Below are 40,577 nucleotides of genomic sequence, written 5' to 3'. Positions count from 1 at the left end.
ATGTAAATTTAATTAAGAAGGCTTTTGAGTATAAAGTTTTAGTTTCTTGTCGTTAGTACTGGTCGTTGTGTTCATCATTTTTACATTCTTATTTCCTCGTTTATAAATATTTTCTTTCCTTCCTTATCCATTTTCTTCCCTTAGGTACGGAAGGGGGTTTTAGGCAATTTTAGGGTAACCCTAAAGCTATCCCCGCACGGGTCCGGAAGGGAGTCCATAATACCAAAGAGAACGATAGCTGACGGTAATGTTTATATCTTTGAGACAGAATTTTCTATTATGTCTATATTAGTTATAAAAAACGCAACAGTTACAAGGAAGGGTTCGGATATTCAAGTAGTATGGTCTGAAGGAAAGAACTTGACTATCTCTACTCTTGACTTAGAGTTAGTAGTCATTGTTGGTAGTAATGTTAGGCTCACGTCTGATGTAATTCTGTTTCTTTCAAGCCTTAACATACCTGTCCTCATACACAATAAGAGGAAAGACGTAGTCCTCGTTTCCCCATTTCTAAACTCACTTGTCAACGTAAGGAGGAAGTTTTACACGATGAGTGATGACATGAAGCTCTATCTTGCTAAGAAGTTTATAAAGGGAAAGGTAATGGGAATGACCAATTTGGCGAAGTACTTCATGTACCTTACCAAGGTCCCTATCGAGATAGACCTTGATCTAAAGCAGATTGATAATGCGAACACTGTAGACGAATTGAGGTCTGTGGAGGCTGAGATGAGTAAGACTTGTTGGGAGCAGCTAAAGAAATTTTTGCCTGAGTCGTTTCCAGGGAGAAAACCGAGAAACCAAGACGAAGTAAACAGGGCTGTGGATTACGCATATTCGATAATATATGCTCTCAGTACACACTCACTGATCGCCTCTGGTCTTGATCCATATGCAGGTGTAATGCATACTGAATACCCAGGTAGGACGGCTTTGACTTATGATTTCTCGGAAATGTTCAAACCTGTGGCTGTTCACTCTGTGATATCAGTTAGTAGGAGGGTTAGGCTAAAGTTAGATAACTCAGGTTACTTGACTAAGGAATCTTTAAGATACTTGACTAAGCACCTATATGAGACTCTACATAAGGGGAAAAGGAGTATAAGGGGACATATTTACGCGATGGGGGTTAAGACTAAGAACTTCATTGCTGAAGGGGTGGACTTTGAGCCATTTGTATATAAACCTAAGTAATTTCTCGTACTTAATTAGATTAGGTGCATGTTATCTGTATAATAATTTATTTTTCTCGTAATCAGTGTACTGGCTAAAATGTGAGCGTTATGAGGGGGTCCATGTTACCTAATTTGGTTTTTCTCAAGTGACACTACTCTTTGTAAAGTATTTATAGATTTAGTGACATGACAACGAAAGTCTGCCTGTTACCTTCCCTATCAATGAAAACCTGGATTTAGTGGCATGACAACGAAAGTATGGTGGATACGATGGTCACGGTGCTGTTAGTACCGTGTTTTAGTAGCATGACAACGAAAGATGGAGCAAACATACGTGAATTGGTTTTAGTGGTATCACAACTGGGGTAGATATTTGTGGAGTAGTTGGTAAGGTAGTGTTTTTGTGTCATCACGGCTAGAATAATCTCTCTCGTTATAATGACCACTAATTCTGGTACTACATTTTTATTTTCTCGCCAAAAGCATGAAAATTAAGAAAAGTACTAATTCTGGTACTACATTTTTATTGTTTCTGCTGGAATTTTTGGCTTGTCATAACCATGAATTTTGGTGACTTTATAGAGGAAGGGCTAAACTCCTTGCCTTTCATCTGTTTGAAGAAAACGTGTTGAATACCAGGGTTATTGCTATAACTCTGAGCGTTTCATTTTATAACAACTTATGGGACTAACGAGTTAGATTTCTGAGTGAGCCTTCTCTCATGTCATAACAACTAAAAGCCAAAGTGTCAAAACGGCTCTTTCATCAACCGAGTCCTCCTCTCATCTCGTAACGACTCCTATGGCAAAAAGAGAAGAAGTGAAAATATTACAGATTTTGCTATGGCAAAAAATTATTTGTGTATTACCTCACGTCGTAAGGATTCGAGCAATTAGCTTGTCACTATTCACTGTTATCCAGATATCAACTACCATTTGTTCTCACTCTTTCTTTCTTGTCACTATTCCTTTTTTATCCAATGGACATATTAGATCCAATCTTCAGTATCAGTCTGGATCAGATTACCTCTTTTTATCCAATAGGTCTAGGTACTGGACTTAAATCTCACCATTCCCCATTATATTATACCACCTCTATTTGAGATTGTCATACCTTTTGTCACTATCCCCCATTGTCCAGAATCATTTCATGCCATAAAGACATGGAAGAGGTGAGCGAGAAATTGACATTAAGAATAATTTCATGCCATAAAGACTCCACTCAGTACCAGCCCTTCTAATCTTATTACCCACAAATTATCTCATACCATAAAGACTCTACGCGAGGTATACCAGATACTAGGGCCTCTGTTGTCTTTCATGCCATTTAAGTATGTAATGCGTTCATATCGTTAACTACATCCTTTCATACAACCTTTAGTGCTGAGTAGAACTTTTTCAGCCCTTTAATTTCAATGCCTTAAACCACCTCAGAGAATTCACCCACTGTTTCTGTATTATCAATGCCTTAAAGTTAAAGATCCGCTTTTGGTTGATTTTCCCTCCATTCTCTTAAAGGCTTTTCTGCGGTAGGGACATGTTAAGTAACTACATCTTTGAACACCATCCTAGTAAAGGCTTTTTTCCGTATACGCGTTAAATCTTTTGTTGATTTTCCCCATTCGTTTACAGCATTTGGGAAATTCATTTTGTCATTTCATAACTCTTCCATGAGTTAAAATATGTTAAGCCTCTACCATAATCCAAGACTGTTGCAATCTAGCCTACCCGTTTATGTTAAGCCTCTACCAATATTAAAGTTAAAAGTCCGTTATGTCAACTCCGCGATTACTAGGAAAAAGCAGGAGAGGGGGAAATTAGTTGAAAATCAGTTATGTCCATTCATTAAATATCTGTGGCTCTGAACTACTAAAATCGTTAAAAGTTCGTTATGTCCATTCTAGTAAATGCAAAAAGAGGCAAATATAGGCAAGAGTTAAAAATCAGTTATGTCCATTCTGGGCATATCCTCTTGTAAAGACAAGATTGACAGAACCTATTCCTCCTTCCCTTAACTTTTCCGTTCACTACGGTATTTAGCTTTTCTGCAATGTACTCTAATACCCTACTGTTGGGTACAACCATGTAACCGAAGAGGGGGAGGTCCTCAAATATTGGGGGTGTAGTTGGAACAACGAGTGTTGAGCACACTAAGTGGTCTTGCATGCACATGTAGGAGTATATAACACTCCTCATAAGTAAATACTTAGGGAACTCTTCACCCCTTGTAATGGTGAACTCAATTGCTAAATTTTCTATTAGACCGTCAGGAATCCCTACTATCTTAGCCCACTCACCAAAGTTGAAATAGATCTCAAACGTCTTCTTTTCACCAAAACTGATTTCAGTTTCACGCTCATAGTTTAGCCTTAGATCCCTCTCTTGTGAGTACTTCTCAAGTGTATACTTACCTCTGAGTTCACACACTGATATATCGTCAAGTATCCTCGCCGGCAACGTATACCTGTAGTTCGTTCTTCGATATCTTATCCTTGATGATGATAAGAGCTCTTGAGATGTCAACGTTTTGGACTGGAACGATAACCACTGAGTCTCTCTCTTCAAGATATTTAGCAACTCTTTCCGATATGAGGAGGGCTCTATTCCAGGAGAGTCTCCCTGCATAGACTGATCTAGATATAAATGATAGACCGTAACGGCGTAGTAGCCTCCTAACCTTACCTCTGATCTTTTCATCTGAAATGTCATATGCAACGACCACGTACATATATATACTTCATCTCTAGCAGTATATAAAAGTCTATTGTAACATCTCTAGTGTGTGGACAACAATTTGGTTGATATAAATTGAATTTTCTTTATTGTGGAAAAGTATTTTTAGGGTTATGGCGAGAAGATGAATGGGTCTGATTTCCTAACACTCACCTTACTCAACCAATGACGAGATGACTAAAAATATTCTTCAGCACAATTTACTCTAAATCTATTTGCATAAGTTAGAATAAAATTGAATTTTATGGAGATGGATGAAATTGTTGTCCACACACCATCTCTATGCTGTTTTATCCACGAGAGGAATTCCTGGGACTATGGGAGGTCTTCTATGCCCTTACCGTATTAAACGTGAGGTATGGGGCATAATCCCCAGTACTTTCCATGACCTAACAGACTAGGTTCAACCTAGCTGGTAGACCTATTATTTCCAGTACCATCTATGACCTAACAGTGCTAATCCCTCCTGAAGTGTAATCGCCAGTACCTTCTATGGTCGAGACGTTTATTTTCACCCCAAGTATTTATTCCAGTGCTCTCTATCATTTAACAATCGTCGATGCCTTATGTGTCCCCTCGAGCATAATTGCTAGTGCTCTCTATCCCCTTATGTTTTATCTCCTCTCTATTACTCTCCACCTTGCTGAACGTGAAGGACTTTTTCGGTGTGTTTGGGGCTTTATTACTCTATAACCTAGATGGACTTTCTATCCCCTGCTGCTTTATCTTTGTTGTCGTTATGACTACTACCATTCTGTGTTATAGTCTTTCTATCCCCTACTTTTTTATCATAAAGTTGGGGGCTTGGGTGGTCCATTTTCCGTCATCTCGCAGTTATTTGGGCAAACCCGAATCCAGCAGCTCTCCCCGTACCCACGCCCATGAGATTAGCGTGAATAAATACCTCCCTAAACGCACTGATAACCTCTTTTTTCAGCCCTTTTCTTACAAAGAACTTCAAATAGCCAATAACGCCTGGTAACCACTTTCCGTCATAGTAGTACCATACCTTCGTCGCCGTGTTTAAGTTATTGTGGGACTCTAATAGTCCGTATGAGAGCCTTATTATGTTCCTCTTATACGTCTCTCTGAAAATTTCAAACACATTTGTTGAGAAGATGAACGGTGGAAATGGGAGGTACCTCCTCGTCTTTATTCGGTCTACTGATGCCAATTTCTCGAAAGGGTCTTTGAACAACGAAGGTGTGATAAGTTTTACCCTTACCTGTGAGAACTCCGTGGGGAAGTCGTCAAAGCTCTCTTGACTGAGCTCCACTGCTTTGATTTTCAAGTCAAACTCTCCATACCTCATGTTAAAACCACTGAAGATAGACGCTATTGCTTTGCTTATCTCTGGTTCAAGTGACGTCTCATAGCCTACGTAGAACCAGTAAGCTCCCCTTATCGTTATGGGCTTAGGGGGTTCTTTTGGTTTAGAGTCGACGCTAAAGTTCGTGACTATACGCTTAGGGTAGACTGCCTCATTATTGTCCTTTAATAGGGAGGTGATCCTGAGGGGTTTAGGGTAGACTTTCTTCTCCCCTTGGAATATCTCATTAAGGTTAGGGTTAGCGTTTATAAGAACAGTCTTTACAAATTTCCCCGTATAGTCAGTAGTAATGAATGGTGTGGGGATATCCACCTTTATCTTAACTAGCCTATACATGGTCTCTGCCCTTCTTCTCAGCCGCTGTCATCTCGTCTAGCAGTATTCTGCCTAATTCGTTAAGCTTACACCTCTTAGGTCTACTATCAACGCAATCAACTAGGTCACTTATCTTACTTAACTGTTTAGATACCGTCGAGACGGTCTTGTTTAAGTTAGACGCAATTTCCTTTATCTCTCTTGGCTCTTTAAGTTCAGACATGAGCTCAATAATCTCTTTCCCCTCCGGTGCCCTAGGTACATACGTCAAGAGCTCATAGGAGTTCTCCATGTTCTCAGTAAAGCATACAGCCTTGATCTTTTTGAAGGGCGAAATCAAAATTGAGTAGTAGTATGAAGCTATGCCTAGTATCCTCATCCCCCCAATTATGTATATCTCAACTTCGTCGAACCCCCTTAACACCTCATGGATCTGTGACAATATTGTCTCAAATGGAGTATTTACGTTAATATATTTAATAAAGTATTTTAACCCGACTTTCGATATATAATCAATGGCAAACCTCAACGCTTCCTCAGACCTCTTTTTACCGAACTCGTCTGTAGTCAAAGCTGAGAGTAGTACGACTTGCTCATCCCCCCTTACTCCCTTACTAGTGATCGCCTTAACTAAGTTCTCGATTGTGAAGCCCATCGTAAATACTAATGCTTTGTTTTTCCCGTCCATGTATTAGATATAGCCTTCCAAGTTTATAAACTATTTGCATGTGAATGTGCAATAAATTAAGGGAATTTTTTTGGCGAAAAGCTTATATACTTTTTTTACGGATAGAATCATATGGATTTCAAAGATTTAGTGAGAGTTGCTTTGAGTTCCATTACATTTAGAGAGGGAGTTAGGGAAGCTAAGATCCGTTCTCCACAGAGCTTCGCATTTCATACAATATCAGTCGGTACAATCGCATATGAGATATGCAGAACAATCTATGAGAAGAGCGATATAGGTAAGAAGACTCTCGATGAGCTGGCTAAAACATATGGGATACCTTGGGAACAGTTATGTTTCTTCGGTGGGTTTATCCATGACTGGAATAAGTTACCTGGTGGGGATGAGACTAAGCAAAGTCTGACTGAAAAAGAGAAGGAAGCGAGGGAGATCATAGCGAGGATAGCTAAGTTAACTGAGAACCCAAACATCAACCCGGACCTCTTCATAAGAAAGATAGCCTTAATGGCAGAGGGTCCCCTCCCCGATACCCTACACTTACCCTTGTGGATAGCCATAAAGTTAGGGGATATGCTAATGATAAGCGATATAGTGAGCGTGAACGACGTTTATTACTTCAAGAGCTCCCCTAGTTACTCACAAGCCGTTAATGCTTTGAAATCTGTTTACGGGATTGAGTTGAGGGTACTCTCATCTTCCCCCAGGTTATTCACGCTCATCGCCTCCAGACGTCTTGTAGAGCGGTTGAAGACAGAGACTATCCCGTTAATTTCCTATACTGACGGATTGGTATACCTCTCCAACACAAACTCTAAACCAATACTTTTATCCGAACTATACAGTGTGATGGAGGAGTTACTGTACGGCTCCGGTAGTGAGGAAAGTTTAAACAACGTAAAGGAGAAGTTGAAGAGTTGCCTCGAGAAGAACATTGACGTTTTCAGGGAGCTAGAGCTTAACCCAGCTATTATAGATGATAAAGAGAAAATAAAGCAGATACCCAACTCTATCTTCCCCTCAAAAATATGTAAGCCATTTGAGGACCTCATTGGGTTGCTTAAGCCTGAGAGTGTCTCAAAGCTCATCGATGATTTGGTCTCAGAGTATAAGGAAGACGCGCCTTGGGCGTTAATACTGTACTTTACCGAGAAGTCCAATAGGAAAGACCAGATTAAAAAAGAACTAGGCATAGGGAAGGTAAACGACTACGTGAAGGCATTTAAGTCCAGCGACTTACTAGATAAATTAGTGGTAGTATTAAAGAAAGTTTACGCACAGGGGCAAAGGGCTATAGACCACAACTTGCTTTCCTTCGTGAAGAAGTCCTTTGGCGGGGACATTGTAGACGACTTATCGTGGGTCAATAAATCCCCTTTGTCCTACTGTGTAGTCTGTGGTATGCCAATATATGAGGAAAGTGCTAGGTTTACCCAATACGGGTTCTCCATAGGGGCCAGAGGTGGGACAGTGGAGATCTTTATTCCCAGAGCCAAGGCAATGGCCAACATAGACAGTCTAAGGGATGACTGGAAAATATGCCCGTTCTGTAACTTTGAGGCAGGCCTTCTTTCTGGGGTCTCCAAACCACCCTTTGTGATAGTGTCCTTTTACCCCGGGATACCGGTAAGGCTCTTAGAGTCAATATACATAGGTACTAATTACTCAAGTGACGTCTTTAAAAAGGTTAAGGAAGACTCATACTATTACGATGTGTTTGTGAGTTGTGGTGGAGAGCTTAGGGATAAAGTAGACCAGAACTTACTGATTAGTTATCTGAGCTCAAAGGTACTAGTGCCCTTTAGGTTCTTCACCGGGAAGGATATGAAGATCTCAACGAGGTTGAGCAAAAAAGATATAAATGATCTCATGAGATATACCCCACTACTCTCCATAGTTTATCTCACCTCCCCCGTGTTTATATCATCTAACATCATGGACATCCCAATGGAGGAGGGTAGGATTAAGGTGGACTCAGTCTTCAACTACAGCTGGATGTCATTAAGTAAGGAAACTAAGGAGGCTAACTACAAAACCTTGCTTACACTTTTAGCCTATAAGGCTAAGTATGATACTATTGCGAGCATCTGTAAGGGTAGTGATCTCGAGAACTGTGTTAGCTCCATGGTGGAAGAGTCTGATTTATATTACGCAGTCGACCCGTCACTTTTCGTGATATCGTTTGGGTTGGGGATAGGTTCTGTAATGGATGAGAGTAAACTCCAAGAGAAGGGGCCCCATAACCCAATTATAAGTCATTTAAATTTTTTAAATTTCGTAATGGAAGAGGTGAGTGAAATGGGTGAGACCCTATCTTCTTCAATAAATTCCCTAGCCTTAGAGCTAGTCAATATAGTAAAGAAAAAGTCCCCTAATCCCTCAAAATACGACGTAATAGGTTTCTTCAGAGACGGAGTGGAAACGTTCTTTAGGACCTCTTCGTTAGCACTAAAAAAGGAGGATAGGATCAATTTAGCCGTAAGTGATGCGATCAGCTCGCTAGATAATAAGTATTCCTTAAGTGATGACTCCAAGTCAAATCTATTTTTTGCCCTTAGAGATATTTTTGAGAAGTTGTACGATATAGAAAACAATAGTGATAGGAGTCTTGCTATACGAATAGCAAACTCCTTGAGCACGTGGATTTATTTACAGTTTTTATATTTCGGGAGGAGTGGTGAGAGGAAATGAAAGGTATAGATCTAGTAAAGAGTTTATTTGGGGATAAAGCTATTAGCTTTTTTTCTAACCTAAGTAAAGAGGACCCGAACGCGGTCGTCCCAAGGGGAAGGGTGGTAAACGTCTACATTACACTACAGGCTGAAAACGAGTTACTGATAAGACATGAAGGAGGAGAAGACATCTCATTGGCCACGATAGGGAATGAGAAATACCCAATAATACTCTACGATAAAATACAATCGGCATGGAGAAGGAACATACTAGCCATATTGAGGAAAGACTACGACAAACATGTGGAAGAAATCAACAAATTGAGGGGAAATAACAACACTTGGAACTGCATGCTTAGACCAACATCTGCTGCAAAGAAAGAGGAGGAGAAAATGGGAGGGTTATGTAGGGAATGTCCAAACTGTATGACATTCGGCTTTGCTGTAGCTGAAGAGGCTAAGTACAACTTAAAGAGCAGAGTTGAGGGCGATCTATTCATAGCCACTACCCCTGAGCAAAAGAGCGTAGTAGTTAGGACCTTTAACGCAGTCGACGATGTGACAAAGACTACATTTATAGAAACTGAAGGTTCTAGGACCGGAAGTCTATTTAGGTTATCACTAGTGCGAAGTGGTACCATATTTGTAGGTAAGGTATCCATGAAGGATGTGACGCCAGCAGAGTTTGGTGTATTAATGTTATCATTAGCTACAATTCCGAGGATAGGTGGCAATACGACAGACTTCGGTAACGTAAAGATAAGGATACCTGCTGTAATACTGTCCCCCTACGAAGTGTCGTCTGGACTAGACCTATTCAACATTGCCAAAGGATTAGAGTCGGTAGACTTAGTGAACGCTAAGGTGAAGGAAAAGGTGAAGAACTACAGTAAGGAGGGGCTGGTGTACACGTTCGACGACCTAGGTGATACCGTAGTAAAGAGCCTAACAAACAATGGTGAGGTAGACCATGAGATAGTGTCAGAGGCTTGGAGAGATGGTATAAATCTGAAGAAATCAATAGAGCTATTCATCCAGAGCAAAAAATGAGCTATTAACTCAGAGCAAAAGGGTCTAAAGATGAGAGTTTTTGAAGCACTGTTCACATTAGAAGGAGTCCTAATATTTTCAACTGAAGTGAGACCTGCTATATCTCAGGGGCAAGCAAAGGGATCTTATATAAACCCTTTGCCCTATATACACAACTACCCTGTCATGTATGGGTTGATGGGAAAGTCGAGTGAGGCCTACTTCGTGATTCCATCCCTGCACGAAGAAGCCTATACGGGCAAAAAAGGTCTTAGATATACTTCAGTCAGTGACATGATCAGAAAGTTTAAGAAGGGACAAGAGGGATCTATGTATGTCTTTCCCCTCATACCTAAGCGTATAAAGACTATGTCGTTTTTAATGTCTTCTGAATCCTGGACCTACGTCTTGCCCGTAAGGGGGAGGATAAAGAACGTGTATCCCAGATTGACCAACTACACAGCCTTCGCCCCAGAGAGTACATTTTTCACCTATGTGATTACAGTTGGAGAGACCACACTCCCCAGGTGGATAAGAATAGGTAAAAAGAGGTGGGGTATCATGAGGGTCGATATGAAGGAAATAAGGGATTTCAAGGTCCAGAAAGTCCAAAACGAAGTCACCAGTATACCCATAAATATCAAGGACGCTGAGGAGTTCGGATATGAGATTAAGTCATATTCTAAGCTGATTGAGACCCCAAACATAGAGGAGGGCGTAATAGGATGGGCTACCCTAGGCCAATGCGTCCAGATAGAGGCAAAAGGCTCTAAGATATGCTTACCCATACCAGAGGAGGTGTATAAGAATGAAACTTAATGCAGTAAACGATAGCTACACATACTACATTCGCCAAGGAATTACAGATCTCCTTCAATACAAACTGGGGTGATAATAAACGTATACTAGAGAAGTAGTTGTTAAGGAAGTTTACATAGAAGAGGGGAACATTAGTATTAATGGCATTAGACTGCGTAAATTTCAGGAGGAACTCTTCTACAGTCTCGGTAAACACGAGAGGATCCTTCTAAGGGCTCCTACGGGATCGGGGAAAACGTTCACCCTCATTGTAAGCCTACTGAAGACCTTAGATAGTGGTATCCCCGTAACTGGCATATACCCGTCAAAGGCCTTAGTATATGACCAATATGAGTCACTGAAGAACACGCTACTGAGAATGGGTTTTTCAAACAACGGCGACCACTTCATAGGAAAAATTAAGGTAGATGGGATAAATGGTCTCCCCCAGATCGAGAAGGACGTAAAACTGAGGATAGTCAGGTTGACAGCTGACACTAAAAAGGAGGTATTCCAGAGCTTAGAAAACTTCTTCCCCAACCCCAGCGAACTATTACTGGTCCTAACAGTCCCAGAATATCCCTACATGTACCTCTCAGCTTTAGGAAAAAGTCAGTACTTCTCCCAGCTTATAGAGATGGTCATGAAAGGGGAGAGGGCAATCAACGTGAGCAAGGCACCGTTCCTAAACCTATTAAACGACTTTTCAAGGTTTTTTAATGGTTATTTCTTCATCGATGAGTTCCACCTTTATAACGGTATAGAGAGGAGCTCGCTCAACGTACTAATAGACATGGTCGAGTTCTACTGGAGATACACTCCTACCCGGCACAGTATAGTCTTCTCATCAGCAACTCCGACATCCATAACCGTAGATAAGACTATCACGGCTGACACTGGGAAAGGCAACTCCATGATAAGAAAGAGAACAAAGGTAGTATTTCATCTAGTCCTAGGTGGTAAGCGCTCAAGCACGAGTGATCAGAATACGTCAAACTACTCCTTGGGGAACCCTCAGGAGGCTCTAGTAAACTACATAACTTCAATGGGGCAACAGCCAGAGAAGAAGACAGGGATCATACTTGACAGGGTATACTACATTGCAGAACTGTGCAGTAAAATAAACTGGAGTGATGTAGCACTAATATGGGGTTTGGACCAGAGTTATGGGAAATGCGTTAAAAAAGACGTGGGTAGGGATTCAAGGGTAATAGTTGGGAACAGCGCAGTGTCCTTTGGAATCGACATACCTGACCTCGACTTAGGGTTCATAACTTCAAACGACCCAGAGACACTCATACAGCGTTTTGGTAGGTTTGGCAGAGTGAACAAAGGTTCTGTAGGTGGGCAGACTGCTGAGGTGCACATTTTCGTGGAGGCTAGTAAGAGAGTAATAGATGCCTTACAAGGGGCTAATGGAAAAGAGTTGACCTATGAGGAATTCATTCAACTGATAAATAAAATGTACCAAGAGAGGATCTATGATGAGTTAGACTCGCTAGAGTTTTCAAGACTAAGGGAGAAAGTGATATTTGATACCTTCCTATTAGTGTATAACATAGCAAATGGCGAGTTGGCCTATACAACAGTAAACGAGAATTGGAGGGATATAGATACCAGAATAAACATAAGACCGTCATCTGAGGACTACTTCAATGTGTTTGCCTTCAGACCCGGGGGGATAGAAGGGAACATATGTGAGAACCCGGGCAAGGAGGACTTCTTCACCCTACTCAGAAACTTTAGATACAGTAGTGAGGGGGACTGTTTCCAGCTCTCACAGCCCTTAAAGGAATATCCATACTTGTTATTGGACAATTTAAATGGGATAGAAGAGTGTAAAATAACGACCTTTCAAGACTTCATAAACAAGGCTAGCCATCCAAACATAGTCTTAGTCAAGAATGGGATAATAAAGACTAGACCTAGAGATATAGAGGCATTAAAATACACATATGTCATCCCGATAACTAAAAAGTGCATAAAGTGGGGTAATTTCTCTAGTATGGCGCGGTACGTGGCAAGCTATGCACCAGCCCTTACCATATGCGTAGGAGATTTGAGAGAATACTGCAGTGACCCAAAGGCACTACTGCTATTTGTGTAATGATACTTAATAATTTTTTCCATTTCTTAGAGCCCTTTGTCATATTAATATCTTGAATTAATCCGATTCTAACTACTTTAAAACACTACCTAATCTAGCCATACTAATCTTGAATTAATCCGATTCTAACGCGATCTAGACAACAGTGTGACTTCTGACTCAAGGGTTCGTTAATATATTCCAACTCTTTGAAGTGTGGCCTTAGCAAAGCTTCTGTCAGTATATTAAAGCTCGTCAGATTTAGCTCTTAGTGAAACTTCAACTTGTTACATTAAGGTTGACCAAACTCCATTGAGGGGACTTGCTCCATCAATAAAGGACCCTAGTGATGTCTATGGAGAGAACGTCTAATCTATAAGGTAAAAAACAAAAGCCTATTGGGCTAGAACCTTTAACGTCCCTTGGGATCTTCTGATTCACATCTGTGCCACTACTCACACCACCACTAGAATTTAACAATCTAAATATGCTGTCAGATTGATGGTTCTAATGAGCTCGCACCACCACAAGACTTTAACGTTCCTAGAGATCCTCTGAGAAGCCTTCTCTCCACCGTAACATTCATTGTGTGTGGACAACAATTTCATCCATAAAGTTTATTCTCACCTAAACTAGTAGATTTCGAGTTTTGTCATAAATTAAGATTTTCAATCACCCTGAAAAGCAAAGTAGTTCGTCATTAGTAACAGAGTAAATAAAGTAATCAAATTCCACCCAAATACGGTCTAAGCAAATGTACCAGAGTAAATAAAGTTAGTTTGTACAGAGACGGAGTTTTAGTTCCTTGTCGTTGGTACAATTTTGCTCACTTCATTCAAGAGTGAAGAGGAAAGTCTTGTCTACAGTTTCAGCTAGATGCTAATCTTCATAAAACATCACCTTATATCCTAAAGTCCCTGTCTACAGTTTCAGTTAGACTATTCATGAAAAGCAAAGTTAGTGTGAAGTAACGAAATCCACTGGCAAGGAAGAGACTACCTTCAAGGAGTCAAACCCAGGATTAGAAAATGTAATTTCGGTAAGGGTGACAAATTTATTGTCGTATAAATAAATAACCCAAAAATACTTTTCGACTATAAAGAAAATTCAATATTTATCAGGTTGTCTATACACGTTTTTCCTCTCTACGATGTATGTATTAAAAATCTTCTAATTATTAACGGCTGTTATATAATTAAGAGTAGAAATAATGTGAAAATGTGTTATGAAATATTTAAAGGTTATCCTATTCCTATTGTACATTTATTAGCCCCATCCGGGTTTAGGCAAAACGGTGAACAAAGAACGAGTAAAGAGTATTATGGACTCCCTTCCGGACCCGTGCGGGGATATCTTTAGGGTTCCCCTAAAACTGCCTAAAACCCCCTTCCGTACCTAAGGGAAGAAAATGGACAAGGAAGGAAAGAAAATATTTATAAACGAGGAAATAAGAATGTAAAAATGATGAACACAACGACCAGTACTAACGACAAGAAACTAAAACTCTTGAGAACCCAGCGTACGAATCGCTGGACACTGTGTACTAACGACAAGAAACTAAAACGCCACACATCCACTTTATCACTGTCTGGTAGGTTGTACTAACGACAAGAAACTAAAACTACATGAACGCTATGGGTACACAAATTGTTTCTACAGTACTAACGACAAGAAACTAAAACAAGTGGAATTTGAGTAATGTAACTAATTGGCTAAGGTGTACTAACGACAAGAAACTAAAACATATTATAGTTTTTGACGTGTTAAAGTGGGGAATTGGTACTAACGACAAGAAACTAAAACCTGTTTTGTCTTAAAGAAGCCTTTAGATACCTCAAGTACTAACGACAAGAAACTAAAACGCAAATTCAAATTGGACACTGATTTTCCGATTATATGGTACTAACGACAAGAAACTAAAACAAGATTATTTTTGCTAGCATAAATCTCTAGAAGATAGTACTAACGACAAGAAACTAAAACCCCTATTTGTCGTGAACTCGACCTCAATCACGTTTTGGTACTAACGACAAGAAACTAAAACGATTTCCGATGATTAGACAGATTAATCCTAAATATGTACTAACGACAAGAAACTAAAACGATTATTCGCAAGCTGGAATATCTCAGTCGCATATGTACTAACGACAAGAAACTAAAACTAAAAGATATGGAAGAAATACTAAAGGAGATGAGAAGTACTAACGACAAGAAACTAAAACACTGACCTAGTAATTCGTAATCCTCATACTTGAGATGTACTAACGACAAGAAACTAAAACTAAAAATCTTAGCCCCTGGAACACCACCAATACCTCGTACTAACGACAAGAAACTAAAACAAATATCCTTATTATATATACTTGCTCTACGCAAGGTACTAACGACAAGAAACTAAAACATAAGGGTCTTGTTCGTGAGTGGTGATTCATAATGTACTAACGACAAGAAACTAAAACTAATAGGGTTGTCCCGAGGGACAACGCTATCATAAAAGTACTAACGACAAGAAACTAAAACAATATCACGCCATTTTTTTCAGACGGATACTTAAGTACTAACGACAAGAAACTAAAACGGGGGGCTTTGATGGGCACGGGAGTATAAGTTCTATGTACTAACGACAAGAAACTAAAACAAAACAAATGATGAGAGAAGAAGGATTTGAAGAATTGTACTAACGACAAGAAACTAAAACAGAAAGGTCTTAACAGAGAAATACAAAGGAGAAAGAGTACTAACGACAAGAAACTAAAACATTTCACACTTCTTTCCGTTTCGCTCTTTCTCATAATGTACTAACGACAAGAAACTAAAACTCAGTTAGAGAACACGTTAGAAGCGAGAGGAATGTACTAACGACAAGAAACTAAAACAACCAAAGATGGGAAATATCTATATGAATGTGGAAAAGTACTAACGACAAGAAACTAAAACATATTAGGGCTATCACTGCAGCGCCACCACCACCTGTACTAACGACAAGAAACTAAAACATTGCCAAAAAGCTAAGGCAGGCAGGAGTGCAAGCATGTACTAACGACAAGAAACTAAAACAACCTTCAGAATTGGACTATTGCGAGAAAATAACGGCGTACTAACGACAAGAAACTAAAACAAATCGCTTATTTTAGGACGCATCACAAAGTTAAGGTACTAACGACAAGAAACTAAAACCAAAGATTTTACCCCTATTATATCTAACCTTAAACGTACTAACGACAAGAAACTAAAACACAAGAAATGATGGGGACATCCCGCCCAAGAGGAAGGGTACTAACGACAAGAAACTAAAACTAACCACAGCTCCATCTGGTTCTCATTTCAATTCTCCAGTACTAACGACAAGAAACTAAAACATTTACCAAATAATCTCATTTGAAAATCCACAAGAGTACTAACGACAAGAAACTAAAACAGAAGGATTCCACTACCTCCTGTAACTGCTGAGAGATGTACTAACGACAAGAAACTAAAACATCTCTTACTCGAGACCGTGTCAGAGAAATTAAATAGTACTAACGACAAGAAACTAAAACTATTGTGGGGTCTAGTGAAATCATCAGTACATCACGTACTAACGACAAGAAACTAAAACCTGGTACAGCGCCGGGAGCTGGCACAGCAAATACCGGTAGTACTAACGACAAGAAACTAAAACTGGGCTAGCGCCAGTCAAGATGAGTGTGGATTCCCGTACTAACGACAAGAAACTAAAACATTTCTTATGATATAAGAATCCGCTCTTACTCCTAGTACTAACGACAAGAAACTAAAACATTTATAATTCCAACCGCGACGGGTACGGGCATTCGTACTAACGACAAGAAACTAAAACATCCAGACTGGAGGAGGTAACGCTTTTGGTAACCTAGTACTAACGACAAGAAACTAAAACAGATAGAAATACATGTTTCCAAACCTAGTAATGTTGTACTAACGACAAGAAACTAAAACCCAACATCGGAAACACTATTCTCAACGGGCTAAATTGTACTAACGACAAGAAACTAAAACATACTTACGTTTTGTGTCGCGGGGAAATTACTTAGTACTAACGACAAGAAACTAAAACATTAACGGATTACTATAGCTTACTGTCCATGTCGGTACTAACGACAAGAAACTAAAACAACGATAAGGATAGATCTTCTGAAGAATGATTTAGGTACTAACGACAAGAAACTAAAACCTCTGGGTTTCTGTGTGTGTATATATGAGAGAGAGTACTAACGACAAGAAACTAAAACTCTTCTGTCTTAGGTCTATACGTTTCTATGTCGAAATAGTACTAACGACAAGAAACTAAAACCTGCACAACCTAAGATGCAAGCCGTGATGAGCAAATGTACTAACGACAAGAAACTAAAACGCTGGTAAGCACAGCACAACAACTACAGACTGCAGTCCGTACTAACGACAAGAAACTAAAACTTGAAGAGTGTCAATCTCGCTTTGCACTTCTGAGATGTACTAACGACAAGAAACTAAAACATCAACTCGGAGGAGGGGGGAGGAGGAGGTACGTACTAACGACAAGAAACTAAAACAGAAAAAGGGGTATCTGATATACCTATATAATATATGTACTAACGACAAGAAACTAAAACCCATAATCCCTCTGAATTAAGCCCATCTACCCTATGTACTAACGACAAGAAACTAAAACCCACAACGGCTTAATCGGAAGCCTGTACCCAAACTTCGTACTAACGACAAGAAACTAAAACTGTGACCACAAACTGCTCAAGGTTGATTGAACCTGTACTAACGACAAGAAACTAAAACACAAATATAATTACAGGATCTCCAACTGGTTACGTGTACTAACGACAAGAAACTAAAACCTGGTGCCTGTCCTACTATTGGGATTAACCCACTGGTACTAACGACAAGAAACTAAAACTTGGCTTTTCCGATACCGCCACAACAACAATACCATCGTACTAACGACAAGAAACTAAAACTCACTTCAATTCTCCAAATGCATTTTATGCAAATTCGTACTAACGACAAGAAACTAAAACGTGCTAAAGAGGCTCCATAGAAGTTCAGAGTGTGTACTAACGACAAGAAACTAAAACTTTTGATATCTCTTCAATATGATAATGCGATTTCAAAGTACTAACGACAAGAAACTAAAACTCGATAAAGTTATTTATAGCATTAAGAGCGTAGTTGTACTAACGACAAGAAACTAAAACATTGGAATGAAATACCTAGCCTCAAGTTCTTCCCTGTACTAACGACAAGAAACTAAAACTTTTTGCCAATTTCTATATCATTTACAATATCATCGTACTAACGACAAGAAACTAAAACTTACTGGTAAATAGAGACACTTTCTACTATCAAAGTACTAACGACAAGAAACTAAAACATCAAGTGTTTTCAGAGTTTGAAAGCGGGTGAGAATAGTGTACTAACGACAAGAAACTAAAACACAACCCTGGACTTACAGATACCTTAAAGAAGGAAGAGTACTAACGACAAGAAACTAAAACTTTATCTCAAGTGGAATGTTGTGACATAATATATCGTACTAACGACAAGAAACTAAAACAGAATCTCATTCTTTGCAAAATCAAACTTAGTTTGTACTAACGACAAGAAACTAAAACAGGCTTGAGGAACTCCCAGCTGATTACTATACATGGTACTAACGACAAGAAACTAAAACTGGTAAAGTCTGTAGCCACATTAACACCCACAAGAGGTACTAACGACAAGAAACTAAAACTTCAAATCGCTATAAAGTCGTAGAGATGTTGTGTATGTACTAACGACAAGAAACTAAAACGTGTAAAGTGCGATATAAGTCGATATTGAAACAAGGTACTAACGACAAGAAACTAAAACGTGGAGGGGCGGGTGGTAGTGGCGGAAGTTCTCCGTACTAACGACAAGAAACTAAAACATTATAATTATCCTATTGTTGATATGGTTCTTATTCTTTAGGGTACTAACGACAAGAAACTAAAACCCAAATGCCGTAAAGTATCTATCTAGCCTAGTAAGATGTACTAACGACAAGAAACTAAAACCTAAAGCATCAAATCCTTTTAATGTAAATGCCCCTAGTACTAACGACAAGAAACTAAAACTGTAAGACTGCAAGCGTTAGCTGGGGGGAAAACAATGCGTACTAACGACAAGAAACTAAAACAGAGTTATCTTGAACCTCCGTTCAACCTAGATTTATTGTACTAACGACAAGAAACTAAAACATCTGTTTTCTGATTGTTATTGTTTGCATTTTGCTGTAGTACTAACGACAAGAAACTAAAACTAAATGTCCTTTACCCCCAGTCTTTATTACGATATCTGTACTAACGACAAGAAACTAAAACATATCACACAAAGATTTCAAAAATTATACTGTACCCCGTACTAACGACAAGAAACTAAAACATTATTACGTTGTTTATCGGGACAATTGATAAATCGTACTAACGACAAGAAACTAAAACAGAGCTAGGGCTTATCTTCCTCAAATGCCTACAGTCGTACTAACGACAAGAAACTAAAACAGGTGATTCGATCTCGATTATAACTGCTTCTGAATATGTACTAACGACAAGAAACTAAAACACTTATCTTCTGAGCTAGCCACTTCATTAGGTAGGTTTGTACTAACGACAAGAAACTAAAACCATAGTCTGGAAAGCTTTTTCGGTAAGTTTCACATATGTACTAACGACAAGAAACTAAAACAATATCAACACTGAAAGAGACACTACCTAGCGCATGTACTAACGACAAGAAACTAAAACTATCGGATTTTCAGTACTCTGTCCGCATATGGTAAGTACTAACGACAAGAAACTAAAACGGTTATCCTGTATCTCGCTGTGTCCTCGTCATACGAGTACTAACGACAAGAAACTAAAACAAGCTGATCTATCGCCTCGTTGTACGCATCTATAGTACTAACGACAAGAAACTAAAACGAGTAATTGTACGCTACGAAGACCCTGGCGAGCCCTGTACTAACGACAAGAAACTAAAACAGATGAAGGCTAATGGTATAGAGATATCCTATAAGTACTAACGACAAGAAACTAAAACTTTACAACAATTACCTGGTATATACAGCGAAATCGTACTAACGACAAGAAACTAAAACCAAACGTTGCAGAGGAACATTAATAACTTACAGCAGGGTACTAACGACAAGAAACTAAAACGTTTGCGCCATCTGTTGTACAGCGTTACTGAATGTATAAGTACTAATGACAAGAAACTAAAACATTGTATCCCTGCGCTACGTATTGTAGAATTTGTTGTACTAACGACAAGAAACTAAAACAACACTACATTACAGCCTTTCCCATTAAACCAAAACGTACTAACGACAAGAAACTAAAACTTAATAAAGCTGTGCAGGTAATGTCAGACAGTGCAGAAGTGTACTAACGACAAGAAACTAAAACATGGCAGATCGTGAATAAACTTGAAGAGATAATAGTACTAACGACAAGAAACTAAAACTGCTAAAAGTCACCCTATCTGGTGTGCAATCAGTGTACTAACGACAAGAAACTAAAACACTTTTATGATGCTGTTGAGAACATTTACATCAAAAGGTACTAACGACAAGAAACTAAAACATTTGGGTTGCCAGTGACAAATAAATACAACAATGTACTAACGACAAGAAACTAAAACTCAAATATTTTACAAAAACTGGTAAATTATTGCTTTTAGTGTACTAACGACAAGAAACTAAAACATAGCCTTTTGGAAGCCTTCCTATGTAAAACCCTAGTACTAACGACAAGAAACTAAAACTCATAATAGAACTCCATTAAGCTGTTAACCCCTTGTACTAACGACAAGAAACTAAAACTTTCTCAAAATTGTGTATTGCATAACGTGAAATATCGTACTAACGACAAGAAACTAAAACATTAACAAATAACGTAGAATATCCCCTGAGAAAATGTACTAACGACAAGAAACTAAAACGTTATAAGTAGCTTCTTATCTGTCCTGGCTAGCTCTTTGTACTAACGACAAGAAACTAAAACATTTCCGAGAAATACTGAAAAGGATTACAGAGGTGTACTAACGACAAGAAACTAAAACGTATAAATGGCTGTTCAGGAATCAAAAAGATACAGTACTAACGACAAGAAACTAAAACTTCTTTTTCTGCACTCAATAATTTAAATGTTAAGCGTACTAACGACAAGAAACTAAAACTTTGTGAAATTCTTAATTATATTAATAGGATTTATCGTACTAACGACAAGAAACTAAAACAAAATAAGTTGGGTCTAATCATAATTACCGGAAGGTACTAACGACAAGAAACTAAAACCTCGCATCGTAATGGGTTTGAAAGATCACGAGGCATGTACTAACGACAAGAAACTAAAACTACCTGTTCCGCGATACTCTCTTCAGGGCTGTTCAGGTACTAACGACAAGAAACTAAAACACTGTTACATACATAGGTGAAGTGTAGTTATAAGTGTACTAACGACAAGAAACTAAAACTAAGCTTTGCTCTGAGAAACCTAACGTGGCCTCAGTACTAACGACAAGAAACTAAACCTCCTAATTGCCAAATCTTTATAAGGGGGAGAGATTAATTATGTCTATGGAGAAATCCGTCACGATTCACCTCCCATACAGCAACTCTCAGCTGTACTCAGTCCTTTCGGACCCGGAGTTTGTGCTCCCCAGGCTCTTCCCACCTATAAAGGAAGTGGAGGTGACCGGCGACTCCTTTAATGCATACGGAAGGTTCATGGGGATGAGGTTCCACATCTACGGGATACTCAATAAGGGAGAACAGATAACCTATAAGATCTACCTCACAGCCGGTACCGGGAAAGGGGAGGGGAAACTCGTAATAAGAGTTGCTGACTCTCAAGTGGAGCTCAGGTTCGAGTACGAGGGTTGGATGGAGAGGTTCTCTGGGATCCTCTTCATGGATAGGTGGTTCGACCAGTTCGTCAAGAGGCTAAAAGAGGAAGGAGTTACCACAGGAGGTAAATAGGAGGCTGTAGCTGGACTTTCGAACCTGTTGGTCTTGCTAGCCTAGAGAAACTTCGCCCGTACTTACGACAAGAAACTAAGGCAATGGGGTGAGGGTAAATGGTCGATATAATGACGACAAGGAGTTGGGTTTCTGATGAAGATACAAAAACATTTAAATAATTAGTTTTCTTAAGTGTGTGGGCAACAATTTGGTTGATATAAATTGAATTTTGTCTATTGTGGAAAAGTGTTTTGTGTGAGGCAACTCATCTATTGGGACGAGAATGGGTTTGATTTCCTAACACTCACCAATGACGAGATGGCTAAAAATATTCTTCAACATTATTTACTCGAAATCTATTGGCATAATATGGATGAAATTGTTGTCCACACACTAAGAACATTAATAAAGCTTTCATACTAGTTGTAGAGATGTTGTTGAAGGGAGTAGGCTTAAAACAGGCTATTTAGGAGTATTAAAACCAGTAGAGATGATAGGTATAAGGACAGACTATCGAATTATTTGATACATGGAAGCTGCCAGATTATAAAGAGCTTTTAGCAGATATAATTACGTTAAGCCTATTTCAAAGAAGGTTATTCTCCCATGTTACGCTAAAGACTGTGAAGGGTAAACCAGATGGAGAGGCATTAACGATAGAGGAGGTCAGAAGTATTGAGGAGTTTTCCAAAAAGCTATTGAACGGTCTGTAATGGTGCGTACTGTTATAGTCGCTAAAATAAGGTTTCCTTTTTTCCTATAAAGCATGTGTACTAAGTGCAATTAGGGTTATCGTACTCACGACTATTCAAGGAGCAGTGTGGTCTGTCACTCTTAGGTAAGTGTTTTGGTTGTAACGAGTTGGCTAGATCACTTATTTCACACAATTAAACTCTTCATCAATTTTCTCCGATGAGAAGTGCCTGAGGAGGGCAAAAGTGTGAGGGATAAAATGAATGTAAAGGAAGAGCATTATATGGTCTGTTGCATGATAAGAGTGTGGGACATAAAGTTGTATTATACGAGGAGTTTAACGAGAGTACTTAACAATCAAAGCGTGGACGAGTTGAAACTAGTCGTGATGCTGGAAGACTTTTTAAAGAGTATTGGACCGGAAATAGGGTGACTTATAGGCGTGAAGCATTGAGCGTTACGTAAGTAAAATCGGATATGACGAGAATGTATAGTTTCAACTGTTACACCACGAATCGGGTATACCAGTCAAAGGAACGAGAGGATTGTCCTCCTCTCAACCGTCAAGGCTGTAATATATTCGGCAGATCTAGAACCCTCACGTGATGTAGTAAATATGAAGGCAAATTGTAACATAAAGCAGGATTACATTACGTCCATGGCTGATATAATAAATGAAGTTAACAAAAAGAGAGATGAGGTATATAAAATTAAGAAGATAGTTATAAATCGTTGGTAATAAGGAATAAGGTGTCAGCATTCTTACACCCCTTAACAGTAATTGACTCTGTTGCTGCTACTCTCAATAGGAAGACTGGTAAAGATGATCAACTTGGATTAGCAAAATGGAGGAGCTGAATTAGGAAGAGGTGTAAACAAAATAAAACGTCTTGAAAGCCCTTGGCACGGATTAATAACTGACTCATTAATTATGCACGGACTAGTTAGGTTGTACGATATGTTGTCAGAATAGGCGAGAAGTACAAAGTTTGTGGAGATTTTTCAAACTCCGATAAATTGAACTAATTAATGAGGAAACAGAAGCATATAATAAAAATAAGGATATGATTAATTCCTGTAGCGTAATAGGGAAGATAAATGACTCTAACATAAACGTAGCGTGGATTAAGAAGAAGTGGATTAATAACTTCAAAAACAGTTCTAATAAGCTTAACCTACTCACATATAAAGACCTTGGACATAAGGAGAAGAATGGGGAGGGAAGGTCTGACTCAAAAGTTCTCTATACTACTTACCTCCCTATTTCATTTTTCTACGGTAAATATTATGGTAAAAATTACAATATTGATCATACGCTGTATAGGTTTGCGGGACTTGTTTCTTCCTCTCGACGCTAGGTATAATAGCTGGTACTCTGATAGTTAAGTATATAAAAAAGACAACTATTACCCTAATATCTCTGATACCAGAGGAGAAAATGAGTAAATTTATCGTTATTACAGTGTTGAAGGTAAGAGTATAAACTCAGTTGACAATTAAAGCGACGTTGATATATGCACTATCAGTGGGAGAGACCTTATACGCGTTTGATCAAGAAGGTGTAAGCGCATTAGTATGGAGAATAGGGAAGAACGAAAGCTCTCAAAGGGCATTACAGCCACAGCTAATCAACGTAACTGATTTACTAGAAAAGATTGCACACATAAAGGTGGAATTTCCAGAGTTCCCAAGACTACTCCAGGATCTTAAAGGTGAGAATGCAATTTTAGACCGTCTAGCTGAGTTCTTACTCTTTGGAGGTGATCCGTATAAGAGATCTGTCACTCTTTACGGTAAAGAGTAAGAGTAAGTACCGAATTAGTAGTCTAGCTAAGGCCTTATTAATGTAGTATCATGAAGTCATAGATACACCTATATTCTAGTGTTTTACTGACTGTCTATCTTCCTCATGTAAGTCCTTTTATTTGCTGATTACAAGTCTCTTAATGCGAAGTTAGTCTTCACTTCTAATCTCCTTCATGCCCTAAAGGGTTGACCCTTCTTTTCATCAATTTTTCCACCTTCACATTACCTTGTCTGTCAATTATGATTTGATTTCAAGTAATTTTTTATGCCGTCGCGTTGCCGTGGTAAGCAGTTTCAGCGTGTGGACAACGATTTCGTCCATTTTACTTTAGAGTATATTTTTCAGCTAGTGTTTCTCTTTGAGTTAAGTGCTAGGAAATTAAACTCTAAAATACTTTTCCACAGTAAAGAAAATTCAGTTTATATAAAAATGTCAACACACAGAACAGTCAAACAAAGCTCAACAAAGGGAAGTCTTAACTATTTAACCTTAAAGAGAGGATAAGTGGTAAAAAAGCGTAATTAAGTATTGAAAATGTGGAGTATACAATCTTACCATAGATGAGCACGTAAATTTGGAGAAGGGAGTTGCATGTATAATAAGGGCTAAAAATTCGAAGTCAAAGGTCCTTCCCAAAGAAGAGTACATAAAGGACGGACTATTAAAGATGATCTTTACGAACTTAGCAGAGCTATACTGTGTATATAATAATCCGTATAAAATTAATGAGATGAAAACTTTCTTAAAACTTACCGGTAATATACTCCCTTCAAACCCAGCAATCTAAGATTTTAGAGAACTTAATAAGGGAGACTGAGGGTAACAGTTTTCGAGTATTGAATGGAAGGATTATTAAAACCAAAGCAAACACGGTATCATATATTGATTTCGTACATTAATAATAAAATTCAAGATAAATTAATGGTTTCTATCTTTTCTTCGCCAACTTTTTTTGACTGCTTTAAAATTTTCATGATAAGCTACTCTGACTCCCCCACTTTATCAGAATAAGAATATAACTTTTCCAAGTTCATTAGATAAGGGTTACGTAAGGGTTAACTGTGAAGAGATGAAGCTACAGAATTAAACCTAACTCCAGCTACCATGTAAAAAGGATTTATGTGCTTTATCCTTTTAGGATGCATCTCTCGTAGATTAGTTGAACACAAATGCGCTATAGACAGCTCCTTTCAATCTCTTTTGAGATACATCGTTACAGTATTTTCCATACTATGGGATTACTCAACTCTACCTTTCAATCCCTATTTGGATGCATCGAACCCGCAAGTTTCCCAAACCCCTGAAGAGGATATAAGTCCAACTTTCAATCCCTATTGGGATGCATCAATACGACTGTCACTGCAGTGACATCAATGCAGAACAGTTTCACCTTTCAATCCCTATTTGGATGCATCATATCCTATCTCTTCCCTTATCACTATAGAGATCAGTAGTCTTTCAATCCCGTTTGGGATGCATCAGGAGTTACGGTATATTTAGTGGCAGTAGGAAGTCTAGGCTTTCAATCCCTTATGGGATGCATCTTAAAGGCGTTAGACATACTACAACAATATATTCAAACGCTTTCAATCCCGTTGGGGATGCATCATGAAAACGACGCTATGAACATCGCAAATCAAATAGTAGAGCTTTCAATCCCGTTGGGGATGCATCGCGGGAAAAAGAAAAGGAACAGATGAGTACTGGTTAGCAATCTTTCAATCCCGTTGGGGATGCATCCTTTAAGCCAGAGTGGTTAGGGAAAGAAAGGGGGATGTCTCTTTCAATCCCGTTGGGGATGCATCTCATACCAGTAGGCACATCCAAATTTTAGGAAATAACTTTCAATCCCGTTGGGGATGCATCAGAATGGAAGCTGGACATATATAACATGAGAAACATCACAGCTTTCAATCCCGTTGGGGATGCATCAGGAACTACTAGGCTGGAATAGACCAACAGAGAAATTAGGCTTTCAATCCCTTATGGGATGCATCACGTATCATTCTTCGCACTGAGCCATCCAAATGTAGCTGCAACTTTCAATCCCTTATGGGATGCATCAATAATCTCTGCACAACCACAAAATCAGCCTTATACGGTCTTTCAATCCCTTATGGGATGCATCTTACGATAAACCAGATTACGTAAAAATGCAGAAAGGAATCTTTCAATCCCTTATGGGATGCATCATGTTATCCCTCAAAGTGCACAAGTTCTAGCTAATCCCAATCTTTCAATCCCTTATGGGATGCATCTTTGATTCATGGTGATCAATCATATAAACAGTGTTATTCCTTTCAATCCCTTATGGGATGCATCCGATTGCTGGCTCTTCCCCCCTAACAGCTGGGGTTGGCTTTCAATCCCTTATGGGATGCATCAGTGGGAGCCATGGGCACAGAATGGTTACTATGTTAGTTACTTTCAATCCCTTATGGGATGCATCACACAAAGTAAGCTGGCATTACTTATGTATAATTTTGTTTCTTCTTTCAATCCCTTATGGGATGCATCCAAATAGGGGTATGGCAAATATTTTTGAACGCGTTAAAAGACTTTCAATCCCTTATGGGATGCATCTTGTTCTAATGCCAATACCAGATGGCATCTACCACATTCATAACTTTCAATCCCTTATGGGATGCATCTTTTTCAAAGCCATGTTTAAAGAGCACAACACAAGATATAGCTTTCAATCCCTTATGGGATGCATCAAATGTAATCTGTAAATTGTTATATGTTGTAGTTGACGATCTTTCAATCCCTTATGGGATGCATCCTAGAGACATGGAGAAATAGAACAGCGTTCAAGACAGAACTCTTTCAATCCCTTATGGGATGCATCACAGTTTAGCTTTACAGAAAAACTACTTTACAGATTTTGTAACTTTCAATCCCTTATGGGATGCATCCGTAATTTTTGCATCTAACACAACTGCAATTTTCGAGAATCTTTCAATCCCTTATGGGATGCATCAGGTTTTAGCAAGCATACCGTACTACTTCGAGGTTGACAACTTTCAATCCCTTATGGGATGCATCAAAAGCGAGAGATGTTAATGCAAAAGTTAGTAGAAATCTTCTTTCAATCCCTTATGGGATGCATCTTTATTGCTGTTATCTCAGCGTCAAGACCCTGCCATGATGCTTTCAATCCCTTATGGGATGCATCGAAAGATTAATGGGGGAATTATAGGATTATAATATTCATCTATCTTTCAATCCCTTATGGGATGCATCATTGCTTAAGCAAACCGATACGTTCATAATTGTCAAACCGCTTTCAATCCCTTATGGGATGCATCAGTATTCGTTTGTAGTCACTCGCTATTGCACTGGTAACGTGCTTTCAATCCCTTATGGGATGCATCAACTTTAGGTTTGTTTCGTGATGGTCGTACATATATATCCTTTCAATCCCTTATGGGATGCATCGCCAATAGAGCTAGGTGGTTCTTATGCCAGTGGAAACGCCTTTCAATCCCTTATGGGATGCATCGAGAAAGTCAGTCTTTAAGGGGCTTTTGGCTAATATCTTTCAATCCCTTATGGGATGCATCGGGTCGCCGAGACTATGCGGAAAGATGATGATATAAACTTTCAATCCCTTATGGGATGCATCTTGGTATAGCTGCGTACGCTTTGCTAATGAAGAAGAAAACTTTCAATCCCTTATGGGATGCATCAAATGTTTGAACGCGTTAAATTCCCCGATTTAACGAATCACTTTCAATCCCTTATGGGATGCATCCGGCGACACAGGTAAAAGAGATAGCAAAGGGGATGGGGACTTTCAATCCCGTATGGGATGCATCAAAAAATGGCTCTAACTCTCGCAGAAGATATATTAATTCTTTCAATCCCGTATGGGATGCATCAGCAAAATGTTAATGTCTCTCAGCTGTTGAACATATACTCTTTCAATCCCGTATGGGATGCATCCTCTTACTGGACCTCTAGGTATTTTCCCTAAATTTTACATACTTTCAATCCCGTATGGGATGCATCAGGTATGAGAATTATAAGAGAAGACTGAAGCCACTGATCTTTCAATCCCGTATGGGATGCATCTTGAGATGAATAGAGCACTGTCTGCCGACGATGAGACATCTTTCAATCCCGTATGGGATGCATCTTTTATCGTGTTACTGCTGATGAAATTATAAAAATTACTTTCAATCCCGTATGGGATGCATCCTAGACATAGTGGGTATGTCTGACGTGCTGGAAATTGTACTTTCAATCCCGTATGGGATGCATCAAGACATCCATTCCTCTGTAGTTCAAATAAAGACATTATCTTTCAATCCCGTATGGGATGCATCATACAGAATGGGAGAATATCATTATATCTCGATAACAGCTTTCAATCCCGTATGGGATGCATCCTACTACGCCTATTATTAGCCCCCAATTAGTTTTACTTTTCTTTCAATCCCGTATGGGATGCATCATGATTATATGTTTGGCACGATAAAAGGTCATGCTTATTTCTTTCAATCCCGTATGGGATGCATCCTAAAGTCTTTGTGAATTATGGAACATTCGAATTAAGTAACTTTCAATCCCGTATGGGATGCATCATGTAAAAACCTAAACTCCATATACCATTATCAGGGTCATTCTTTCAATCCCGTATGGGATGCATCGTTTTAGTCATTGTGGCTAGGTTAACATATGCCACAGTCTTTCAATCCCGTATGGGATGCATCATGGCTATGATATGCCAAAGTTGGCATTGATTGTTGGTCCTTTCAATCCCGTATGGGATGCATCCCTTTTACTACTCCTTTAGTTACTCCTTCTCCTAGTGATTCTCTTTCAATCCCGTATGGGATGCATCATGATTATATGTTTGGCACGATAAAAGGTCATGCTTATTTCTTTCAATCCCGTATGGGATGCATCCTAAAGTCTTTGTGAATTATGGAACATTCGAATTAAGTAACTTTCAATCCCGTATGGGATGCATCAATAATATATCAAGACGGTTTCCAAAGTGAAATTTTTTCACTTTCAATCCCGTATGGGATGCATCCTTAGAAATAATTGTACACACAGCGATAAAAACTGTAGATTCTTTCAATCCCGTATGGGATGCATCGAGCCAGAAGACACTGGGGAAATGAACCCAGTTGTACCCTTTCAATCCCGTATGGGATGCATCAATTGCTCTATATCCATCTCATGGAAGGGGTGAAGATTTTCTTTCAATCCCGTATGGGATGCATCGATTTCACTGTTACAGGAAGTCCAAAAGCAATATCCAAAAGCCTTTCAATCCCGTATGGGATGCATCATATTATGAGCTGTTATATGGGGTGAGCTATTGACCTTTCAATCCCGTATGGGATGCATCCGTTGTTAGATAAATTGCTTACTGATACAAATATCACAGCACACTTTCAATCCCGTATGAGATGCATCTCTATCTCTCTATTCGTAAGGAGTCGTTGGTTTAATACTTTCAATCCCGTATGGGATGCATCGAAGTATTGGTGATGTTTCTTAACAATATTGTATAAAACTTTCAATCCCGTATGGGATGCATCAGATGTGGTGGACGTTAACATGGAGGAAACTAGTAATGCTTTCAATCCCGTATGGGATGCATCCCTCATAGAGCCGGCGAGGGATATACAGCGATTTTGAGTTCTTTCAATCCCGTATGGGATGCATCAAAGCGCTAACGCGCCAAAATCAAATGCTTTTTATGATTCTTTCAATCCCGTATGGGATGCATCTTCGCCTTTAACTTTTCATATGCCTTTTCATCCGGAATATCTTTCAATCCCGTATGGGATGCATCTGGTTTGTTTATTAACCCCTATGCCTTATCTTTTCCTTCCCCTATAATAAATTTTACTTCTATTACCTTTTCCCTTCATGCGAGGGTTTTTCCTAGTAATAGTCTTTAACTTTTTTCCCTCGCATGGACTTTTAATTTATTTGAAAGTTTGGGTTAATTTATAAACGTTTAATTTACCAAATGATTCTCGCAACTCTCGCATTGAGACTCATACTTTTACACTTTTAAACCACTTAATGAAGGCGAACAATTATTGTTTGAATTAACGTACTATAAGGTTGTTATATCGCAACAAGGCGTTGAAAAGTTCACCGAAAATGATAGAATATATAAAACGATTTTTAAGACTACGTTATAGTTATGTTTATAAAGAAGCTTAAATATACGCGTTGTAATGTAAAAATTAGATCGACGTTAAAATAAAAAGGTTTTATTACACTGTAAAATCTATATATGTCACGACTTATCATATTTATTATATTACCTAAATTCTTATATTATACGAGATTAATTAAAGATAATTTTATTATATGCTTTTCTATATTACGAGTCATTTTTATCTCTTTACATGCAGTGGTTTTATAATTTTATAAGAATTAAAACGTTATAAGTATAATTTAACCTAAGATAGAAGCAAAATATAATTTTGAATAAATAAAATAGTCTTTAATCCTCAAAAAGTTTTTAATTATTATCGTTTACCTTTTTAATATGAAAACGTGATTAAAAGGCTGTGAATAGTTATGGGAATTGGGCTATACTTACTTTTGAGTCTCATGGTTTGCGTCGCTGATCTCCTTAAAGGGTGAGGTTTCCCATTCTCTTTATCATAAATACTATGGGCTTCCATGGGGATCTTTGGCAATACTTTTTAGTTGACCACTATTTGGAATTGTTAGTGGCCAGAATGTATAGCTCCATTTCTAAAAAATATAAATAAGTTAATTGAAAACATTGTATTATGGTCAAACTAGTAGCCACACTAGGTAAAACTGTCGGTGGTACGGTAGAGACGTTTGAGAAACTGACTAACGCTGACTACATCTCGACCTTCCCCCCTCATAAAGTTGATTTGGACGAAGTAGTAGTGATCACTACTGGGGAGACTAAGGAGACATTCTACGTCCTTAAGGCAGTGTTCATGTGTTGTGTTAACTTCACTAAGGTAAAGGAGATCACTTTACCTTTTGACGATATATCCTCTCCTAAAGATTTCATCACAGTTAGGGAGAAGCTCAGAGAGGTTTTGAAGGTTGGGGATTATCTGGACTTCACCGGGGGAAGGAAGGCTATAAGTGCAGCTGCAGCTTTAACGGCAAGAGAGATAGGTGCTCACCTAGTTACCAGTATAATAGATGAGGAGGAATACGATAGGATTAAGAAGAGGTATTATGAGATAAAGGATAAGGCGTTAGGTGTTTACGATAAGGGGCAGTGCCTAGGTTACTTGTGTGATCTATACACGAGTAAGGCTAGAACTATAGTTTTCTTTTGAATTACCCAGAAGGTTTAAAACACTGTTAGTCCCTCTACAAAGAAACAGCCGATAGAGAGTAGCTTTCAACCCCTTATCAAAGAAAAGAGGTGTAGCGTTTGATAAGAAGTGTCACAGATCGCATATCCATAACTATGTCCCTTTACGGGAAGAAGAGCTGTATGAGATAAATTAAGGAGATTAAAAACCATCGAAAGAAGTTGCACAAACTTAATTACTTTTTTGCCTAAAACTCTCGCCCGATTACAAATCCATCAAAAAACTTTTGACTCACTTCCTCAACTTGAGGAGTCCCTCTCCCAGTATGTGAATCCTTAAGGAGCAGTCATGATGTGTAGGGGATACTCAATCTGTGTGTGGACAACAATTTCGTCCAACTGTAAAATTTTTTGTTTATGCAATTGGACTTATAGTCTATTGTGGAAGAATATTTTTCAGTCATCTTGCTATCTCGTTGAGTTAGGTGAGTGTTAGGAAATTAAACCCGTTCTCACCCTAAAAATACTTTTCCACGATAAAGAAAATTCAATATATATCAACCAAATTGTTGTCCACACATCTCAATCTTTCCACAATAACTTTGCTTCTCAAAAGTCAAAGGCTTTTAATGTTTTAAGGATCATTATTGAGGGAAGCCAAAAAGGGTGGTGAGAATGATTAAGAAGGGGTTAGTCTTGAAGGCTGGTAAGGCGTTTTTGAAAGTCCCTCTTCTCAATATTAGTCAAAGATGGTGCTGATATTAATGCGATTGTAGTTGGTAAATTAGTACTCCAACACGTTTAGGGCACATTATTATAAGAGTTTAGCTGAAGATTTGCATATGATAGGAGGTAAAAGAAGAGAAAATTTAGAATTTTAGCAAAAAGGCTAGACTTATGCTAGGAAAGTTGGGAAGGGAGTTGTGACGTTAAACGTTTCAGCAAATCCCCTTTAATTTTGTCAATAGATGGTATCTCATGCGTGAGATTTGATTTAGTAGAAGGCATAAAAAGTGATCATTCCTCTACCGATTGTCCGAAGTGCGAAAAAGATGTAGTTGCTTTTCTTGGTCGCGAGAATGATAGGGATGTAATTGTTATCACGAACCTCTACGGTTCTCTTACCCTCCTGATACATGAGAGATGTAAGCACGAATAGATGAGGAAAACTCTTAAGGGAGGGATAGGAAATCTTTCTTGCAATAAATGGCTTTCCCTACTTTTTAAGGCAGAGTGTAACTGACATTCTTCCCAGTTCAATGGTTTTATCACTTGACAAACGCCTAGAGAGGGCTGGGTCTCCAAACAATTTCCCTCTACTTGAAAGGAGGAGGGACACGTTAAGACTACCCCTTTTTTTCCGTGAAAAGCAGTTTCAGTGAAAGAATTAAGTTTATGTAACTCCATTTTTTACATAATGCCAGATGTATCCCGAAAGGCTTGCATAGCCCAAGATGTTCCCCCACTGTGGGTTATCCCGCTAATGGGGAGGGCGAAGAATTCGCTAGACTCCCGTGAAGCCCTCGATATAAGATCCGATGAAACCCAAACCCCTCACAAACGATTTTCCTTCGATAAAAAACTTTTCACCAAGGTTTGCCGTTCCTTTGTCATAATTTGTTACAGTGCCTCAAAAATGGGCAAGAGTCGTCACATCTCTTAGGCATTCCAGGGTCAGTCTCTATTGCCTCAAACCCCCTGTCCCTAACCTCTAAGAAATCACTTCTCAGAGAGTCTGAAATGTGTATTAGCCTGCAGTTAGTTAAAACGCTTTTGTCGACTATGACGTAACATAGATAACCGAAGTCTATCGGGATCTCAAACTGGCTTTCTATAGCTAAAGCGTAACCTACTAACGATAGTTCATGGGCTCTTCTCTGCTTTCCAGTCTTCATCTCAGCTATTAACGGAATTAAAGGAACAAACGCGTCAGCTCTGATATTACTCTGAAGTCCTACAAGAGAACCGTCTATTGGGTATTCGACGTGAAAAGGTATTATAAGGGAGACTAAGGAGTCCCTAGTAAGGAACTGTTTTGCCTTATATTTATCTATCTCAGCTGAGTAGATGTTAGTTATGTGGTCCCATAGGATCTTTGCCTTTTCTACATCATGGACGTTAGCCATGACTCTATAAAACTCGTCTGTCATTAAAGTCCTTAGCCTATTCCCACTCATGTTTTCCCCTTCCTCATAGATCAGTCTCTTTATCGTCTGTATACCTTCAGAGTAAACGTAATGGATATCGTTGACCCCCTCAGGGATTTCGGGCTTGACACCCTTATGCTTCAAATGCACATAACGCCCCGTTTCACAGAAACCGTTAGTCAGGTCAGAGACGTTTAAGAAGTAAGTGGAGGAGTGGTAGATCGGTGGCTCATTCCAGTGCCATCCCCTTAACTCCTCTGAAACAGCCTTAGGGCTGAGCCTGATTCTTTTCGCAAGCAATAACACTTCAGTAAGTGTGAAGAACATATTATAAGAATAGACGGGTAAAATAAATACTTAAAGCTATTTTTACGAATCTATCAGATCCTATTATAGGGGAGTTATTAACTGCCCTTTAGGTCATAGACTTCACAGCGAAGTTAACGGTGCTTTAAATGTACTGGGTAAAGAGAAGATCGTTAACGTATTGTCCTTTTTAGTCTCTTCTAACGGAGTAACTCCAGTAAAGGGGAGTAATGCCTTAGACCTTTACAGAACCCTTTAGGGGGAGGAGGAGGTTAGTCTTTTTCTTTAGAAGTTTAGTCAATCTTTCATAGAGTTGAAAGGAAACATTTCCAATAAAAGTTAAAAATAAGTAAAATATAATTAGATTAAAAACTTTAATGAATCTTTTATTGATTTAAAGTAAAAATAAATCCTTTTACAGTCAAGCTAATTACATTACATTCATGGATAGCTAATGTTATACTAGGAACTGGGTATTCTCCATAAGCCGTTATAATATATATTTGTACTGGTAAGTAGAATAGTAAATTAAAATTAAAAGTGATTAACAATATTATATTTAATGATCAGCGGAGTCACAATAAAACATTACATCTTCTGCCCCGCAATTATCCAAATAGAAAGTCTTGGCTTTGAAGAGAGAATAACTGAAGCGATGATTGAAGGAGAGGAGGTGGACAAGGAGAAAGTCATGAACTTCTTATACCCTACACTGAAGGCCAAACAAGTAGTTAAAAAACCAGTACTCAGATACAAGGACTTAATCGGAATCCCAGACTACGTTCTAAAATTCTCTTACTATTACTCTCCCCTCGACTTAAAAAATAGCAGAAGAATTTCCCTAGATCATAAGTTCCAAATATTATTTTACTCATACATCATGGAAAAACTCAACATGATAGTGAAGGAAGCCTACTTATACTACATCCCGCTAAAGAGAATACTCAAAATACCCTATACAAGTCAAGACAAAGACCACGTGGAGAAAATGATAGACGATATAAGGAAAATACAAAGAAATGAAAACCGTAAAAATATTAGAATAATACAGCCTACTAAAAAGTGTAAAAACTGTGGATTCTTTAACTACTGTAAGCCAATCAAATATGGTAATTTTTATTTGAGGGAAATATAGATTTTATAGTGTAATAAAACCTTTTTATTCTAACGTCCTTCTAATTTTTACGTTATGACGCGTATATTTAAGCCTCTTTATAAACATAACTATAACGTTGTCTTAAAAACTGTTTTATATATTCTATCATTTTCGGTGAACTTTTCAACGCCTTGTTGCGATATAACAACCTTATAGTACGTTAATTCAAACAATAATTGTTCGCCTTCATTAAGTGGTTTAAAAGTGTAAAAGTATGAGTCTCAATGCGAGAGTTGCGAGAATCATTTGGTAAATTAAACGTTTATAAATTAACCCAAACTTTCAAATAAATTAAAAGTCCATGCGAGGGAAAAAAGTTAAAGACTATTACTAGGAAAAACCCTCGCATGAAGGGAAAAGGTAATAGAAGTAAAATTTATTATAGGGGAAGGAAAAGATAAGGCATAGGGGTTAATAAATAAACCAGATGCATCCCATACGGGATTGAAAGCAGGGAAAAGAGATGAGACATCTGGGTTGAAAGGCTCTATCTGGATGCATCCCATACGGGATTGAAAGGAAAGATATGCTTGGTACTTCTTCCCTACTTGCCTTATGATGCATCCCATACGGGATTGAAAGATTACAATATTTCATTTCTTTACCAGATTTTGTAAAATATGCGATGCATCCCATACGGGATTGAAAGACTTGCCCTGGGTATTTTTTGAAATACGTCTCTATCAAGATGCATCCCATACGGGATTGAAAGCAATTCCTCAAAACTTATTGGTCTTGCTGCCAACATTGATGCATCCCATACGGGATTGAAAGAAAAATAGAACGATATATTAGCCGAGGCGTAGAGAAATGAGTGGATGCATCCCATACGGGATTGAAAGTGAAGAGCCCAGACGCGAAAGACGCAATAATTAGGTGGTGATGCATCCCATACGGGATTGAAAGATCTCTCTCAGTATCTCGCCCGTTTTTGGTTCAAGATGCATCCCATACGGGATTGAAAGATTAGCCCGTAGTAGGGGTGGATGTCGGTGACGATTATTGATGCATCCCATACGGGATTGAAAGTGTAGTATACCTTTATTGGCTTTAACTTCACTATCTCGTCTGATGCATCCCATACGGGATTGAAAGATAGCAGGAACCTCAGCTACACTGATTACCTCAAGTTGTTTCTTGATGCATCCCATACGGGATTGAAAGTTTTTTCCACCTCTAAGTAAAAACTAACACACTCTAGTAGATGCATCCCATACGGGATTGAAAGAGAGATGAGAGAGAGAAAATTTAATTTTTGGTTCAAGATGCATCCCATACGGGATTGAAAGTCAATAAGCCTATCGATAATATTCTCAAAACTTCTTAATGATGCATCCCATACGGGATTGAAAGAGGATTTCTGCAACTCTACCAACAGTAGCTTCAATAGTGATGCATCCCATACGGGATTGAAAGAAATCAAATTGTAAGAGATATAGTCGATGATGTTTTTTGATGCATCCCATACGGGATTGAAAGAGCACACTCCTCGTATTTTTTGTATTTTACTCCCCAGTAAAAGATGCATCCCATACGGGATTGAAAGTTGCAAATTTCTTTATCTGAAATATACTTACAATATATTTCGATGCATCCCATACGGGATTGAAAGAAAGAATATGGCTACTTTGTGCTCCATTAGGTACGCCTAAGGATGCATCCCATACGGGATTGAAAGAATATATTTCCAGCCGTTTGTTAATCTCTTACAATCTTCAAGATGCATCCCATACGGGATTGAAAGCATTTCTCGCTTATTCGCATAAACAATGGGATATCCCATAGATGCATCCCATACGGGATTGAAAGCTGATTCGTTGTTACCGAGATATCTATTTGCGAATGATGCATCCCATACGGGATTGAAAGTCAAAATGGTAAGGGGAATTGGTCTCATATTTATCGCCATGGATGCATCCCATACGGGATTGAAAGACTACACCCCCTTCAAATCTAACTTTTGATTTTACACAATTGATGCATCCCATACGGGATTGAAAGATCCATTAACGGCACAGGGAGGAAAAAACGAGAGAGAAGATGCATCCCATACGGGATTGAAAGTAATCCAATATACATCATCTTTAGACAGAGGTATATCAGTGATGCATCCCAATAGGGATTGAAAGTATGTAGTTCAGCACATACATTCCCTCTGTTATTTGCTGCGATGCATCCCAAACGGGATTGAAAGCTCGCAAACGCACCAATAATAGCGCCATAGACTACATCGGGATGCATCCCAATAGGGATTGAAAGTTCGTAAGTCCTAGCTGTATTCGTATCGCGTCAAGTCTGATGCATCCCAATAGGGATTGAAAGAATAGTTTTCAGTATCTAGATTTAGATATAGAGATTCTTGGATGCATCCCAATAGGGATTGAAAGAGGATTGAACCAGAACAGCTCTTCTGGTACACAATCAACATGATGCATCCCAATAGGGATTGAAAGTATCCTTCAACTAACGAAAACTTAGCCATTAACATTACACGATGCATCCCAATAGGGATTGAAAGAAAAGGTTATGCAGTTAGAGAAATAACTAAGAAAATAAAAGATGCATCCCAATGGGGATTGAAAGTTCTTTTGTGTGAGTTACCCACTAGATATTATTTCAACCAGATGCATCCCAATAGGGATTGAAAGATATAAGTAGTATGTGGTATAAATTTAATGTTTTCTAGATGCATCCCAATAGGGATTGAAAGCAAACCAAATATACCCTGGTGGACTTAAGCTACACTTCCATCCTGATGCATCCCAATAGGGATTGAAAGTTTGCAGTTCTTGTAGGTCAATTTAATGGCTCATCGTAGATGCATCCCAATAGGGATTGAAAGACAATATCACTATCTGTCACATAAACTAGTAAGCCGTGGCGATGCATCCCAATAGGGATTGAAAGTGGGGTACCAAATGTATTCTAGCTCTACACTATTATCGGATGCATCCCAAACGGGATTGAAAGATATGTCCATGGTTGTTGTTTCCACAGTGATATGTTGTGGAAGCATCCCAAACGGGATTGAAAGATTATAATAAATTCGTCATTTAGTAAGGCTTTCTTCAACATGATGCATCCCAAACGGGATTGAAAGATTCTTTCATTAGGCGGGGAAGAGGTCAGATGTTAATGCTACGGGATTTAAGCCAGAAGTCCGCATGCATTACGTCGACGTCACTCCTAGTAAGCGCAAGGGTTTTCTACGTCCACCAGAGCTACCCAGAGTCCCAATACAGATTAAGATACAATCAAAACACTGAAAATTAAAGGTGGATATAATGTCTCGTTACATGATGCTAAAGTAGGAGAACAAAATAAATGAGCTTCTAAGTGGGGTTTGTAAACGAGTGACGGCGATCGAGATGAGAATTAGTTTTTGAAGTTGATAGACGAAGTTGACAAAGTTAGTTAAGCAGAATTATCATTAGATGGATGATTTCAAGGACAACTAGGAAGGTTAGCTACTCATACAAATTATATACGCTTTGGACTAACTGACCTCGAGAGAGGTTCAACAAAAAATTCTTAGTGAAACTTACGTTATTAGCTATTGTTACCGGTCTCAGCATAAGTACCTTTCTAAATGAAGTCTTTCTAAGTTACTGATGGTACTATTTCCCACTGAACTCTCTCTTAATGAAGCTTTTATTTGACGGATATGGAAGTATTAACTGCAACATACTGAATGGCTTAAATTACGTTTCTGACCTCCTCCACGCCCTACAAGGTCTAAAGCGTTACTCCCCTTTGTTACTCAGTTCGACGTTACGAGGAAGGAAAGGGGCTTCTTTAATACACTTACGATTTCCTTTATTCCCAGTTTCATCATGTTTTCCGTTAGCTGTGAAGCTTGTTACCTAAAGGGCAATTAATGACTTCCCTAGGCTTCTTATCAATCTTAACGTTGTTAAAAGCACAGAAGTATTATACTCAACGCCTAGAAACACCATTATTCCGTATTCATAGAGCTTATGCACAATAGCTTTGATGAGTTTACGAAATGTTCACAGTGAACTTATTTCCCTTATCTTGAGAGATTGAGTAAGGGTAGGCTAAGTAAACACCTATCCCACAATGACTTAGCGAGATGGGAGGCTAAAGTAGTGGAGAAGCCTACTGTACAGTTTCTTAAATAGTCTCTCCCTTAACACTTCTTCTTGTATCTTCTCATAACTTGTCTAAATCCGCTTTCTAAAATTTGATTTTAACTGTTGAACCACGGTAAAAGAGAACAGTAACGTCATCTACTGTAACTGTTGGTAACATGTTAATGCCTAAATCGATAGATACTAAATAGACGACGCTATTTGTATTTTATCCCTCTCACAGTGAATGATCAAGGGTTCCTTTATGGGCTTACTAGTTTGCAGTAACCCTACCGTAAAGAGGTAAAAAATAAAAATGACTAAAAATATGTGTCCTATGTATGGATAAGAGGGAATTGATAGCCTTCATCCTACTCACCCTAGGGATTGTCCTTGACCCGTTCTTGGTCTTCTTCGTCATCCTCTCAATCTTAAATAAGTTTGAAGAGGAGGGATTTGTCAGTACTCTTCCTCATCTCAACGCTCATAGGCTTCGTTTTCGAGAAAATAGGGTTAACGACGGGGATACCGTTTGGACGATACGAATATGACTTCCCCCCTTATTTCTTAGGGGTACCGGTCTTTGTGATATTAGGTTGGGGGGTCTTCTCTTTTCTATCCTATTTACCGATTATGGGTCTCAATAGGAGATTGAAGCTAATACTCTTCCCCCTGATGATGGTGGTCATAGACTTATCAGTTGACCCCATTATGGTAACAGCTGGGTTTGGAAGAGCAATCCCTTACCGTACTGGTTTGGAATACCTATAACGAACTTCATCGGCTGGTATGTCGTCTCCTTAATAATAATTATAATTTTCCTCTTCGCCTATAGACCTAAAGGGGTGGCACAGAATAACGTCTTGTTCTCAATAGACTATTTCCTTTTCTCGTTGTATTTCTTCATCTTAGCTAAACCACAACTGTTTACGCCCTTAGGAGTCGCTACACTGCTCTCACTAGCCTTAACTATTACAATTATTTACCTAACCTTAAGGGGAAAATGACAAAGGAAGGACAAGCCTTACCATGGGTAGAGTTTTTAAGTGAAGAAAGATTGTAGGGGAGTGTGTGACAACAATTTCATCCACCTCTATATTTCAACTTATGCCAATAGATTTCGAGTAAATCGTATTGAAGAGTATTTTTAGCTATCTCGTCACTGGTGAGTGTTAGGAAATCAAACCCGTTCTCGTCTCAATAAATAACCCTAAAAATACTTTTCCTAAGCAAAATTCAATTTAACCAAACTGTTGTGCACACAAAAAAATAATCAAGAGA

The 40,577-nt window shown here is 38.7% G+C and carries 20 protein-coding genes, 2 pseudogenes and 3 CRISPR repeat arrays; of the genes and pseudogenes, 16 read left to right on the top strand and 6 right to left on the bottom strand.

Annotated features, from left to right (window positions below; translation table 11 throughout):
- Positions 1 to 279: 279 nt before the first annotated feature.
- On the top strand, positions 280 to 1,194 hold the full coding sequence (cas1, locus tag BFU36_RS13435) for a CRISPR-associated endonuclease Cas1 (protein ID WP_069284490.1): 915 nt from the start codon (positions 280 to 282) through the stop codon (positions 1,192 to 1,194).
- A 1,927-nt stretch (positions 1,195 to 3,121) separates the two neighbouring features.
- Here cas1 and BFU36_RS13430 read toward each other — a convergent pair.
- The 5 genes from BFU36_RS13430 to csa3 form a co-directional block, all read right to left on the bottom strand.
- Positions 3,122 to 3,631: a hypothetical protein gene (locus BFU36_RS13430; RefSeq protein WP_069284489.1), complete on the bottom strand. Its 510-nt coding sequence runs from the start codon at positions 3,629 to 3,631 to the stop codon at positions 3,122 to 3,124.
- Positions 3,612 to 3,902, bottom strand: coding sequence for a CRISPR-associated endonuclease Cas2 (cas2, locus tag BFU36_RS13425; RefSeq protein WP_069284488.1), 291 nt, complete (start codon positions 3,900 to 3,902; stop codon positions 3,612 to 3,614). The genes BFU36_RS13430 and cas2 overlap by 20 nt, the downstream gene beginning before the upstream one ends.
- A 699-nt stretch (positions 3,903 to 4,601) precedes the next feature.
- Positions 4,602 to 4,724 carry a hypothetical protein gene (locus BFU36_RS14440; protein ID WP_257784675.1) on the bottom strand — a complete coding sequence of 41 codons (123 nt, stop codon included), beginning with the start codon at positions 4,722 to 4,724 and terminating at the stop codon, positions 4,602 to 4,604.
- A gap of 6 nt (positions 4,725 to 4,730) precedes the next feature.
- Positions 4,731 to 5,573: a CRISPR system precrRNA processing endoribonuclease RAMP protein Cas6 gene (locus BFU36_RS13420; RefSeq protein ID WP_069284487.1), complete on the bottom strand. Its 843-nt coding sequence runs from the start codon at positions 5,571 to 5,573 to the stop codon at positions 4,731 to 4,733.
- Positions 5,566 to 6,240, bottom strand: a complete 675-nt coding sequence (gene csa3 / locus BFU36_RS13415) for a CRISPR-associated CARF protein Csa3 (protein WP_069284486.1) — start codon at positions 6,238 to 6,240, stop codon at positions 5,566 to 5,568. The genes BFU36_RS13420 and csa3 overlap by 8 nt, the downstream gene beginning before the upstream one ends.
- Positions 6,241 to 6,351: 111 nt before the next feature.
- Here csa3 and BFU36_RS13410 point away from each other — a divergent pair, with 111 nt between their 5' ends.
- The 13 genes and pseudogenes from BFU36_RS13410 (at position 6,352) to crn1 (ending at position 31,618) form a co-directional block, all read left to right on the top strand.
- Positions 6,352 to 8,928 carry a hypothetical protein gene (locus BFU36_RS13410; protein ID WP_069284485.1) on the top strand — a complete coding sequence of 859 codons (2,577 nt, stop codon included), beginning with the start codon at positions 6,352 to 6,354 and terminating at the stop codon, positions 8,926 to 8,928.
- A complete protein-coding gene (gene cas7d / locus BFU36_RS13405) occupies positions 8,925 to 9,959 on the top strand; it encodes a type I-D CRISPR-associated protein Cas7/Csc2 (protein ID WP_069284484.1) in 1,035 nt (344 codons plus the stop codon). The genes BFU36_RS13410 and cas7d overlap by 4 nt, the downstream gene beginning before the upstream one ends.
- A gap of 30 nt (positions 9,960 to 9,989) precedes the next feature.
- Entirely contained in the window at positions 9,990 to 10,757 is a 768-nt protein-coding gene (locus BFU36_RS13400) for a type I-D CRISPR-associated protein Csc1 (protein WP_069284483.1), read from the top strand.
- A gap of 115 nt (positions 10,758 to 10,872) precedes the next feature.
- Positions 10,873 to 11,052, top strand: a pseudogene (locus BFU36_RS14510) (DEAD/DEAH box helicase family protein); the annotation flags it as partial.
- A 351-nt stretch (positions 11,053 to 11,403) separates the two neighbouring features.
- Positions 11,404 to 12,843, top strand: a complete 1,440-nt coding sequence (locus BFU36_RS13395; protein ID WP_231961183.1) for an ATP-dependent helicase — start codon at positions 11,404 to 11,406, stop codon at positions 12,841 to 12,843.
- Between the two features lie 1,459 nt (positions 12,844 to 14,302).
- A CRISPR array of direct repeats spans positions 14,303 to 21,382; the repeat unit is 24 nt; unit sequence GTACTAACGACAAGAAACTAAAAC.
- Between the two features lie 45 nt (positions 21,383 to 21,427).
- Positions 21,428 to 21,829 carry a DUF3211 domain-containing protein gene (locus tag BFU36_RS13390; protein ID WP_069284839.1) on the top strand — a complete coding sequence of 134 codons (402 nt, stop codon included), beginning with the start codon at positions 21,428 to 21,430 and terminating at the stop codon, positions 21,827 to 21,829.
- A 237-nt stretch (positions 21,830 to 22,066) separates the two neighbouring features.
- Positions 22,067 to 22,234 (top strand): hypothetical protein, encoded by a 168-nt coding sequence (locus BFU36_RS14015; RefSeq protein ID WP_156770098.1) that lies wholly within the window; start codon positions 22,067 to 22,069, stop codon positions 22,232 to 22,234.
- Between the two features lie 517 nt (positions 22,235 to 22,751).
- On the top strand, positions 22,752 to 22,937 hold the full coding sequence (locus BFU36_RS13385) for a hypothetical protein (protein WP_143576864.1): 186 nt from the start codon (positions 22,752 to 22,754) through the stop codon (positions 22,935 to 22,937).
- A gap of 183 nt (positions 22,938 to 23,120) precedes the next feature.
- Positions 23,121 to 23,243, top strand: coding sequence for a hypothetical protein (locus BFU36_RS14435; protein WP_255446769.1), 123 nt, complete (start codon positions 23,121 to 23,123; stop codon positions 23,241 to 23,243).
- Positions 23,237 to 23,362, top strand: coding sequence for a hypothetical protein (locus BFU36_RS14430; RefSeq protein WP_255446770.1), 126 nt, complete (start codon positions 23,237 to 23,239; stop codon positions 23,360 to 23,362). Before BFU36_RS14435 ends, BFU36_RS14430 begins: the two co-directional genes overlap by 7 nt.
- A 206-nt stretch (positions 23,363 to 23,568) precedes the next feature.
- On the top strand, positions 23,569 to 23,862 hold the full coding sequence (locus BFU36_RS13380; RefSeq protein ID WP_069284480.1) for a hypothetical protein: 294 nt from the start codon (positions 23,569 to 23,571) through the stop codon (positions 23,860 to 23,862).
- 149 nt (positions 23,863 to 24,011) lie between these two features.
- A complete protein-coding gene (locus tag BFU36_RS13375) occupies positions 24,012 to 24,308 on the top strand; it encodes a hypothetical protein (RefSeq protein WP_185957802.1) in 297 nt (98 codons plus the stop codon).
- 1,190 nt (positions 24,309 to 25,498) lie between these two features.
- Positions 25,499 to 30,123: a CRISPR direct-repeat array (repeat unit 25 nt; unit sequence CTTTCAATCCCGTATGGGATGCATC).
- Between the two features lie 961 nt (positions 30,124 to 31,084).
- Positions 31,085 to 31,618, top strand: a complete 534-nt coding sequence (crn1, locus tag BFU36_RS13365) for a CRISPR-associated ring nuclease Crn1 (RefSeq protein ID WP_069284477.1) — start codon at positions 31,085 to 31,087, stop codon at positions 31,616 to 31,618.
- Between the two features lie 1,588 nt (positions 31,619 to 33,206).
- Here crn1 and cas4a read toward each other — a convergent pair.
- A complete protein-coding gene (gene cas4a / locus BFU36_RS13360) occupies positions 33,207 to 34,070 on the bottom strand; it encodes a type I-A CRISPR-associated protein Cas4/Csa1 (protein WP_069284476.1) in 864 nt (287 codons plus the stop codon).
- Positions 34,071 to 34,611: 541 nt separating this feature from the next.
- Here cas4a and cas4 point away from each other — a divergent pair.
- Complete coding sequence (gene cas4 / locus BFU36_RS13355) at positions 34,612 to 35,184, top strand: CRISPR-associated protein Cas4 (RefSeq protein WP_069284475.1); 573 nt, start codon at positions 34,612 to 34,614, stop codon at positions 35,182 to 35,184.
- A 447-nt stretch (positions 35,185 to 35,631) separates the two neighbouring features.
- Positions 35,632 to 38,305: a CRISPR direct-repeat array (repeat unit 25 nt; unit sequence GATGCATCCCATACGGGATTGAAAG).
- A gap of 1,432 nt (positions 38,306 to 39,737) precedes the next feature.
- Positions 39,738 to 40,303 (top strand): annotated as a pseudogene (locus BFU36_RS13350) (carotenoid biosynthesis protein).
- Positions 40,304 to 40,577 lie beyond the last annotated feature (274 nt).

The organism is Sulfolobus sp. A20, from assembly GCF_001719125.1.
Taxonomy (GTDB): Archaea; Thermoproteota; Thermoprotei_A; order Sulfolobales; family Sulfolobaceae; genus Saccharolobus.
This window is presented reverse-complemented; position numbering and strand designations above follow the sequence as displayed.

Bases quoted from the DNA above. Each gene is read 5' to 3' on its own strand.
- BFU36_RS13410 (WP_069284485.1), top strand. From the start codon at position 6,352: ATGGATTTCAAAGATTTAGTGAGAGTTGCTTTGAGTTCCATTACATTT.
- crn1 (WP_069284477.1), top strand. From the start codon at position 31,085: ATGGTCAAACTAGTAGCCACACTAGGTAAAACTGTCGGTGGTACGGTA.
- BFU36_RS13380 (WP_069284480.1), top strand. From the start codon at position 23,569: ATGATTAATTCCTGTAGCGTAATAGGGAAGATAAATGACTCTAACATA.
- BFU36_RS13420 (WP_069284487.1), bottom strand. From the start codon at position 5,573: ATGTATAGGCTAGTTAAGATAAAGGTGGATATCCCCACACCATTCATT.
- cas2 (WP_069284488.1), bottom strand. From the start codon at position 3,902: ATGTACGTGGTCGTTGCATATGACATTTCAGATGAAAAGATCAGAGGT.
- BFU36_RS14435 (WP_255446769.1), top strand. From the start codon at position 23,121: ATGAAGGCAAATTGTAACATAAAGCAGGATTACATTACGTCCATGGCT.
- cas1 (WP_069284490.1), top strand. From the start codon at position 280: ATGTCTATATTAGTTATAAAAAACGCAACAGTTACAAGGAAGGGTTCG.
- cas4a (WP_069284476.1), bottom strand. From the start codon at position 34,070: ATGTTCTTCACACTTACTGAAGTGTTATTGCTTGCGAAAAGAATCAGG.
- BFU36_RS14440 (WP_257784675.1), bottom strand. From the start codon at position 4,724: ATGGACCACCCAAGCCCCCAACTTTATGATAAAAAAGTAGGGGATAGA.
- cas7d (WP_069284484.1), top strand. From the start codon at position 8,925: ATGAAAGGTATAGATCTAGTAAAGAGTTTATTTGGGGATAAAGCTATT.
- BFU36_RS13390 (WP_069284839.1), top strand. From the start codon at position 21,428: ATGGAGAAATCCGTCACGATTCACCTCCCATACAGCAACTCTCAGCTG.
- BFU36_RS13400 (WP_069284483.1), top strand. From the start codon at position 9,990: ATGAGAGTTTTTGAAGCACTGTTCACATTAGAAGGAGTCCTAATATTT.
- csa3 (WP_069284486.1), bottom strand. From the start codon at position 6,240: ATGGACGGGAAAAACAAAGCATTAGTATTTACGATGGGCTTCACAATC.
- cas4 (WP_069284475.1), top strand. From the start codon at position 34,612: ATGATCAGCGGAGTCACAATAAAACATTACATCTTCTGCCCCGCAATT.